53 protein-coding genes and 1 riboswitch are annotated in these 57,262 nt (G+C 64.5%); of the genes, 20 read left to right on the top strand and 33 right to left on the bottom strand.

The window, feature by feature from the left end; genetic code table 11:
• Positions 1–304: 304 nt before the first annotated feature.
• Entirely contained in the window at positions 305–2,887 is a 2,583-nt protein-coding gene (locus HLH48_RS12700) for an EAL domain-containing protein (protein ID WP_246387292.1), read from the bottom strand.
• Between the two features lie 612 nt (positions 2,888–3,499).
• Between HLH48_RS12700 and HLH48_RS12695 the strand changes: the two genes are divergently transcribed.
• Positions 3,500–4,597, top strand: coding sequence for a hypothetical protein (locus HLH48_RS12695; RefSeq protein ID WP_246387291.1), 1,098 nt, complete (start codon positions 3,500–3,502; stop codon positions 4,595–4,597).
• Positions 4,590–4,775, top strand: coding sequence for a hypothetical protein (locus HLH48_RS12690; protein WP_182997879.1), 186 nt, complete (start codon positions 4,590–4,592; stop codon positions 4,773–4,775). Before HLH48_RS12695 ends, HLH48_RS12690 begins: the two co-directional genes overlap by 8 nt.
• 13 nt (positions 4,776–4,788) lie before the next feature.
• Here the strand turns inward: HLH48_RS12690 and HLH48_RS12685 are convergent, their stop codons facing one another.
• On the bottom strand, positions 4,789–4,983 hold the full coding sequence (locus HLH48_RS12685) for a hypothetical protein (RefSeq protein WP_182997878.1): 195 nt from the start codon (positions 4,981–4,983) through the stop codon (positions 4,789–4,791).
• A gap of 187 nt (positions 4,984–5,170) precedes the next feature.
• On the opposite strand from HLH48_RS12685, the gene HLH48_RS23560 reads away from it, so the two are divergent.
• Both HLH48_RS23560 and HLH48_RS12680 read left to right on the top strand, forming a co-directional pair.
• On the top strand, positions 5,171–5,305 hold the full coding sequence (locus HLH48_RS23560) for a hypothetical protein (protein WP_264812515.1): 135 nt from the start codon (positions 5,171–5,173) through the stop codon (positions 5,303–5,305).
• A gap of 122 nt (positions 5,306–5,427) precedes the next feature.
• Complete coding sequence (locus tag HLH48_RS12680; protein ID WP_182997877.1) at positions 5,428–5,649, top strand: hypothetical protein; 222 nt, start codon at positions 5,428–5,430, stop codon at positions 5,647–5,649.
• Between the two features lie 39 nt (positions 5,650–5,688).
• On the opposite strand, the gene HLH48_RS12675 is transcribed toward HLH48_RS12680, so the two are convergent.
• The 19 genes from HLH48_RS12675 to HLH48_RS12585 form a co-directional block, all read right to left on the bottom strand.
• Positions 5,689–5,967: a hypothetical protein gene (locus HLH48_RS12675; protein WP_182997876.1), complete on the bottom strand. Its 279-nt coding sequence runs from the start codon at positions 5,965–5,967 to the stop codon at positions 5,689–5,691.
• 124 nt (positions 5,968–6,091) lie between these two features.
• Entirely contained in the window at positions 6,092–7,186 is a 1,095-nt protein-coding gene (locus HLH48_RS12670) for a glycosyltransferase family 4 protein (protein ID WP_220795105.1), read from the bottom strand.
• An 11-nt stretch (positions 7,187–7,197) separates the two neighbouring features.
• Positions 7,198–8,022: a UDP-2,3-diacylglucosamine diphosphatase gene (locus tag HLH48_RS12665; protein WP_182997875.1), complete on the bottom strand. Its 825-nt coding sequence runs from the start codon at positions 8,020–8,022 to the stop codon at positions 7,198–7,200.
• A gap of 78 nt (positions 8,023–8,100) precedes the next feature.
• Positions 8,101–8,421, bottom strand: coding sequence for a hypothetical protein (locus tag HLH48_RS12660; RefSeq protein WP_246387290.1), 321 nt, complete (start codon positions 8,419–8,421; stop codon positions 8,101–8,103).
• Positions 8,421–9,068: a cytochrome c oxidase subunit 3 gene (locus HLH48_RS12655; protein ID WP_182997874.1), complete on the bottom strand. Its 648-nt coding sequence runs from the start codon at positions 9,066–9,068 to the stop codon at positions 8,421–8,423. The genes HLH48_RS12660 and HLH48_RS12655 overlap by 1 nt, the downstream gene beginning before the upstream one ends.
• Complete coding sequence (gene ctaD, locus HLH48_RS12650; RefSeq protein WP_182997873.1) at positions 9,061–10,686, bottom strand: cytochrome c oxidase subunit I; 1,626 nt, start codon at positions 10,684–10,686, stop codon at positions 9,061–9,063. The genes HLH48_RS12655 and ctaD overlap by 8 nt, the downstream gene beginning before the upstream one ends.
• 4 nt (positions 10,687–10,690) lie before the next feature.
• Positions 10,691–11,656, bottom strand: coding sequence for a cytochrome c oxidase subunit II (coxB, locus tag HLH48_RS12645; RefSeq protein WP_182997872.1), 966 nt, complete (start codon positions 11,654–11,656; stop codon positions 10,691–10,693).
• Entirely contained in the window at positions 11,653–12,435 is a 783-nt protein-coding gene (locus HLH48_RS12640) for an SCO family protein (RefSeq protein ID WP_182997871.1), read from the bottom strand. The genes coxB and HLH48_RS12640 overlap by 4 nt, the downstream gene beginning before the upstream one ends.
• Positions 12,432–12,824 carry a hypothetical protein gene (locus HLH48_RS12635; protein WP_182997870.1) on the bottom strand — a complete coding sequence of 131 codons (393 nt, stop codon included), beginning with the start codon at positions 12,822–12,824 and terminating at the stop codon, positions 12,432–12,434. Before HLH48_RS12635 ends, HLH48_RS12640 begins: the two co-directional genes overlap by 4 nt.
• Positions 12,817–13,857, bottom strand: a complete 1,041-nt coding sequence (locus tag HLH48_RS12630; protein ID WP_182997869.1) for a hypothetical protein — start codon at positions 13,855–13,857, stop codon at positions 12,817–12,819. Before HLH48_RS12630 ends, HLH48_RS12635 begins: the two co-directional genes overlap by 8 nt.
• Complete coding sequence (locus tag HLH48_RS12625) at positions 13,854–14,336, bottom strand: c-type cytochrome (protein ID WP_182997868.1); 483 nt, start codon at positions 14,334–14,336, stop codon at positions 13,854–13,856. Before HLH48_RS12625 ends, HLH48_RS12630 begins: the two co-directional genes overlap by 4 nt.
• Positions 14,333–14,845, bottom strand: coding sequence for a DUF3341 domain-containing protein (locus HLH48_RS12620; RefSeq protein ID WP_182997867.1), 513 nt, complete (start codon positions 14,843–14,845; stop codon positions 14,333–14,335). Before HLH48_RS12620 ends, HLH48_RS12625 begins: the two co-directional genes overlap by 4 nt.
• Complete coding sequence (gene nrfD / locus HLH48_RS12615) at positions 14,842–16,146, bottom strand: NrfD/PsrC family molybdoenzyme membrane anchor subunit (RefSeq protein ID WP_264812512.1); 1,305 nt, start codon at positions 16,144–16,146, stop codon at positions 14,842–14,844. Before nrfD ends, HLH48_RS12620 begins: the two co-directional genes overlap by 4 nt.
• A 56-nt stretch (positions 16,147–16,202) precedes the next feature.
• Complete coding sequence (locus tag HLH48_RS12610; RefSeq protein ID WP_182997865.1) at positions 16,203–19,034, bottom strand: 4Fe-4S dicluster domain-containing protein; 2,832 nt, start codon at positions 19,032–19,034, stop codon at positions 16,203–16,205.
• A complete protein-coding gene (locus tag HLH48_RS12605; RefSeq protein WP_182997864.1) occupies positions 19,022–19,675 on the bottom strand; it encodes a cytochrome c3 family protein in 654 nt (217 codons plus the stop codon). The genes HLH48_RS12610 and HLH48_RS12605 overlap by 13 nt, the downstream gene beginning before the upstream one ends.
• A gap of 149 nt (positions 19,676–19,824) precedes the next feature.
• Positions 19,825–20,613, bottom strand: a complete 789-nt coding sequence (locus HLH48_RS12600; protein WP_182997863.1) for an ABC transporter ATP-binding protein — start codon at positions 20,611–20,613, stop codon at positions 19,825–19,827.
• Positions 20,610–21,614 carry a FecCD family ABC transporter permease gene (locus HLH48_RS12595; RefSeq protein ID WP_182997862.1) on the bottom strand — a complete coding sequence of 335 codons (1,005 nt, stop codon included), beginning with the start codon at positions 21,612–21,614 and terminating at the stop codon, positions 20,610–20,612. The genes HLH48_RS12600 and HLH48_RS12595 overlap by 4 nt, the downstream gene beginning before the upstream one ends.
• A complete protein-coding gene (locus HLH48_RS12590) occupies positions 21,611–22,456 on the bottom strand; it encodes an ABC transporter substrate-binding protein (protein WP_246387289.1) in 846 nt (281 codons plus the stop codon). The genes HLH48_RS12595 and HLH48_RS12590 overlap by 4 nt, the downstream gene beginning before the upstream one ends.
• A 4-nt stretch (positions 22,457–22,460) precedes the next feature.
• Positions 22,461–24,569: a TonB-dependent receptor plug domain-containing protein gene (locus tag HLH48_RS12585; RefSeq protein WP_182997861.1), complete on the bottom strand. Its 2,109-nt coding sequence runs from the start codon at positions 24,567–24,569 to the stop codon at positions 22,461–22,463.
• Between the two features lie 118 nt (positions 24,570–24,687).
• Positions 24,688–24,905: riboswitch (cobalamin riboswitch) on the bottom strand.
• Positions 24,906–25,075: 170 nt separating this feature from the next.
• Here HLH48_RS12585 and HLH48_RS12580 point away from each other — a divergent pair.
• From HLH48_RS12580 to HLH48_RS12555, 6 genes are all read left to right on the top strand, one after another.
• Positions 25,076–25,528: a hypothetical protein gene (locus HLH48_RS12580; RefSeq protein WP_182997860.1), complete on the top strand. Its 453-nt coding sequence runs from the start codon at positions 25,076–25,078 to the stop codon at positions 25,526–25,528.
• 168 nt (positions 25,529–25,696) lie between these two features.
• Positions 25,697–25,936 (top strand): FeoA family protein, encoded by a 240-nt coding sequence (locus HLH48_RS12575; RefSeq protein WP_182997859.1) that lies wholly within the window; start codon positions 25,697–25,699, stop codon positions 25,934–25,936.
• Between the two features lie 16 nt (positions 25,937–25,952).
• The gene (gene feoB, locus HLH48_RS12570; protein WP_182997858.1) at positions 25,953–27,797 is read left to right on the top strand and encodes a ferrous iron transport protein B; all 1,845 of its coding nucleotides are present in this window, start codon (positions 25,953–25,955) and stop codon (positions 27,795–27,797) included.
• Positions 27,794–28,030 carry a DUF6587 family protein gene (locus tag HLH48_RS12565; RefSeq protein ID WP_182997857.1) on the top strand — a complete coding sequence of 79 codons (237 nt, stop codon included), beginning with the start codon at positions 27,794–27,796 and terminating at the stop codon, positions 28,028–28,030. The genes feoB and HLH48_RS12565 overlap by 4 nt, the downstream gene beginning before the upstream one ends.
• 274 nt (positions 28,031–28,304) lie before the next feature.
• Complete coding sequence (add, locus tag HLH48_RS12560; RefSeq protein WP_182997856.1) at positions 28,305–29,336, top strand: adenosine deaminase; 1,032 nt, start codon at positions 28,305–28,307, stop codon at positions 29,334–29,336.
• 42 nt (positions 29,337–29,378) lie between these two features.
• Positions 29,379–30,287 (top strand): delta(1)-pyrroline-2-carboxylate reductase family protein, encoded by a 909-nt coding sequence (locus HLH48_RS12555; RefSeq protein WP_182997855.1) that lies wholly within the window; start codon positions 29,379–29,381, stop codon positions 30,285–30,287.
• Positions 30,288–30,298: 11 nt separating this feature from the next.
• Here the strand turns inward: HLH48_RS12555 and HLH48_RS12550 are convergent, their stop codons facing one another.
• The 3 genes from HLH48_RS12550 to HLH48_RS12540 form a co-directional block, all read right to left on the bottom strand.
• Positions 30,299–31,690 carry a cryptochrome/photolyase family protein gene (locus tag HLH48_RS12550; protein ID WP_264812510.1) on the bottom strand — a complete coding sequence of 464 codons (1,392 nt, stop codon included), beginning with the start codon at positions 31,688–31,690 and terminating at the stop codon, positions 30,299–30,301.
• Positions 31,691–31,751: 61 nt separating this feature from the next.
• The gene (locus tag HLH48_RS12545) at positions 31,752–31,961 is read right to left on the bottom strand and encodes a hypothetical protein (RefSeq protein WP_182997854.1); all 210 of its coding nucleotides are present in this window, start codon (positions 31,959–31,961) and stop codon (positions 31,752–31,754) included.
• A gap of 101 nt (positions 31,962–32,062) precedes the next feature.
• A complete protein-coding gene (locus tag HLH48_RS12540; protein WP_182997853.1) occupies positions 32,063–33,031 on the bottom strand; it encodes an NAD(P)H-dependent flavin oxidoreductase in 969 nt (322 codons plus the stop codon).
• Positions 33,032–33,253: 222 nt separating this feature from the next.
• Here HLH48_RS12540 and HLH48_RS12535 point away from each other — a divergent pair, with 222 nt between their 5' ends.
• Positions 33,254–34,024 (top strand): TetR/AcrR family transcriptional regulator, encoded by a 771-nt coding sequence (locus HLH48_RS12535; RefSeq protein WP_246387288.1) that lies wholly within the window; start codon positions 33,254–33,256, stop codon positions 34,022–34,024.
• A 17-nt stretch (positions 34,025–34,041) separates the two neighbouring features.
• On the opposite strand, the gene HLH48_RS12530 is transcribed toward HLH48_RS12535, so the two are convergent.
• The 5 genes from HLH48_RS12530 to HLH48_RS12510 all read right to left on the bottom strand — a co-directional run bounded on the left by HLH48_RS12530 (position 34,042) and on the right by HLH48_RS12510 (position 40,684).
• Positions 34,042–34,635 (bottom strand): chalcone isomerase family protein, encoded by a 594-nt coding sequence (locus tag HLH48_RS12530; RefSeq protein ID WP_182997852.1) that lies wholly within the window; start codon positions 34,633–34,635, stop codon positions 34,042–34,044.
• A 163-nt stretch (positions 34,636–34,798) separates the two neighbouring features.
• A complete protein-coding gene (locus HLH48_RS12525; RefSeq protein WP_182997851.1) occupies positions 34,799–35,296 on the bottom strand; it encodes a PaaI family thioesterase in 498 nt (165 codons plus the stop codon).
• An 87-nt stretch (positions 35,297–35,383) separates the two neighbouring features.
• Positions 35,384–37,174: an acyl-CoA dehydrogenase C-terminal domain-containing protein gene (locus HLH48_RS12520; RefSeq protein WP_182997850.1), complete on the bottom strand. Its 1,791-nt coding sequence runs from the start codon at positions 37,172–37,174 to the stop codon at positions 35,384–35,386.
• 19 nt (positions 37,175–37,193) lie between these two features.
• Entirely contained in the window at positions 37,194–39,545 is a 2,352-nt protein-coding gene (locus HLH48_RS12515; RefSeq protein WP_182997849.1) for a 3-hydroxyacyl-CoA dehydrogenase/enoyl-CoA hydratase family protein, read from the bottom strand.
• The gene (locus HLH48_RS12510) at positions 39,545–40,684 is read right to left on the bottom strand and encodes a thiolase family protein (protein WP_182997848.1); all 1,140 of its coding nucleotides are present in this window, start codon (positions 40,682–40,684) and stop codon (positions 39,545–39,547) included. The genes HLH48_RS12515 and HLH48_RS12510 overlap by 1 nt, the downstream gene beginning before the upstream one ends.
• A 585-nt stretch (positions 40,685–41,269) precedes the next feature.
• On the opposite strand from HLH48_RS12510, the gene HLH48_RS12505 reads away from it, so the two are divergent.
• From HLH48_RS12505 to HLH48_RS12470, 8 genes are all read left to right on the top strand, one after another.
• Positions 41,270–42,901, top strand: coding sequence for an electron transfer flavoprotein-ubiquinone oxidoreductase (locus HLH48_RS12505; RefSeq protein ID WP_182997847.1), 1,632 nt, complete (start codon positions 41,270–41,272; stop codon positions 42,899–42,901).
• A 34-nt stretch (positions 42,902–42,935) separates the two neighbouring features.
• A complete protein-coding gene (locus HLH48_RS12500; protein WP_182997846.1) occupies positions 42,936–43,685 on the top strand; it encodes an electron transfer flavoprotein subunit beta/FixA family protein in 750 nt (249 codons plus the stop codon).
• Between the two features lie 2 nt (positions 43,686–43,687).
• Entirely contained in the window at positions 43,688–44,623 is a 936-nt protein-coding gene (locus HLH48_RS12495) for an electron transfer flavoprotein subunit alpha/FixB family protein (protein ID WP_182997845.1), read from the top strand.
• Positions 44,624–44,945: 322 nt separating this feature from the next.
• Positions 44,946–46,247: an OmpP1/FadL family transporter gene (locus tag HLH48_RS12490; RefSeq protein ID WP_182997844.1), complete on the top strand. Its 1,302-nt coding sequence runs from the start codon at positions 44,946–44,948 to the stop codon at positions 46,245–46,247.
• An 11-nt stretch (positions 46,248–46,258) separates the two neighbouring features.
• A complete protein-coding gene (locus HLH48_RS12485) occupies positions 46,259–47,917 on the top strand; it encodes a long-chain-fatty-acid--CoA ligase (protein ID WP_182997843.1) in 1,659 nt (552 codons plus the stop codon).
• Between the two features lie 354 nt (positions 47,918–48,271).
• Positions 48,272–48,508: a hypothetical protein gene (locus tag HLH48_RS12480; protein ID WP_182997842.1), complete on the top strand. Its 237-nt coding sequence runs from the start codon at positions 48,272–48,274 to the stop codon at positions 48,506–48,508.
• Between the two features lie 249 nt (positions 48,509–48,757).
• Positions 48,758–49,480, top strand: coding sequence for a class I SAM-dependent methyltransferase (locus tag HLH48_RS12475; RefSeq protein ID WP_182997841.1), 723 nt, complete (start codon positions 48,758–48,760; stop codon positions 49,478–49,480).
• Between the two features lie 186 nt (positions 49,481–49,666).
• Positions 49,667–51,190 carry a glycosyltransferase family 4 protein gene (locus HLH48_RS12470; RefSeq protein ID WP_182997840.1) on the top strand — a complete coding sequence of 508 codons (1,524 nt, stop codon included), beginning with the start codon at positions 49,667–49,669 and terminating at the stop codon, positions 51,188–51,190.
• A gap of 82 nt (positions 51,191–51,272) precedes the next feature.
• Here HLH48_RS12470 and HLH48_RS12465 read toward each other — a convergent pair whose 3' ends face one another.
• The 3 genes from HLH48_RS12465 to HLH48_RS12455 all read right to left on the bottom strand — a co-directional run bounded on the left by HLH48_RS12465 (position 51,273) and on the right by HLH48_RS12455 (position 54,236).
• Positions 51,273–51,995, bottom strand: coding sequence for a glycosyltransferase family 25 protein (locus HLH48_RS12465; protein WP_182997839.1), 723 nt, complete (start codon positions 51,993–51,995; stop codon positions 51,273–51,275).
• A 50-nt stretch (positions 51,996–52,045) separates the two neighbouring features.
• Positions 52,046–53,197: a UDP-galactopyranose mutase gene (gene glf, locus HLH48_RS12460; RefSeq protein ID WP_182997838.1), complete on the bottom strand. Its 1,152-nt coding sequence runs from the start codon at positions 53,195–53,197 to the stop codon at positions 52,046–52,048.
• A gap of 145 nt (positions 53,198–53,342) precedes the next feature.
• Positions 53,343–54,236 carry a DMT family transporter gene (locus HLH48_RS12455; protein ID WP_182997837.1) on the bottom strand — a complete coding sequence of 298 codons (894 nt, stop codon included), beginning with the start codon at positions 54,234–54,236 and terminating at the stop codon, positions 53,343–53,345.
• Between the two features lie 149 nt (positions 54,237–54,385).
• Between HLH48_RS12455 and HLH48_RS12450 the strand changes: the two genes are divergently transcribed.
• Positions 54,386–56,632, top strand: a complete 2,247-nt coding sequence (locus tag HLH48_RS12450) for a S9 family peptidase (protein WP_182997836.1) — start codon at positions 54,386–54,388, stop codon at positions 56,630–56,632.
• Here the strand turns inward: HLH48_RS12450 and HLH48_RS12445 are convergent.
• Positions 56,624–57,184, bottom strand: coding sequence for a GNAT family N-acetyltransferase (locus HLH48_RS12445; protein WP_246387287.1), 561 nt, complete (start codon positions 57,182–57,184; stop codon positions 56,624–56,626). The genes HLH48_RS12450 and HLH48_RS12445 overlap by 9 nt on opposite strands.
• Positions 57,185–57,262: the final 78 nt, after the last annotated feature.

The raw sequence follows: 57,262 nt of genomic DNA, 5'->3' as shown, positions 1-57,262 counted from the left end.
CGACGACCACGCGGAAACCCCACCCCACGCCAAAACCGCAATCAACCCACCCAGAAGAGCAAGCATCAGCCATCCGCACAGGCGCACAAGCCCCGCAAATATCCGGTCGCCGATCTCTGCGTGTTCGTTTCGTCCCACCGGAGCCAGGTCCGGGGATCGCGGCATCCGCTGCATTCATCTCTTCCCGATGCCGACCTTCAATCCGTTCATCCAATACATTTCGCCCCCTCGGGCTTCAATCGGACAGGATCGGCAGGGCAATTAAGTTTTTATGACATCCGGTGGCACAGGCACAAAACGCGCGTCAGGCCACCGGCAGCCGCACCAGCGAGGCCGCATGCGACTGGTGCCACGTCCGCACCCAATCCGGCAGTTGCTCGGCTTCCAGCGGATGGGAGATCAGGAAGCCCTGCACGGCAGGGCACCCCACTTCGTCCAGAATCTCAAGCTGCCGCGCGGTCTCGACCCCCTCGGCCACGATCGACATGCCCAGATGGCGCCCGATCCCGACAACCGCGTTGACGATCAGGCGGCTTTCCTCGACCCGGTCCATCCCGTCCACGAAGCTGCGGTCGATCTTCACTTCGCTCAGCGGCAGATTGACCAGATTCGCCAGCGTGGAAAAGCCGGTGCCGAAATCGTCCATCGACAGGCCGACCCCCAGCGCGCGAATCGCCCGCGCCGCCGCGATCGCGCTGTCCAGGTCGGCGATCATCGTACTCTCGGTCATTTCCACCATCAGGCGGCTGGCTGGAATGCCGGTTTCCCGCAGGATGCCGGCAATCATCGACGGCAGGCCCGGCTCGCGGAAATGCCGCGCGGACAGATTGACCGAAACCGACGGAATCCCGACATCGTCGGCCATCCATCGTGCCATCTGCCGGCAAGCCAGCCGCAACGCCCACTCGCCCAGCACCTGGATCAGGCCGGATTCCTCGGCCAGCGGAATAAAGCGCACCGGCGGGATCTCGCCACGCGCCGAATCATGCCAGCGCGCCAGCGCCTCGACCCCGTGGATGGCGCCGGTACGGGGCGAAACCTGGGGTTGATACACCAGGCGCAACCGCTCGGACGCCAGCGCCGTCCCCAACACGCTACTGAGAATGAGGCGGTCGTGCGCCCGCAGGTTCATCGCGGGACTGAAGAAGCGATAGCAATTCCCGCCCGCATCCCGGGCGCGGGACACGGCGATCCGCGTGTTGCGCAGCAGCGTATCGACGGTGCCCCCCTTCTCGCCGCCGGCGCAGATGCCGATGCTGACCCCCGAGGTCACCGGCACGCCGTTGATGACGAACGGAACCGCCATGGCCCGCACAACGGCTCCGGCCAGCACGGCCGCATGATCGACGGCCTGGAATCCGTCGCCGTCCGGGCAGCAGCCTGAGCCTCCGGGCGTCCGACCGCACCCCGTCACGATCGAAAACTCATCATCGCCGGTCCGGGTCAGGGTACCATCGTTCCCCACCGCCCGCTTCAGCCGCCGGGCGACCGTCTCCAGCAATTCGTCCGCGCCGGCCCCTCCCAGCCCATCGCGGATCGTCCGGAACTGGTCGAGATCGACCGCGATCAGGGTCAGGCCACACCATCCCGGCCTGTCCTGCAAGCCGGCCAGATGGTCGCGCAGCCAGGTCCGGTTGGGCAGGCCGGTGGCCGCATCGTAATGCGCCAGTTGCGCGATTCGCGCCCGCGCGCGCTCCTGCTCGACCGCCAGGGTGCAGAAATGGATACAGGCATCCACGACCCGACGATGCCACAGCGTCGGTTCCCGCCGATCCCGGAAATACAGGGCCATCGTGCCGACAACCGTGCCGTCGCGCATACGCACCGGCACCGACCAGCACGCGATCAGTCCCAGCGGACGCACCGCGTCGCGCAGGGCCGGCGTCCAGCGCGGATCGGTCTCGATATCGGAGGTCAGGACCTCATGGCCCGAACAGATCGCGGCGCCGCAGGTCCCCACCATCGGTCCGACGATCATGCCGTCGCAGGCCAAGGCAAACGATTCCGGCATCGCGCCCCTGCCCGCCATCCAGGCCGTTCCCTCCTCGGTGACCAGGATGATCGACACCAGCACATCCGGCGAGATCGCCTCGATCCGCCGGCAGATCAGCAGCATGACGTCATTGAAATCCGTGGCGCCGCTCAGGGCCGTCGTCACGTCCTGGCGCAGGCCGCGCAATGCCATCGCCTGGGTGTTGTCGGCCAGGATGACGATGACATCGCCACTCGCCGCGCCATCGTCACGCACCGGGCTGACGGCGGTACTCAGCCAGATCTCGCACCCCGCGCGCGACCGTGCCCGCAGGTCGATCTCGAACGCCCTGCGGGCACGCAGATTGTAGCGGAATTCGCGCAGGACCGACATGTCGCTCTCTTCCGCCGACAGGACGACCGAGACATCGCGCAACAGGACATCGTCCGAACGATAGCCCAGCAGATGTGTGAAGGCCGGATTGACATAGGTTATCCGGTCCAGGCCATCGAGGACCATCACACCGCGATCGGTACGATTGACGACGGCGGAGCAAAGATGCCCCGCCTCGCGCCGACTGACGTCCGCCGTCACGTCCCGCAGGCTCACGACCCAGCCCGCGGCGCCTGGCGCACCCTCGCGCGCCACGGCCGCTTCCACCCACAGGCCCGGCGAACCAGGCCGAAAGAGCCGCAGTTCGCGACGGCCCGCGCCCAACGTCAGGTCCAGCGCCGGCACCATGGCGCGCGCCGGTTGCCCGATCCACGATTCGGCCCGTCCGCCGCACATCGCCACGGCGGCGTCATTGACGAACGTCACCTTTCCACCGTCGTCGACCATCACCACGCCGTCGGCCAGCGCGTTCAGGACCGAAGAAAGAGATGACGGCCCACCCTGCAACGCCGGCTCCCTCATGAAACATTTCTCCACCCTGGCGATCCTCTCGCACAGAACATTCAGGACCGCCTGGAGACGCTCGCGGCGGCTGTCGCACCCGACCTGCCACCCGAGCGTTTCTTATGCCACGCTACCGGTATCCCGCAATGTTCGACGGGTCGCCCGCGCACACTTTCTCCACATACCAGCCATACACCAAGTAAAAATGCCCCACGACATAGCTCAATACACCCCACGCCACTTTCGCGTACGGGCCAGCGAACCGACATGGAACGTCGCAATCGCCAATTGAATTCGTCATATTGTTGAGATTTCTCGCTCGCCATCAAATTCCGTCCGATTTTATTTAATTATCGAAACATTTATGCCAAAGAAACTTGTCATCTATACGTAGAAAAATCACTACCTACCGCATCATTAAAATCACAAAAGTAAAAAAATTATCATATTGTTTTCCATTCATGTCAGTTTCAATAAAACTTTTTCAATCTCGACAAATGTCAACAAAGCGTATTTACGTCCTTCCGAATATCTTCCCGCCCAATTATATTGTGTCATAGTATGTCGTTCTCTCGTTGAAGCGAGGCGCGAAGGGATATGGCATACGGGATCATCGGCAGGAACCGCTTCATGCCGTCCGGACTCGCGCAGGATGGAACGCGCTGGATCCTGCCGCTGCATGTCACGCTGCTGCTGCTTCTGGCAGCCGGAGCCCAGCCGCTCGGCGGAATCGACCGCGCGATGTGCCAATGGGATTGCGGCTGGTACGAACAGATCGCGCGCAACGGATACGATATGCCGCCGCGCTGGACCTCCGACGATTACGGCCAGGCCTCCTGGGCGTTCTTTCCGCTCTATCCGTTGCTGCTGCGGGCCATGATCGACCTGACCGGCCTGGGCGCGCACGCGGCCGGCCTGGCGATCGGCGCCATCCTGTTTCCCGTGCTCGTCCTGCTCGCCGCAACCTATATGCGCGACCGGGTGGGTGACGACGGGGCGAACGGTCCGTTTCGCACGGTGATGTTCCTGATTCTACCCACCGGCTTCTGGTTTCGGCTTCCCTATACGGAATGCCTGTACGGCGTGCTGCTGCTGGGGATGCTGATGGTCCTGGCGCGGGGGCGGACATTGGCGGCCATGCTGCTGGCGGCCCTGCTATGTCTGACACGCCCCACGGGCCTGGTCTGCGTGATCGTCGCCGCCCTGTTCCACGCCTTCGCTCCCGGCATGCGCGCCCCAGGCGCCGGCCGGCCGACCCGCCTGGTCGAAGGCGGGGTGGTGATCCTGGCAGGCGGAACCGGCCTGGCGTCGTTCATCTTCTTTCTCGACCACCTGCTCGGCGACGGGCTGGCCTTCGCCCATGTGCAGGCCGCGTGGGGGCATCAGCCGCATCTGCCATCCTTCTGGATCGGCTACGGTTTCACCCACCGCCGAACGCTGCATCTGGCCATTGCCGCGCTGCTCGAAATCGGACTGATCGGCTGGGGACTGCGCATCGGCTGGCGCATGGAAAGCTGCACGCTCCTGGCGACCTTCCTGCTGGCCGGCAGTGCTGGGATCATGTCGATCCATCGGATCGTGCTGGGCAACCCGCTTGCCGGCATGCTGCTCACCATCATGGCCGATCGAGCCCCCCCAAGCTGGCGGCGGTGGCTGATCCTGCTCTGCCTGGTACTGGATTGCGTGTTCGCGGACAGTTGGCTGCATGGGAGGCGCTTTCTTGCCTGAACGCTCCCGGCGCGATGGACGCACACGCCTGCTGGGGCTGGCGATGCTTGGCCTGCTCTGCGGCCTGGTCGACCTGGCGGGGCTATGGCGCGCCACGCACCCCCATGTCGGAGCGGCCTATCGCCAGCTATACCTGACGCCGGGCGGGATCGTGAACGGCACGACCCTGCGACAATAGAAGCGTCGCCCCGTCAGCCGGGACTGGCAGGCGGAGCCGCGCATTTGACATAACGCCCCTTTTCATCGCGGCATTTGGCGGGTTTCGGCTTGGGGCAGGTCGTAAACTTGCCCTTGGCATCCCGGCACGGCGCGGCGGCGGAAACCGGCGCCGAAACGCCGATCAGCGCAATGACGGTAAGGCTGGAAAGAAGCAGGCGCACACGCATATGAAACCATCCTTGTCGCAGCGGTCGGGCCGGCAGCATGCCAGCGTTTCCCGGCACCCGGCAAGAAAATCTCCCCGCCGGATCGTGCGGATGTGATCGCGGAACACGCCTTGTTCCCCAGGCAGGACACCCCACGTCCTCCGGCACGAAGACGTCGTGCAGACGACCTTCGGCAAGGGAGGCAGCCATGACCCATACGATCACCCGCGGCGTCTCCGCCGCGCCACCCCGTTCAATCGGCTACTGGACCGTCATGGTCGGCGGGATCGTCGCCCTGATCGTGCTCTATGCCGGCGTCCTGCTGTTCGGACAGGCCTGGTAGCAGGGCCGTCCCACGATATCCGGCAAAACGCAGCACATCGGGTCGTTCCCGGGTTTGTGTCTGAACTTTGCTGGCGGTTCCGAGTTCCCCCTCCGGAACCCCTGAGGTGGAGGGCCTCGTCGATGGTATACGCAGCCGGAATCATCGGGCATATCCTCATCCGCGACTGGATCGCGACCAGGCGGCCCGCCTGCGCCGCCGATCGCCATGGCCGTTCGCCGACATCACCAAGGCGCGTCACCTGGACGGGCGACCAGGCCAGGTCTCGGCCCGGCTACGTCGCCTCCATGCGCCAGATGTCGGCGGACCTGTCGCGCCGCGTCGCATTCCGCCGGCAACGATAGACGCCCGGTCGGACATCGCCGGACGAATGGACGTGGCGGTCAATGCACGGGCACGCCCGCCGTAGTCAGGAGCGCATGAAGCAGGATCAGCATCAGCACCAGGCCGATCAGGACGGCAAACACACCCCCGAACAGCCGGAAGGCACCGATCGCGAGACTGACCAGAAGAATGATCAACAGCGCGGTCTGCAACTCGCCCACGATGCCCACACTGGCCAGGATCTGCCGGGCCAGATGCTCGATCGCGGCAACCGCCGTCAGGATCAGGCCGAACAGACCCACCAACAGGCCCGTAACAACGGCAATGATGCCTTCCATGACGATCGGTCCTTCCACACGGCGCCGGGACGACCCTCGGCATCCGGCTCCGTTACGGTGTTTTCAGCCTGCGGTCCATCCGCGCGGACCCCATGCGGCCAAAACGCCGCGCCGCGTCGACCGTTCACCGCGCGACGCGATTCCCCGCGCCGGGGGGCCGCTGGGCCCGGATTACCGCGCCCAGGAACATGCGCGCGCAGGCCTCCCAACTGAACCGCGCGGCATAGGCGCGGCAGGCGGCGCGATCCGCCCGCAAGGCGGCCAGGATATTGCGGCGCAGGTCCGGCCCGATGGCACCGACCGCCGAGATTCCCGGCGGCAGGATGTCGCGCGGCCCCGTCACGTCGAACGCCGCGACCGGCACGCCGCAGGCCAGCGCCTCCAGGATCACCAGCCCGAACGTGTCCGTAAGGCTGGGAAACACGAACACATCGCTGGCGGCATACGCTGCCGCCAGGTCAGCGCCGGTCAGGTAGCCGGTGAACAGTACACCCGGATAGCGCGCGGCCAGCGCCGCCCGGTCCGGCCCATCCCCCACCACGATTCGGGTACCGGGCAGATCCAGCGACAGGAACGCCTCCAGATTCTTCTCTACCGCCACCCGCCCGACATACAGAAGATACGGGCCGCGCACCCCATACCGGCCATGCCAGTCGATCGCGACCGCATCGGGGTGAAACCGGTCGGCATCGACGCCCCGGGTCCAGCATTCCAGATGCGCGAATCCCCGTTCGCGCAGATCCTCGAGCAGGCTGGCGGTCGGAACCAGCGTCAGCGCCGCCGCGCCATGGAACCAGCGCAGGAACCGATAAGGAAGCCTCGTCGAGAACCCGGTACGGACATGAATATATTCCGGAAACCGCGTATGGAACGACGAGGTGAAGCACCGCCCGTTCCGCCGCCCCCAGCGCCGCGCGGCCAGGCCCAGCGGCCCCTCGGTCACGATATGGATCGCATCCGGCTGAAAGGCTTCGATCAGCCGCGCCAACCGGCGGCCGGGCAGCAGGCACAGCCGGATTTCGGGGTAAGTCGGGCACGGGACGGTACGAAACAGGTGCGGACCGATGATGTCGACCGTATGCCCCATGTCGGTCAACGTATCCCGCAGGCGCGAGAGGGTGCGCACCACACCGTTGACCTGCGGATACCAGGCATCGCTGATCATCAGAATGCGCAGGGGCGTTTCCAGCGGGACGTGCTGCGACAAGGCGGCAACCATGCCCCCGTCACTCACGCACCGGCGAACAGGCGCGATGCCAGCGGCGCAGGCGCCGGGAACCGGTTGCGGACGTCGGTCACATCCAGCAGCTCCATGCTGCCGTCATGATGCTCGACCAGCGCGCTGCAACTTTCGACCCAGTCGCCGTCGTTCATGTACACCACACCCCCCAGATCCTTGATCACGGCATGATGGATATGGCCGCAGATCACCCCATCCATGCCCCGCCGCCGCGCCTCGTCGGCAACCGCGGTCTCGAACCGGTCGATGGCCATGACCGCGCTCTTGACCTGCTGCTTCAGCCATTGCGACAGCGAACGGTAAGGCAGGCCCAGCTTGCGCCGCGCCAGGTTGAACCAGCGGTTGACGATCAGAGCCAGCGTATAGGCCCGGTCCCCCAGCATCGCCAGAAAGGGCGCATAGCGCACCACGCTGTCGAATTCGTCCCCATGCAGAACCAGGAATTTCCGTCCGGTCGCGGTCACGTGCTCGGCCTCGCCGCACAGCCTGATGCCGGCGACTTCAAGTTCATGCGGCAGCCAGCGACGGAACATCTCGTCATGGTTGCCGGGGATATAGATGATCTCGGTCCCGCTGCGCCCCATGCGCAGGATCAGATTCAGCACATCGTCATGATGGCTGTTCCAGAACCACGACCGCTTCAACTTCCAGCCGTCGATGATATCGCCGACCAGATACAGGCGCTGGCAGGTCAGATTGCTCAGGAATTCCGCCAGCAGGTCGGCCCGGCAATCGCGCGTTCCAAGATGCACGTCCGAAACAAAGACGGCCCTGTAGCTGGCGGATGCGAGTCGATCATTGAGAATCACGTTCATCGCAAGCAACCTACCCTGATGAAGGACGCGCCTTGTCTAGCCGTATCCGACTATTTCTTCCGTGTATCTTTCATGAAACTATCCGCCCTTCGTCTGGCCTGCCGCGCCCCCGCGCACGACGGGACCATATGCAGCGGCTCCGGCCACCGGCACGACGGTGCGGGTAAAACTGTCCAGGCTGCCCAGCGCAAGCAGGATCGTCAGCCAGAACAGCCCGCCGAGCGCGAAGATGATCGCAAGCGGCGGTCCGCGCAGGATCCGCATGAAGCCCAGCACAATGACCAGAACCATCAGGATCGCTGCCACGCACACGGCGGCACCGAAACCCGCCCGCGCGGCCGCCAGCTCCGCCGCCAGCAGCAGGACCAGCATGCCCCAGCAGATGCCGATGCGCGCCATTACGCCCGCCCGATCAGATACAGCAGCGGGAACAGCAGCATCCAGACCAGGTCGACGAAGCTCCAATACAGTCCCACGACATCGACGGGCGTGCTCCATGCCGCACTGAACGCCCCCTGATGCGCCTTGCGGCCGATCCACAGGATCAACCCGATTCCGACCACCATGTGCATCCCATGCAGGAAGGTCGCCAGGAAATAGAAGCTGTAGAACAGTTCGGCGGCTCGGGCATTCGGGCCATGAAGCGCGAAATGCGGTCCCGGAAACAGGTTCTCGCTGAATTCCTGCCCCCATTCCACGCCCTTCAGCACCAGAAACGCCAGACCCAGCACCGCGGCCCCGAGTCCGAACCGCATCACCCGGCGATTGTCGCCGCGCCTCCCCGCTTCCACCGCCATCGTATAGATTGCGCTGCTGGTGATCAGGACCAGCGTGTTGACCGCCCCGATCGCCAGGTTCGTATGGCGCACCCCCTCCGCCCACCCGTCGGCACGCGTCTGCGAATAAACCAGGCAGACCAGGAACAGACCGCCGAACAGCAGCGTCTCGCTGGCCAGGAACAGCCACATGCCGGCAATCGCCGTCTCGTCGCGATGCAGGGTCGTCTCATACGGCGCGTGGCGGTCCAGGACGGCACCGTCAGACATGATGCCGCCCTCCCGCGTCCGCGACGCCGGTACGGGCATCCATGTCCCCGTAATCATAGGCATCGGTGGTCACGACCGGCGTCTCGGCGAAATTCTCCACCGGTGGCGGCGACGAGGTCCGCCATTCCAAGCCCGTCGCCCCCCACGGATTGTCGGGCGCGCGCGCGCCGCGAAACAGCGACCAGGTAAAATAGACCAGCGGCATCACGTAAGCGACGGCCAGGATGCCCGCTCCCGCTGAAGACAGCACGTTCAGAACCTGGAACTGCGCGGGATAGGTGGCATAGCGGCGTGGCATGCCCTCGAATCCCAGGATGAATTGCGGGAAAAAGGTCAGGTTGAAGCCGAAGAAGATCAGGGCGGCGGCCAGCCGTCCCCAGATTTCGGGATACATCCGCCCGGTGATCTTGGGCCACCAGTAATGCAGTCCGCCGAAATAGGCCGACACCATGCCGCCGACCATGATGTAGTGAAAATGCGCCACCACGAAATAGGTCTGCGTCAGATGCACGTCGGCGGCCAGCGAGGCCAGGAACAGTCCGGTCAGCCCCCCCACCGTGAACAGTCCGATAAAGCCCAGCGCATAGAGCATCGGCGCATCCAGCCGGATGGAGCCGCCATGCATCGTGCCCAGCCAGTTGAAGACCTTGATGGCCGATGGCACCGAGACGAAGAAACTGAACATCGAAAAGACGATCGCGGAGTAGAGCGACTCCCCCGCCACGAACATGTGGTGCCCCCACACGATGAAGCCGATCGCCGCGATCGAGACCGATGACCACGCCACGAAGCGATAGCCGAAGACCGGCTTGCGGCAGAAGGTGCTGACGATCTCGCTGACGACGCCCATGCCGGGCAGGATCATGATGTAGACGGCCGGGTGGGAGTAGAACCAGAACATCTGCTGGAACAGCAGCGGATCGCCGCCCAGCGTCGGGTCGAACACCCCGACCCGGAACAGCCGTTCGAACGCCAGCAGCAGCAGCGTGATGCCCAGGACCGGCGTCGCCAGCACGAAGATGATGCTGGTGGCATACAACGCCCACAGCATCAGCGGCAGCCGGTACCACGTCATCCCCGGCGCGCGCAGTTGATGGATGCTGACGATGAAATTCACTCCCGTGGCGATCGAGGAAAAGCCGTTGAGGAAGATGCCCAGCACCACCGGCAGCACCCTGCCTTCGGAATAATCCGACGAAAGCGGGGTATAGAAGGTCCAGCCAGTCTCCAGCCCGCCCCGGAACAGGCCGTAAAGCACCAGCAGCCCCGAAGCCACGAACAGATACCAACTGACGAGGTTGAGGCGCGGAAACGCAAGGTCCCGGGCGCCGAGCATCAGCGGAACCAGGAAATTGCCCAGCGTGACCGGGATCGACGGCACCAGGAACAGCCACACCATCACCACGCCATGCATGGTGAACACCCGGTTATAGGTCGCATCGGACAGGATGGTACCCGCCGGCTCCAGCAATTGCAGCCGGATCAGCGCCGCGCCGATGCCGCCCAGCGCAAAGAAGGCGGTGATCGACCCCAGATAGAGCAGGGCGATCCGCTTGTGGTCGCGCGTCAGCAGCCACGATCGCAGGGTGCCGTCCTGCCAGAGATAGCTTGCCGACATCGCGTCAATTCCCAGTGTCTGGAGGAAGGGCGGGCGAGAGAGTCTGCAAATAAGCGACCAGCGCGGCCAGATCCTCCTCGCCCAGCACACCGCGGAAGGACGGCATTTCAGTCGCGAACGAGGCCCCCTGCCGTCGCGGCGAATCAAGGATCGCATCGTGAAGGAAGGCGGCATCGGCCACGATCGCATGCCCGTCCGCCAGCACCACCCGGCTGCCGTACAGCCCGACCATCGACGGCGCCCGGCTGGCATCCGCCGCATCCGGGGCATAGCGGCTGGAGGCATGGCAGCCGCTGCACCCGCTGCGGATGAACAGGGCCTCGCCCTCCATCGCCAGGCTGCCACTGGCCGGAACATTGTTCAGCCAGTCCGCATAATCCGCGGCATCCAGCACCGTCAGCGTGCCTGTCATGCGGGAATGGCCCACCCCGCAGAATTGCGTGCAGTACAGACGGAACGATCCGGTCCGCGTCGCGGTGAACCACAGGCTCTGATATCGGCCGGGCAATACGTCATGCTTGATCCGCAGGGCGGGGACCGAGAAATCATGGATCACGTCTTCCGACGTCATCAGTAGGCGTACCGGCCGGCCCGCCGGCACATGCAGCGCATTGATCTCGCGCTGGCCACCCGGATACTGGATCTTCCACATCCATTGCTTGCCGGTGACATAGATCTGGATCGCATCGGCCGGCGGCCGGAACCCGACGACATAGAGTTGCGTGGCCCAGAGAAACAGGCCGAAGAAGATCACCAGCGTCGCCGCGGTCCAGGCGATTTCGAACCACCAGTTCTTATGTCCGGCGGCGGCCCGCGCGACGGCCGTCGTCCGGCCGGCGCGGAAGCGCATCACGTTCAGCACCATCAACCCGAATACCAGCCCCAGCACCGCCAGACTGATGATCGTCAGACCGGCCAGCAGCAGGTCGATCCGCGCGGCATGGGCCGAGGCTTCGGGCAGCCAGCTCATCGCGCCCTCCGCCCATGCGCCACGCCCAGCAGGGTGCCCAGCCCCAGCACCGTCATCAGCCCGCCCAGTTGCAGCAACTTGCGAATGGCCAGGGTGTAGCGTCCGGTGGCGGCATCATAATGGAAGCACAACAGCAGGATCGGCGACGCCTCGACACGCTGGCCCGCAGCGGCCCGCGCCAGAGCCTGGCGGACATCGCCGGCGCGATACCCCACGCCCAGCACATAGCCCGAGACCACGCCGGCCGGTGTCGTGAAGACCAGTCCCATCGGGTGGAGATACTGCTTCAGCACGGGATCATACCGCGCATGGAACCCCACCGCATCGGCCAGACGCCGGATCGACGCCGCCTCCCCGACCAGAAAGTGCCATCCGCGCTCCGCGCCCGGCGTGGCATGGCGGTCCAGATCGTCCTGCCGCGCCTGGCGGGCCAATGGCGCGGTTTCGGCGGGGTCGATGCTGACCACGATCAGCGTATAATCGTCGGGCGTCTTCAGGCCGCTGCCATCCAGCGCATGCAGCAGGTCTTCGCGTTCCAGCGCGCAGAGATTGGGACACTCATAATAGCCGATCGACAGGATCGCCGGACGGCCATCGACGAACGCGCCCAGTGGCAGGGTGCGTCCCGCCGTGTCGGTGAAGCGCGCATCCAGCGGCAGCGCCGCCCCCTGGCGCTGGGTGAACGCCAGGTCCCGCATCGTGCCCGCCCACGCCGGCATGGCGATCGCCAGGATCAGCACCGCCATGATGGCGCGCCCGATCATCTTCCCCGACGTCATGGCCGCCCCGCCCCCGCGCCGGGCCAATCGGGAACCCCCTCACGTACCACCTGCCGCATCGCCTGGCCGATCGGCACGTGAGCCACACCCTGTGCGCGGTCCACCCATCCGAAACTCTCCAGCCGCGCCATATCCGCCGCGCCAAAGGCCGCCATGTCGGCGGCCGGATCGCTCTGTAGGGCGGGCGCGGCCATCGGCGGTAGCGGCGTGACCAGCAATCTGTCCAGACTGCGCTGTGGAAACAGGAGATTGGCCGCCACCGCCAGCATCACCAGGACCACGCCCACTCCAAGACCCGCGACCAGGACGGGACGAACCGCAACATCCCGTACCTCATGCCGAGGACGGGGAAAATGCGGCGACACGACCGGGGCGGGATCGTCACCCATGGCTCACCTCGCGCCGCATCGCGCGGATGCAAAGCGCCGCCCCGGCGGCCGCGAACACCGATAGCGACGCCAGCGTCAGCAGGATCGAAACCGACGCCGTCCCCGGCAGCACCAGCCACAGGTTGCGCGTCACCTCCATGACCACCAGCAGGCCCGCCGCGCCCAGGACGGCCGGGCGCCGCACCTGCAACGGCGCAAGCATCAGCAGCGCGAAGGGCAGCAGGAAATGCAGCAGCACAATCCCGACCGCGACCGCGCCCCACCGGCCATGAAGGCGCGGGCCATACCAGGCAGCCTCCACCGGCAGGTCGGACTGCCAGATGATCAGGAACTGCATGAAATCCAGATAGGCCCACAACACCGTCAATCCCAGCAGCAGCCGGGCCAACACGCGCAGCGCGCGCCGCTCGGTTCGCGGCGGACCTGCCAGCAGAACCAGCAACGTGGCCAGCGCCAGCGCCAGCAGGCCGGCGCCGGCGGCGGCAATCAGTCCATAGGCACTGGAACTGAAACCCGGATCGAGCGATTCCGTCAGATCGATGGAGGCGAAACTGAATGTCAGGGCCAGCAGGATCAGCCCCGCCGGCGCGATGCGCGCCAGCCCCTGTCCTCGCAGGCACAGCACCCCCAGCACGCCCCAGATCGCGGCATAGAGCGCGATCCGAAGCAGGGCGAAAGGCGGGTTCAGATAGAACCGGTTGGCAAGATGCGCGGCGACGCCCTCGTTCAGCCAAGGATAAAGGTCCCCCGCCCCAGCCAGCAACACAGCCAGCGCCGGCACTCCCAGCGGCAGGGTCGCCACGCCGGCGCGCAGGGCGGGAAGCAGGATCTCGCCCCAGCGTCCGCCCGTGAGCGCATGGGTCAGGATCAGCGCCATGCTGCCCAGCGGCCAGCCCAGCCATCCGGCACACGCCCCCAGCCACGGGCGGTAGACCGCATGCGGCATCCAGACCAGCCCGGCCAGCACCGCCACCCCTGCCAGCGCGGCGATCGCCCATGCGGCGCCTTCGATGCGGAGCCGGGTCCGGATCATCGCGTGGCCTGCTGTTCCGGCGTCAGGTCAGACAGCATCATGTGCTGGCTGATCCGCAACGCATGCACATAGGCAACGACGGCCCAACGATCGTCCGGCGCGATCCGTTGGGCGAAACCATACATCACACCCCGACCATCGGTTATGACGTCGTAGATACGCTGCGGCCCGTCACTGGCCAGCCGCGGCGGCGCGGGGAAGCCACGCTGCACGATCATCCCGTGCCCATCGCCGGTTTCCGCATGACAGGGCGCGCAGAAGACGTGATATTCGGTCCGTCCACGCTCCAGCAGCGCCATCGTCACCGGCGGCACCGGGGCGGATGTCTCGCCGTACTGCACCACGCCGGCCGGAACGTCGCCAGGCGCGGTCGCGCGGCTGGCATACGGGTTCTGCTTCTTCTGCCTGGTCATGTCGTCGCAGCCCGCAACCAGCAGTACGGCCGCGAGTCCGAAGACGATCGCAGGACGCGGCGTCATTCCGCCACCTCATCGATCCCGATCGGCGCGTGACGGGCCAGCACGCGACGCGCGCGGGCGCTGTCGGCGGGGCGCACGACCAGCACATATGAACCCAGCATGGCGCCGCGCAGGCACGCGGCCTCATCGACCGGGTCATACAGGCGCGGCATCCCGGCCAGCAGCAGAAAGCCGGCCATGCCGGCCACGACCGCGCCCAGAACCGCCAGTTCGAAGGTCGCGGGCACATAGGACGGCCAGGACAGATCCGGTCGGCCGCCGACATTCTGCGGATAACTGACGGTCGTGGCATAGGCCTGCATCAGAAAGCCCCCCACGCCACCCACGATCCCGCCGACCAGCATCACGGCCGGGAGGATCGAGCCGCCCGTCGCGCCGTCCTCGCCTTCCCCCTCGGCCGCGCACGGTTCCATCGCCATGTAGGTTTCGATGAAGCCGGGATCGCCGCGCCGCATTTCGGCCGCTGCCTCCCGCATCCCCGCTTCGGTGGCGAAGGCCGCGACGATCATGCCGTCCCTCCCCGCAGCATCGCCCGCATTTCCGCCATCGCCACCACCGGCATCAGTCGCACGATCAGCAGAAATGTCGTCAGGAACAACCCGATCGTGCCGAAAAACAGGCTCCATTCCCATATCGTCGGCGTGTATTGCCCCCAGGAAGACGGCATCTGCGTACGCGCCAGACTGGTCACGATGATCTGGAACCGTTCCAGCCACATCCCCATCAGCACGCCCAGCCCGATCCCCCAGACCAGGGGCGGCGTCAGCCGCGCCGTACGCCACCACAGCAATTGCGGCAGCAGGATATTCAGGACGATGGTACCCCAGTAGACCGGCGCATACAGGCCGAAGACACGCAGGACGAACATCGTCCGCTCCGCCGGGTCCGGCCCATAAAAGGTGGAAAAGCCATCCATGAGGTAGGCATAGGCGACACACAGCGAACTGGTCAGGAACAGGCGACCCAGCACATCGATATGCCGATCCGTCACATAGGCCTGCAACCCCAGCAGCACGCGCAGCGGCAGAATGGCCACCAGCACGACCGCAAACCCCGACAGGGCCGCACCGAACACGAAGAAAGGCGGAAACTGCGTGGAATGCCAGCCGATGGCGGCACTGCCCGCGAAATCCATCCCCACGATGCTGTGGACCGACACCACCAGCGGCGCCATCAGCGCGGCCATGACGGCATAGACCGCACGATAATGCCGCCACTGCCGACCCGATCCCCGAAAACCCAAGGCGAGCACGCCGTAGAATACGCGCAGCCCCTGGCTTTGCGCCCGGTCGCGCAAGGTCGCCAGATCCGGCAGCAACCCGAAATACCAGAACAGGGTCGACGCCAGAACATATGTCAGGATCGCGAAGAAATCCCATACCAGCGGACTGCGGAACTGGGCCCACAACCCCATCGTGTTCGGATAGGGAAACAGCCAGTAGAAGAACCACGGCCGGCCCAGATGCAGGATGGGAAAGATCGCGGCGCACAAGGCCGCGCACAGGGTCAGGCTTTCCGCCAGCCGATTCAGCGCCGTGCGCCATTCCACCCCCAGCAGGAAGAACAGCGCGGAGATGAACGTTCCGCCCGAGGCGATGGCGATCCACCAGACGTAATTGAGAATATCCAGGCCCCAGACGACCGGCCAGTCGATGCCCCAGATGCCCAGCCCGGCATAGAACAGCCATCCCACCGAGATCACGCCCATTCCCAGCAGTCCCAGCGAGAACGCGAATGCCCCCCACCACCAGAGCGGGCTCCAGGGCCGCGCGCCTTCGCGCAGCGTCACCGCGCTGATGCGTTCAGTCACCGACTGCGCGGTCTCCCCAGCGGCAATGACAGCGGGGACGATGACAGCCGGGGCGCTCATGTTTCGAGCGCCGGGTTCGGGTTACGGATGCGCGCCTCATACGTCACGCGCGGACGCGTACCCTGCTCGGACAGCACGGCATAGGTCAGCGGACTGGCCTTGCGATGCCTGACGGCAGCGTCTGGATCGTTGATGTCACCGAAGGTGATGGCCTGCGTCGGACAGGCCGCCTGGCAGGCCGTCGCCACCTGTTCGGCCACGCCGTCCCGGTCCGCCGCAATCCGTGCCTGCGCGATCCGCTGTACGCAGAAAGTGCATTTTTCCATCACCCCGCGCCCGCGCACCGAAACGTCCGGATTGCGGCTGACCGGTGGCCGGCGCTCCTGCTCGGCAAAGGCGAAGTAGTTGAAACGCCTGACCTTGTAAGGACAATTATTGGAACAGAATTTCGTGCCGACGCATCGATTGTAGACCATCAGATTCAGGCCCTCCGAATCATGCATCGTGGCGCCCACGGGGCAGACCGTTTCGCACGGCGCCTGTTCGCAATGCATGCAGAGCATCGGCTGGAAGAACGTATCCGGAGCCTCCTCCGTTCCTTCATAGGCACGATCGATCCGCAGCCAATGCATCTCACGCTGGCGCAGCACCTCGTCGCGCCCCACCACCGGCACGTTGTTCTCCGCCTGGCACGCGGTCATGCAGGCATTGCAGCCGATGCAGGCATTGAGATCGATGCTCATCCCCCACGCCACCGGCGCACCCGGGTCCCGCCGATAAAGCGAAGCGATCGATGCCGCATCATTCCGCGCGACACCGAGAAATCCGGGTTCCTGCCGAAACCGCGCCAGCGTACCGTGTCGCACGATGTCGGAAGGCCTGTCGGCAACCAGGGTGGCATGATGTTCGGTGCAGGCCACATCCACGCTGCGGCCGGTAGCGACAATCCGCACCGCCCCCACACCATCGCGCAATGGATAAAGATCGGCGCCGACCCCATCTCCCGTTTCTCCCGCATGCCACCGCCCCGACCCCAGCAGCCCGACCACGCAGCCCGCTGCCTGCCCCGGCTGCACCCAGACCGGCAGCACGGCACGGCGCGCGCCCACGAAGAGTGCCACTTCATCCCCGTTGCGCAGCCCCATTGATCGCGCCAGATCCGGCGGAACCAGCAGCGGATTGCCCCATACCGTCTTGCTGAGCGGCCGGGGCAATTCCTGCAACCATGGATTATTCGCCTCGCGCCCATCCCACAGATGCGGGTCGGGCCGGAGCAGCAGCGTCAGGTCCGCAGGCCCCGCGCCGGGCAGGACGCGCGGCATGGCGGGCGCGATCGCCGCGTCGAGCCGCGCGCTGGCGGTGCCCGGAACAACCCCGGCGGCCAGCGCCGCGCGCCAGTCGCGCTCCGACGCCAGACGGTCCCGCCACACCTGCAGCACCAGTTCCCGTGCCGGGCGTACGACGTCGCCGGCGCAGAACCGCAGGAGGGCCGCGGCGGTGGCTCCGCCATAAAGCGGCATCGCCTGCGGCTGTAGGATCGTCGCCGTACCATCGTCGGCGCGCGCATCCCCCCATGCCTCGAACCCATGCACCAGCGGAACATGCCACCGCGCCGCCCGTGCCGTCTCATGCGGCCGGTCGGCCAATGCAACGCTCAGGGCCACGCGCGGCAGTGCCTCCGCAAAACGCGGCACCTGATAGACCGGATTGACGTCCAGCATCAGCAGCGCGCGGACGCGACCCTGTTCCATATCGTCCATCAGGTCGGGCAAGCCGGAAAGCGGTTGCGCCGGGCGATACTCGGCCGGCTCGAAGACATCGAACACGCCGCCCCGGCCACCCAGCGCCTCGTTCATCGCATGGACCGCTTCATGGGTCCGCGCCCCGTAATCGGGACCGAGATGGATCAGCGCCCGCCCACGATGCGCGCGCAGATCGTCCACCACGGCCCTCAGCCAGTCCGGGCCGCCGGACGGCTCCTCGTTGTGCAGCAGCGAAGCCGCCAGCCGTCCGATAACCTCCTCGCATCCGGCGGGCGTCGCGATAAAGCGATGGTCGGCCGCCACCCCCGTCAGGCCCGGCGTCGGCTCCAAGGCATACAGGCGGCTCATCGGCCCCCGCACCGGATTACGCCGCCCGGCAAAGGCCCTGGCATGGCGCAGATGCCCAGGCGCGCTGTCCAACAGGTCGCTGTCCACGGCCAGCGCGACATCAACCTGCCGCAGATCCGGTATCACCATCGCCGGCCGCCCATAGGCCGCGGCCGCGCCCTCCCGCACCGCATCGCGCCCGATGGCGTCCCATCGATGCCAGACGGCACCGGGATGCGCCGCCAGCAGCGCCTCGACCGCCGCTCCCAGCGTGGGCGAGGTGACCGTTCCGGTCAGGACGCGCAGACCTGCCCCCGCGCCACCCGGCACCGCGCGCAGAGCCTGGAGGGCCGTCGTCACCTCCTGCCACGCGGCGGGCATGCCGTCATGCAGCGGCCCGCTGGCCCGGTCGGGATCATAGAAATCCTGAATCTCGGCCTGCGCGAACAGGTCGGTCGCCCCGAGGCTGGACGGATGTCCGGGATTGCCTTCCACCTTGATCGGTCGCCCCATCTGGTGCGTGACGAGAATGCCGTTGGCATACCCATCACGGACATGGGCACTGGCATAAATATTGGCTCTCCCGGGAACCACCCCCGGCGCCGCCCGCACCGCCGAGACAAACCCGCGATCCGGCGTCCCGGGATCGCATCCCGCCAGTCCGCCGCCGGCCAAGGCAAGCGCCAGCAGTTTCAGCGTCCGCCGCCGATCCAGCGGATGCGCCAACGCCTGTTCCAGGTGCGGGAAGCGCCTGATCCAGTCCCGTTCGTCGCCCGGAATCCCCTTCAGCGATGGCATATCGAGCACTCCGTCAGGTTTCGCCCGCCGATATGATAGGCACGCATCAATTCCGCCGGAGACGGCGTCGCATGGTCGGGACGCCAGTCCGTGTCATAGACATGCGCGAGCGGGCGCAGGTTCGGCCCCGGATTGCGATGGCAGTCCAGACAGAACTGCATCGTCAGCGTCTTCGCCTTGAAGGTCAGCGGCATGCGCGCCACGTCCCCGTGGCAACTCGCGCACCCCACGCCTTTCGAAACATGGATGCTATGGTTGAAGTAAACGTAATCCGGTATGTCCGTCACCCTCACCCAGACGATCGGTCTGTTTGCCATCAGACTGTCGCGTACCGGCGCCAGCACGGCGGCATTGGTCCAGATCTGCGAATGACACGTCATGCAGGTGTAGGTCGGCGGCAGGCTGGCCTGCGCGCTGCGCTCCACGCTGCTGTGGCAGAAGCGGCAATCGATCCCCAATCCCGCAACATGATGCTGGTGACTGAAAGGAACCGGCTGCTGGATCACCCACCCGACATGCCGGGCGTAATCCGATCGCGGCCACGCAAACCACCACAGACACAGCCCCGCGACGGCGCCCATGGCCCCCAGCATCGCCACCGCGGCGATGACGTTGGCCCGTGGACTGAATATAGCCGCCATGGGCCATTTTCCACCTTGCAGGCCGGGGCGGACCGATCCGCCCCGGGCATCGTTCCCCCCACGAACGCCTCCGGAACGACAAACGATCCCATCACGTCGCGGTGACCTGCGGCAATCGATCGAACACAGCTATATTTTTCGCGTATTTTTCACGAAACCCGCTGCTCATCCGCCTGGCAGCCACCGGTCAGGCTCCAGGGCACGATCGCGTCGCCCACCCGCCGCACGGTCACGCCATAAACCGCCCGCATGGTCGCATCGGTCAAAATCTCCGCCGCCGTCCCCTGCGCCACGACCCGCCCGTCCCGCATCAGCACCAGCCGGTGACAGAACCGCCCGGCCAGCGTCAGGTCGTGCAACACCACCGCCACTCCCACCCCTGCCCGCCCCAGCCGGTCGAACGATGCCATCACCGCAAGCGCATGCGCGGGGTCCAGCGCCGCCACCGGCTCATCGGCAAGCAGAAAGGACGCTTCGACCGCCAGGGCCCGCGCCAGCCGCAGGCGGGCACGCTCACCGCCCGACAACTGGCTGGCCGGCCGGTCGCGCAGATCCAGCAGTCCGGTTTCGGCCAGCGCACGGTCGACCGCCGCGCGATCGCGCGCCCCGTCCCGCGCCGCGCGATGCGGCAGACGCCCAAGAGCCACCAGGTCCTCCACCCGCATCGGCGGCGTCGGCTCCCCCTCCTGCGGCAGAAAAGACAGGCGCCGGGCCCGGTCGCCCGGCGTCATCCCCGCCAGTTCGCGGCCTTCCAGCATCACCTCGCCCTTATCAGGGCGCTGGATGCCGGCCAACGCACGCAGCAGCGTGCTCTTGCCCGCGCCATTGGGACCGATCACACCGACGACTTCCCCGGGGGCCACCGCGACCCCCGCCTCATGCAGGACCGTCCGCCCGCCCAGCACCAGCGTTACCCCACGCGCAACGAGGCCAGTCATGCCTGGCTCCGCCGCATGGCGATCACCCGGTGGAAGAAGACCGGCGCCCCGATCAGTGCCGTCAACACACCGATCTGGATCTCGGTGGCACCGGACAGAAGCCGCACGGCCGCATCGGCCAGCAGCAGCAGCAGCGCGCCCCCCAGCGCGGAAGGCAGCAGCAGGCGCGCGGGCTGATACCCTGTCAGCGGCCGCAGCAAATGCGGCACCACCAGCCCCACGAAGCCGATCGCGCCGCTGACCGCGACGCAGGACCCGACGGCGACGGCGGTGCCCATGACCACCCGGGTCTGGACGCCCCGCAGGCCGCGCAGGCGAAACCCCATGCTTTCCGCCACCTCGTCCCCCAACGCCAGCGCATCCAGCGCCCGCGCCGTCGTCAGCATCAACAGGCAGCCCGCGATGGTGCCCGGCAGGCTGATCCACACATCGGTCATGGTCCGGTCGGTCAGCGACCCCATGACCCACCGCATGACCTCGTAGGCCGCATAAGGGCTCGGCATCAGGTTCATCGCCATGGCCGTCAGCGCGGCGGCGAAACTGCTCAGCGCGGCCCCCGCCAGCAGCAGCACCAGCGTCCCGCCCTGCCCGACCAGCCCCAGCAGCAGCAGCACCGCCAGCAGCGCCCCCGCCAGCCCCCCCGCCGGCAGCAACAGCGCGGACACGCCGGCCAACCCGGTATAGAAGACCAGCACTGCCCCCAGCGCCGCGCCGCCGGACACGCCCAGCAGACCGGGATCGGCCAGCGGATTACGCAGATAACCCTGCATCACCGCCCCGCTCAGCCCCAGCGCCGCTCCGATCGCAATCCCGAGGATCGCCCGAGGCAGCCGCAACTGCCCGACGATGATCGCCCCCACGCTATGCCGTCCCGCCAGCAGATCGCGCAGCGCCGCAGGCAGCGAAACGGGGCTGTCCCCCCACACCAGCGACAGGACCAGCATCGCCAGCACACCCGCCGCCAGGGCGGCGATCAGCGGATAGTCGCGGCGGTCGATCATCGGGAATCCTCCAGCAGCTTGCGGGCCGCGATCAGCCGATCCAGCGTATCGAGCGTCTGCGGCAGGCCACACAGCCACATCCGGTCGGGCAGCGTCAGACGGTGCGGCGGCGGAAACGCGTCGCGCAACGCCGGATGGTCCAGCACCGCCTGCGCCATCGACGTGCCGACATCGGAGCGCGCGACGATCAGCAGGTCGGGCGGCCGGGCCAGCAGATTCTCCAGCGGCAAGGCGAGCGCATGCCCCCTCTCCGGTTCGTTCGCCGCATTGCGAAACCCGGCCCGTTTCAACATGTCGTCGGCCAGCGATCCCTCACGGGTCACGAAGCCATTGGCGGCATAGATCACCGCCGAGGGGACAGCCCCGCTATCCGCGGAAACAGGATAGGCCGCCAGACGAAACATGAACGCATCGGCCAGTGCCCGCCCCCGAGCCGGCACGCCCGCCGCCTTCGCCACGGCCATGATCTGGTCCGCGACATCCGCCAGCCGCTCGACGGGGTCGAACAGTGCGACCGGCACGCCCGCCTGACGCACCGCCTGCAAGGCGATGACCCGCGTATAACGCCCGCCAACCACAAGATCGGGCTGCGCCGCCACCACGGCCTCGGCCGTGGCGCGAATGACGGGAACCGATCGCGCCTCGCGACACATCACGGAATAGGCGCAATCCCGCGCCAGTGGCGACAGACCCGCAATATCGGGGGCCGGCACCAGTTGCAGCAGCAACTGGTCCGTACACAGGTTCAGCGAAACGATCCGATGCCGGGGCTCGGCCCGGGCCCCACCCGCCAGCATCACCACCAGCAGCATGACCGCCAGGCCGCGTCCCCGGACCGGCATCGCGTCAGTAAGACAGCGTGACGCCGCCATACCCGCCACGCCCCGGCTGCAAATAGCCGATCGGCTCCTCATATTGCCGGTTCAGCAGATTATCCGCGCGGGCATGGACCGAAATGAACCGGTTGATCTTGTAATTGGCCGCGATATCGATCGTGACATACCCATGTCCCTTGGCGCAGACGCTGCATGTCTCGCTGCCGATCACTGGCAGGTCGCGCCAGCCGCTCACATAGAGAATGTTGCCCGAGAAGGTCAGGTCGCGGATCGGCGTCCATAGCGTATTGAAATTGAATTTATGCTGCGGACGCTGCTGCAATTCCGTGTCCAGCGTCTCGTTGCGCGCGTGGGTCCAGGTGTAGCTCAGGTTGAACTCCAGATCGCTGCGCGCCTTCCAGTCCAGAAAGGCCTCCACGCCGTACAGGCGCGCCTTCGCCACATTCTCATATGAATAATTGTAGTTATACGAAGAATCGATCGACAGCGCCGACTGGATCAGGTTCCTCACCCGGTTGTCATACCAGGTGGCGCCGAATGTCAGGCGATCATGCAGCAGCTTCTGCTCCACGCCGGCATCATAGCCGATCAACCGCTCGGCCCGCAGGTTCGGATTGCCCTTTTCGGAATATCCCGCGCCAACCTGGTTGGCGAAGAGCTGATACAGCGAAGGCCCGTGGAATCCCGAGCCGGCGCTGGCCTTGATGATGGTCCCCGTCCCCGGCACATGGATGGCGGGCGCCACCCGCCAGGTCACATGGTTGCCGTAGCGCGAATTCGCATCATAGCGGATATTGGCCGCACCATAGAGAATCCGGTTCCAGTTTCCCTGATACTGCCCATATCCCGCCGTCGTATCCATGCCGGCCGAATTGTCGTATCCGCTGTCCCAGATGCTGGCGGCGGTATGGCTGGTGTTGAACGTGTCATGGAAATGTTCGGCACCGACCAGAAACTGGCCGTACTGCTTCAGGTCGAAGGTCCCGTGCCAGTCGATCTTCAACCGATCCGACCGATAGTAACTGGGGTCCGGATTGATCGGGCTGCCATAGCTGGTGCCGGTTTCCGTCCAGCGATTGCGGTTGGTCATGTATCCCAGCCCGATCACCTGGTCGAACAGCCCGCCGAACGACACGAGATGCGCGGTGCCCCGCACGATCGCCTCGTTCTTGTTGTTCTGCTCGCGCACACCGGAATCCCCATACAGATTCTCGCTCTGTAGGTCATAGACCGAATAGGAATGGTAATTCGACTGGATCAGGCGCGCCGTCAGGCCAAGATCGAACGTCCGGGTCACGTCATATCCCAACCGGATATTGGCGCTCCGGTTGTCGTTGCGATTCCCCTCGTTCCGCTGCCGGCGGTCGGCCTGATACGCCCGCTCGATATAAGGCGGGATATTGTTGAATCCATCCATACGGTAATGGGACAATTCGATATTATAATGAAACCGCCTTGTGCTGCCCCGCGCACCCAACACCTGGTTGAACGTTCCATACGCCCCACCTTCAAGCCGGACGAACGGCGTAAGACGCCCCTGCCCCTGCGCGGTCGTGATGTCGATGACGCCCGCCATGGCATCGGCACCGTACAGGCCGCTCTGCGGCCCGCGCAGGATCTCGATCCTCCCCATGCCATCCGTCACGAACTGGCCGGCATCGAACGCCCCGCTGGGCGAACTGCCGTCATTGATGTCCATGCCGTCCAGCCGGACCTTGACCTCGTTCGCATTGTTCCCGCGCATGAAAATCGAGGTCGCGCCGCCGGGCCCTCCTGTCTGCACGACATTCAGTCCCGGCTGCCGCGTCAGGATATCCGCCAGGCCCCGGCGCTGCTGGGTCTGGATTTGCCCTTCGGTCACGATCGTCACGCTGGAACCGATGTCATCCACGCTGACCGGGCGACGGGCGGCGCTGACGGTAATGGTTTCTCCCCCCTCCTGCCGCTTCAGCGCGACATGGTTGCCGGCCGATGCGACCGGCCGCATCGTCGCGGTCGCCGGGCGGACGGGGGCTTTCGCCGACACGGTCACGGGGCGCATCTCCTGCGCCGCCGCCACGGACAACCCGACGGCGGTGAACAGCGTGGAGATGAAAAGAAGCGAGCGAAAATCATGCATCGGGAGCGTTCTCGTGACCAGGCGCGGCTGCCGCGAGACCACGAATCACGATCCGCCACCGATGCCGCGATGACGATCCTGCTCCGCCCGTCGGATGGCCCCGCCCAACGGTTCCCGGTCGCAACCAGTGCTGACGGCAGGTCTCCTGGCTCGCGGTTCGCATCCAGCATGGCCTTCCCGGAGGAACGAAACCCCAGTGGCCCCGGGCCATGACGCCCGGCGATGCGTGGACATGCCGCTTACAGTTGCGGGGACAGCCACAGGCTTGGGTCTCGCGACCCGCACTGCGTTCCCTTTTAATCCTCGGAGAGAGGAACCATCGCGCCCTTCATAGAAGCAGCACCCGGCCTGTCAAGAAAAACGCGCCCGTCCTCCAGACCGCCCATGGCGCGCGAATCCACCCGGACATCAGGCACCTCGACCATGAGGCACATTGTAAAATTCGTCATATCGGTCTTGAGTGGGATGCCGCCGACCGGCACGCATCCTGTCGAGGAGGACGTAGCGTGAAGAAAATCCTGTCCGCCGGACTGACGCTCTACGCCATGGGCCTGCCGATGCCCGTCCGCGCGGCGTCCGATCCGGCGGCCCTGACGACCGGCCAGATCACCTTCGTCATGAAGGAAGTCGGAGTCGGTGCCGGCTACACCTGGGGCAAGGGACATCTGGTCTATGCCGGCCGCTCCTACGCGTTCACGATTTCCGGCGGCGGACTGGGCAGCATCGGCTATTCGCATATCGCGGGACACGGCACGGTACGTAACCTCACCCGCCTGCAGGATTTCGACGGCACCTATTGGGCGGTGCAGGCCGAGGCGACCGTGGGCCGCGGCGTGGGCGGCAAGCTGATGGAAAACAACCGCCAGGTGGATATCGACCTGACGGCCACCGCCGCCGGCGGCGCCCGCCTGTCGGCGGAAGCGATGCGCATCACGCTGCACCTGCTCCCCGCGAGCTGAAAGCCCCCTCCCCGGGGCAGTGTCCCCCGACCATATCGGATCCTGATTGCACGGTCACCGCCCCTCCGGGGACGGACCGGGTGGAATGCGCCCGGCACAATGGACATCGGCGCGATTAAATATTAAGTATTATTCTCAACTGAACCTCCAGTGCCGAACGGATCCGGGATGCGACTGAACGAACTGAAGCTGGGGCGCAGCGCCGTCATCGACCATGTGGAAGACCATGCGGCCGGCGACCCGGTGGCCGAGCGACTGCGCGCGCTGGGTTTCGTGCCGGGCGAGCCGATCCGGATCGTGGCCGTGGGGCCGATCGGCGCGGACCCGATCGCGGTCGGCATCGGCTTTACCCGCTTCGCCCTCCGCCGTGCCGAAGCGGCGCGCGTGCTGCTGCGCGACGCGGCCTGACCCTCGGACCCGTGGCATGAGCGTCCTCAACGCCGCCCTGGTCGGCAATCCCAATTGCGGCAAGACGGCGCTGTTCAACCTCCTGACCGGCAGCCGGCAGAAGGTGGCGAACTATGCCGGCGTCACGGTCGAGCGCAAGGTCGGGCGACTGACGACTCCGGGCGGCCTGTCGGTGCGCCTGCTCGATCTGCCGGGCGCCTACAGCTTGGTCGCCACCAGCCCCGACGAGGCGGTGACGCGCGATGTATGCGCCGGCACCTATCGCGGCGAACCCGCGCCGGAACTGCTGGTCTGCGTGGTGGACGCCACCAATTTACGCCTGCATCTGCGCTTCGCGCTCGAAGTCCGACAGATGGGCCGGCCGATGATCCTCGTACTGAACATGATCGACGCGGCGAAGCGGCAAGGCATCGCGATCGATATGCCGCGCCTGGCGGCCGAATTCGGCGCCCCCGTGGTCACCGCCGTCGGCATCCGCCGCGACGGGGGCCGGGACCTCCTGCGCGCGCTCGACCTTCCGCCCCCGCCCCCGCCGCCCGCCATGCCGTCAGGCAGCGATTTCCATGCCGAGGCCCGCCGGATCCTGGCCGACTGCGTGACGCGCCCGTCGCGGCTGGGCATGGCGCTGGAAGAACGGCTGGATCGCTGGTTCCTGCACCCGGTCTGGGGCGTGGTGATCCTGTTCGCCCTGATGTTCGTCATGTTCCAGGCGGTGTTCTCCTGGGCCCAGCCGGTGATGGACCTGCTGGATGCCGGCACGGCGGCATTGGGCCAGGCGGTCGGCACAATCCTGCCCGACGGTCCGTTGCGCAGCCTGATCGTCGACGGCGTCATCGCCGGCGCGGGCAGCGTGGTGGTGTTCCTGCCGCAAATCCTGATCCTGTTCCTGTGGATCCTGGCGCTGGAGGAATCGGGCTACCTGCCTCGCGCCGCCTTCCTGCTGGACCGGGTCATGGCCACGGCGGGACTGAGCGGCCGCTCGTTCATTCCTCTGCTGTCCAGCTTCGCCTGCGCGGTGCCCGGGATCATGGCCACGCGCACGATCCAGAACCCCCGCGACCGGATGATCACGATCCTGATCGCCCCGCTGATGACGTGCTCGGCCCGCCTGCCGGTCTATACGCTGCTGATCGCGGCCTTCGTACCCGAGCGACGGATCGCCGGCCTGTTCAACCTGCACGGGCTGGTGCTGTTCACGCTCTACATGGCCGGCATCCTCAGCGCGCTGGTGGTGGCACGGGTGCTGAAGAACCGCGACCGGCAGGAAGAACATCCCCTGCTGCTGGAACTGCCGGCCTACCGCCTGCCCAACCCGCGCGACCTCGCTCTCGGCCTGAAGCAGCGGGCGGTGATCTTCCTGTCTCGCGTCGGCACCATCATCGTCACCGTCAGCGTGCTGCTCTGGGCGCTCGCCAGCTTCCCGGCCGCACCGGCCGGCGCGGCGGGCCCGGCGATCGAATGGAGCCTGGCCGGCCGCATCGGCCACTGGATGCTCCATGTCATGGCGCCGATCGGCTTCAACTGGCAGATCTGCGTCAGCCTGATCCCCGGCCTGGCGGCGCGCGAGGTCGCGGTCAGCGCCCTGGCCACCGTCTATTCCCTGGGCGCCACCGATGGCGACGCCGCCAACCAGCTCCTGCCGCTGCTGTCGGCGCATTGGAGCCTGGGCACCGCGCTGTCGCTGCTGGCCTGGTACATCTTCGCGCCACAATGTTTTTCGACGCTCGCGGTGATCCGGCGTGAAACCGGGTCCTGGCGTATGGTAGGAATAACGGCCGGCTATCTGTTCGCCATGGCCTACGGCGCCGCCTTCATCGTCTGGCGCGCGGCGCTTCTTCTCGGATGGGGGAGCAACCCATGATCGAAACCATTGTAATCGTCACCATCATCACGGCCTCCGCCCTCTACTGGGTGCGCCGGCTGGTGCCCGCCAGCCAGGGAATCTTCTGGCGCGGCAGCGCGGACATGCTGCGCGCGGTCCACGCTCCGCGCGCGTTGCGCGAGCGGGCCACGCAACGCGCGCAGCGAGCGGACAAGCTTCCCAGCGGCTGCGGCGCCTGCACCAAATGCGGCGATGGCGGCGGCTGCCACTGAGCGGGCCGCCGTCGCGGCCGCTTGGGAATGACCGAAGGCGAGAAACTGCGCCCGGATAAACCCGGCAACCCATGATCCCCTACGCGGCGCCGCAATCTTCTCCCGCCCGACAACCGTTTCCGTCTAAGAACTCGCCGATCGAACGGCGCCGGCCATCTCCAAAAAAGAACTGAAGACATTTCCTCGTTCCGTCTTCCCAAGGAAAAACGTGCCCCGGCACGCAAGACAGGGCATCATCGGCAATGATAGCCCTGTCCCGATGGAGTGAGACGCAATGACCGGCTCGATCGCCGCCTTTATCGACGCCCTGCCCAAGGCGGAACTGCATGTGCATCTGGAAGGCACGCTGGAAGCGTCGCTGAAGATGGAACTGGCGCGGCGCAACGATCATCCGCTGAAGGGCAGCAGCGCGGACGCCATCCGCGCCGGCTACGTCTATCACGACCTGCTGTCATTTCTCGACCTGTATTACGAGGGCGTCGAACTGCTGCAAACGGAGCAGGATTTCTACGATCTGTGCTACCAGTACCTGCAAAAGGTCGCTTCGCAGAACGTGCTCTATACCGAGATGTTCTTCGACCCCCAATTGCACACGCGGCGCGGCATCCCGTTCGCAACCGTCATCACCGGCATCACCCGCGCCCGCAAGGACGCCGAGCGCGATTTCGGCATCCGCTCGCAACTGATCATGTGCTTCGTGCGCGAAATGAGCGCGGAGTCGGCGGACGAGACCTTCACCCAGGCGCTGCCCTATCTCGACGACATCATCGGCGTCGGGCTCGATTCCTACGAGACCGGCAACCCGCCGGCCAAGTTCGCGCATGTCTTCGCCCGCGCCCGCGCGGCCGGGCTGCATCTGACCATGCATTGCGACCTGGACCAGGAGAACACGCACGAGCATATCCGCCAGGCGCTCGACGATCTGGCCAGCGAGCGGATCGACCATGGGCTGAACGTGCTGGACCGCCCCGAACTGATCGCCCGCGCCCGCGAACGCGACATCGTCTTCACCATCTGCCCGTCCCCCAACGACGTCATACGGCCCGGATGCGGCCGACGCGATCTGCGCGCCATGCTGGATGCCGGGCTGCGGATCACCATCAATTCCGACGACCCGGGATACATGAACAGCGCCTATATGACCGAGTGCCTGCGCAGCGCGCAGCAAACGGCGGACCTGACGCGCGCGGAACTTCTGGCCATCAGCCGCAACGCCTTCGTCTCCGCCTGGATTTCCGACGCCGAGCGTCGCCGCTATCTCGACAGGCTGGATCGTTTCGCGGCAATGCAGTCCGGCGAAGCCTGAAAGGACTCGTCCTTGCCCGTCCTACGCCGCTCAGAGGCCCCGATGCAGATCTTCACGGCCGGGCAGACCGCCCACCTTCTTCCCATCCCTGAACTCGTCGATACCCTGCGGGAGGTCGTGCAGGACTATGCCGCCGGCGGCATCCTGTCACCCGAACGGATGGTGATCGACACGGCGGATGCCGGCGGCCATCTGCTCTGCATGCCATCGATTGCCGGCGACATCATGGCCACCAAGCTGATCACGATCTTCCACGGCAACCAGGCACTGCCCGTGATCCAGGGGCAGGTGACATGCTGCGATGCGCGCGACGGCGCGTTCCTGTTCACGCTCGACGGGCCCGAGACCACAGGGCGCCGCACCGCCGCGATGTCGATGCTGGCCATCCGCCTGCTGCACCGCGCCCCGCCGCGCCATGTGCTGATCGTCGGCACCGGCACCCAGGCCCGGGGCCATATCGACGCCCTGCGCACCCTGTACCCGGAGGCCGCCATCCGCGTTCGCGGCCGCAAGTCGCCGGCGGTCGCCGCCTTGTGCGCGACCCTCGACCCGACAGGCCAGCATATCCGCCCCGAAACCCCGGGCGATGCCGAGGCCGCCGACATCGTCATCACCACCACCAGCAGCCACGAAATCGTCTATGATGCGCCCCCACGCACCGGCCGCCTGGTCATCGGCGTCGGCGCCTACCGGCCAGAAATGATCGAAATCGGCCCGAACCTGGTCCTGAACAGCCAGATCTTCGTCGACGATCCGATCGGCGCGCCATGCGAAGCCGGCGACCTGATCCAGGCCGGCGTGGACTGGCGAAGCGTCCGCCCGCTGGCCACGGCAATCGACACGCCCCCGTCCCCCGACCGGCCGATCCTGTTCAAATCGGTCGGCTGCGCGGCGTGGGATCTCGCCGCCTGCCGCCTCGCCCGCCGCCGCCTGACAGAAAGCACGGAATAACGGTCCAGGCCCTACCCTTCCGTCCGGGCGCGCAACGCCCGCCAGGCGGACAGGGCCCGCTCCCGCGCCGCCTCGTGCGGGATAAACGGCGCCGGATAGCCCACGGCGCCGCCACTCAGCCACGGCGTATGAATCCGCGCGTCCGGCAAGCCAGCCAGTTCCGGCACCCAGGCGCGGATATAGGCCCCGGACGGATCGAATCGACGCGACTGGATCAACGGATTCATCATCCGAAAGAATGGCGCGGCCTCGATACCGGTGCCCGCGACCCATTGCCAGTTCACCCCGTTGCAGGCCGGGTCGTAATCGACCAGCGTGCGCGCGAACCAGCGCTCGCCTTCCCGCCAATCGATCAGCAGGTGCTTCACCAGGAACGACGCCACCACCATGCGCACGCGGTTATGCATCCAGCCTGTCCGCCATAGCTGGCGCATGCCCGCATCGACCAGCGGATAGCCGGTTTGCCCGCGCTGCCACGCACGCAGCCCCTCGGCATCGCGACGCCACGCCATGCCGTCAAATTCCGGGCGCAGATTGCGCGACAGCAGATCGGGGCGGGCAAACAACACCGACCACGCGAACTCCCGCCACCCCAGTTCCGCCATGAATTTCGCCCAATCGCTCGCCTGCGGCCGGGCTCCCACCGCGTCGCGGATCTGCGCCGGCGTGATATGCCCCCAACACAGGAAGGGCGACAGGCAGGAGGTCGCCGACCGCGCCGGCTCATCCCGATCCCGCGCGTAATTCGCCAGCGGGCCGTCCACGAACCGTTCCAGCGCAGCGTGCGCCGATGCCTCGTCCGGCTGCCAGGCCGCCTCCAACCCGCCAGTCCAGCCGGCCGCCCGCATCTCCCGTCCGACAGCGCCGACATCGATCATGGACGGGAGGCCCGCCGGCGCTGGCGCGGCGAACTTTATCGCCACCGGCGTCGGCACGGGCACCCGCTCAAGCCCTGCCCGGCAGGCCGCCCGCCAATAGGCACCGAAGACGTGATAGGGCTGCCCTGCTTGCGTCCGGATCTCCCATGGCTCATGCAACAGGGCGCCGGCAAAACTATGGGCCGGCGTTCCCGCTCCCGTCAGCATTGCCTTCAACCGCGTATCCGTCTCCCGGCCTTCGGGATCGTACCGCCGGTTCCAGTACACCGCCCGCGCCCCGGTCGCGGCCACGACCGCCGGCAGGATCTCGATCGCCGCCCCCCGGAAGACATGTAGCGCTCCGCCAAGCGACCGCAGGGCGGCATCGAACAGATCCAGCGCCCGGCCCATCCACCAGCGCGCGGCGACCGGCTCACACGCGTCGTCGAGGATATAAACGCACAAGATCGGCGCGCCGGTTTTCACCGCCGCGACCAACGCAGCATTGTCCGCCAGCCGCAAGTCACGGCGAAACCACACGATCACCGGAGACGTCAGACCGGACCTGTCCCTTCGGGCCGCATTCACCGCCGGCCGGATACCTGTCCTACAAGGCTTTCAGTCCTGTATCGATCTTTTCCAGAACCTCGTCCGTCATCACCCCACCCGAGAATTTCGCCAGCGTCTTCAGTGACAGCCCCTTCGCCATCCCCAGTTGCGGATGTTTGGAGAACCCGGGCAGAACCGTCTCGACAACCGCCTTCGCCCGGTCGTCAGCCAGGATTTCACGAACGGTCGAATTGATGGAAAACGACATGTCAACTCCCTTTCAGAAATAATTATGCCCGTTTTTATTTTTATAAGAAGAAGGCGAAAAACCTTGGATGCGCCCATGCTACGATAGCGCGGAAAACATCATCATGCACCGTCCTGGTTCACCAGACGGCTCTCTTCCGCCAGACGCGACAGCGCGTCCCGATACTCCCGCCGCAACCGCGCGATCAATGTCGCGGCAGGCACCACCGCATCAACGGCGCCGATCCCCTGGCCCGCTCCCCAGATATCCCGCCACGCCTTCGTCCCGCCGCCGGCGAACGCCGTCACGTCCATCCGCGACGGATCGGATAGCGCCAGATCCTGGGGATCGAGCCCGGCCGCGCGCACGCTGGGCGCCAGATAATTGCCATGCACACCGGTGAACAGATTGGAATAGACGATATCCTCGGCGGAGGAGTCCACGATCATCTGCTTGTAGCGCGGATCCGCCGCCGCCTCCTCCGTCGCGACGAATGCCGAGCCGATATAGGCCAGATCCGCGCCCAGCGCCCGCGCCGCGGCGATCGAGCGCCCATTCGCAATGGCACCGGAAAGGACCAGCATCCCATCGAACCATGACCGGATCTCCTGCACCAGCGCGAAAGGCGATTGCGTACCCGCATGCCCGCCCGCTCCGGCCGCGACCGCGATCAGCCCGTCCGCCCCGCGCGCCACCGCCTTGCGGGCAAACACATTGGTGGTCACGTCATGCAGGACGATGCCGCCATAAGCATGCACCGCGTCATTGACCTCGGGCCGCGCGCCCAGCGACGTAATGACGATGGGCACCTCGTATTTGACCACCAGCGCCAGATCCTCCTCCAACCTGGCATTGCTGCGATGGACGATCAGGTTGACCGCAAACGGCGCATCCGCGATGGTCAGCGACCCGGTCAGCCGTTGCAGCCACGCCTCCAGAACCGACGCCGGCCGCGCATTGAGCGAGGGAATCGATCCCACGACCCCGGCGCGACAACACGCCAGGACAAGTTCGACCGTCGAGACCAGAAACATGGGCGCCGCGATAGCCGGCAATGCCAGCCGGTCCTGAAACGATATCGGCCTGGACATACACCCCTCCCGCCGGTCACGAAACGCTTGCTCCGGCAATTTCCTTCTTTTATTCTAACGATCGTTAGTCCGTCGAGACGCAAATGCAGGGCATCACGGATGGTTGAGAACACAAAACCTTATAAAGGCAGGGGACATCAACAATTATCCGGGAAAATGCCGTAAGCTTCCCGATGCCGGACCGGCAGAGTTGAAATCACCAGATTCTGGAACCGACCGAGAATGACGTCCTCCCGCAAATCGCCAGGAAGAAAAGCCCGGGCAGCCGTCGAACGCACCGTTCTCTCCACCATGCATGCGGCATCCGCGGTCCCCAACAGCGACGAAACCGCGGCACAAGCCGAACGCCGGCAGGAAATCCTCGAAGTCGCGGCACAGCTTTTCGCCGAACGCGGCTACAAGGCCACCTCGATCCGTCAGATCGCGGACGCGGCCGGCATGATGGCCGGATCGCTCTACTACCATATCCAGTCGAAGGAATCCCTGTTCGTCGAAATCCATAACCGCGCGCTCGACGCGGCGGCCAGCAGGATCTTCTCGGCGATCGCCCCCCACCCCTCGCCCTGGGCCCGGTTGCAGGCAGCATGCGTCGAATTGCTCGATATCCAGCTCAGCCTGACATCGATCACTCTGCCGCTGATGAACAGCATCATCTCGGCACCGCCGGACGTCCGCAGCGCCCTGATCAAGAAGCGGGACGAATTCGAGGCGATCTTTCGCAACATCATCGACGATCTGCCGCTTCCCCCCACGATCGATCGCGACATCTACCGGATCCTGCTGCTACGCGTCCTCAATACCGCAAGCGACTGGTACCGCAGCGGCCGCATGTCCCACGACCAGATTGCCGAGCAGATCTTCACAATTTTCAAGCACCAGGACCTGTCCGATACGGACGCGCGCACATCGACCAGGGCCGGCAGCCGCGCCGCCACCGCGCCGGGCCGCTCAAAGGTCGCCCGGCGCGGGGGGCGGCCGCAGCACGCCCCCTGACGAATGACGGGCTTTCCTCAATTCGCAATCCCAAGCAGACCGTCACGAAAACCCTTGGTCGGCGCCGCCGCGCTCAGCAGCGACTGGACCATTCCCTTGCCGAACGCCGGATCGTCGATCGACGCCACCACGACACCGTTCCGCTGCATGCTGACCCCCTGGTCCGTAACGAGGACAAGCTGGGCCTCGCCTTTCCTGGCGGCGGCCAGATGTCCGGTGAAAGCGGCATAGGATGCCTCGTTCTTTTCACTGCACCCATAAATCTTGCAGTAACGGGCATGGATCGAATCATACTCGTCCTTGACCCGCTCCAGGGACGCGTCGCGAAGGAACTCGGTATAGATGACCTTCGGATTGGGGCCATCGGCAATGGCCGTCCCGTCATGCCCCGGTGAGACGACGTAAAGACCGGTCGCATACCCGTCCACCAGATGATAGAAGACGCGCACGCCCACGCCATTCAGCTTCAGGGACGTATTGCCGATCTTCAGGTCGTCGGGAAAGACGGCACCGCCGATTCTGGTGTCCGCGTGACCGGCGGACGATGCGACCACCAGCCCGGCCGCCAGGGCCAGGGGGATACGGAACGACAACCAGCGCAATCCAGGCATGGATCAACCCTCCAGAAAATATCGGGCACCGCTTCACGCGGCATCCCGCCTCCCATCGCCGTCATCCCGATACGGACACACGCTCTGCGCGGTCCCGGCCCGACAAGAATGGGAAATGATTGTGAAACATGAAAACGCGGGCGAAACGCCACCCGCGACCGCATCAGCTTCGCATGAACGCGCGCAGCAGCTTTCCGGTATCCGGGCCCGACTCCGGGTCGGGCGCCGACCGTTTATAGACACCACTCGCCCGCGCGATCGGCATGCCCTTCACCCGCGCAAGCCCCTGGACGAAGACGGTGCCGCGCGTGACACGCAGCACATCGGCGCTGAACGCGATCCAGTCCTCAGGCTTGCCAGGTGCCAGGAAATCGACGACCAGCGATATGGTAGGCAGGATCGGAACCTGAAGATCGTGCTCGAACATCGCCGCCATGGCCAGATACCCGTCGAAAACGGTGGCGATCATGCCGCCATGGCAGACCCCTGCGTGATTGCAGTGACGGGGCTGCACGACGAAGCCGGCCAGCAATCGTCCATCCGCCTCGGCCACGTCAAACCCGCCGATGACCGCGTCGAAGCCGCTGTCGTTGAGCAGGGGCAGAGGACGAAAGCCGGCGGGCCGCGCCCCAGCCGGTGGAATGTCAGACAGATGAACCATAGAGAAAGTTCTCCAGAATGCGGACCGCTCCGGCACGAACTGCCGCCCCGCTCCCTGGCCGGATGCCGGAGCGGGGCGACAATCGCATCAGAACGCGTCGTCGGCCAAGGCCATCATCGACGCTTTTCCCGCCTTGATCTTCAGATAGAGCGACGCCGATTCCGGAAGAACACGGTCGTAGAAGAAGCGGGCGGATGCGATCTTCGCGCCATAGAACGCCTGGTCCGGCCCGGCGGCGAAGGATTTCGGCACCGCCACAGCCACCGTCCGCGCCCAGAGATAAGCCAGCGAGACCAGCCCGATCAGGCGCAGATAATCCGTCGCGGCAGCCCCGGCTTCTTCGGGGTCCCTCATCCCGCGCTCGGCGATCTGCCCGGTCGCGAGTTGCAGCGCGCCGAACGCGCGTTCCAGCCCGGTGACCATCTCGCCCAGCAGCGGATTCTCCTTGTTCTCCGCGATGAAGGCCGCGATGGGATGAAACAGCCCCCGCAGATTGCGCCCCATATGCGGCGGCAGCTTGCGCCCCACCAGATCGAGCGCCTGAATGCCGTTCGTGCCCTCGTAGATCATCGCAATCCGCGAATCCCGCACGAACTGCTCGACACCATGATCGGCGATATAACCATGCCCGCCATAGGTCTGGACCGCCAGATTGGCCGATTCAAAACCCAGGTCCGTGAACATCGCCTTCACCACCGGTGTCATCAGCGCCACGAAATCCTCGGCATCGCGACGCTGGCGCTCGTCCGTGGCATGCTCGGCCACGTCCAGGGTCATCGCCACCCACGCACCCAGCGCCCGACAGCCCTCGGCATTGACGCGCATGGTCATCAGCATCCGCCGCACATCGGGATGCACCACGATCGGGTCGGCCGGCAACGCCGGATACTTGGTCCCCGCCAGCGACCGCCCCTGTAGGCGCTCCTTCGCGTAGGCCACGGCGCTCTGGTACGAAACCTCGGCGATCCCCAACCCCTGAATGCCAACGCCCAGGCGCTCGGCATTCATCATCGCGAACATCGCCTGCATCCCCTTGTGCGGGGCGCCGACCAGCCAGCCCTTCGCATCGTCGAAGGCCAGTTGACAGGTGGCCGAAGCCTTGATGCCCATCTTGTGCTCGATACCGGTGCAGAGCACGCCATTGCGCTCGCCCGGCGTCCCGTCCTCGCGGGGCAGGAATTTCGGCACCAGGAACAGGCTGATCCCCTTGATCCCGGCAGGCGCGTCCGACAACCGCGCCAGCACCAGATGGATGATATTCTCCGACAGGTCATGTTCCCCGGCCGAGATGAAGATCTTCGCTCCGCTGATACGGTACGTCCCGTCCTGCTGCGGTACCGCCTTGGTGCGCAGCAGGCCCAGGTCGGTGCCGCAATGCGCCTCGGTCAGGCACATGCTGCCCGACCATTCGCCGCTGATCATCTTCGGCAGATACAGCGCCTTCAGCTCTTCCGACCCATATTTGCGCAGCGCCACCATCGCACCGCCCGTCAGGCCCGGATACAGCCCGAAAGACAGGTTGGTCGCGCAGATCATCTCGGAGAGCATCATGCCGATGGTCTCGGGCAGGCCCTGTCCGCCGAATTCCGGCGGTGCCGACAAGGCCGACCAGCCGCCCTCGCAGAACTGCCGGTAGGCGTCACGAAACCCTTTGGGCGTCGTGACGACACCGTTTTCCAGCCGGCAGCCCTCCCGGTCGCCCGACCCGTTCAGCGGCAACAGCACCTCGGAGGTGAATTTCCCCCCCTCCTCCAGCACCGTCTCCGCCAGGTCGGCATCGACTTCGGAAAACGCATCGAGCGTGGTCAGCCGCGAAAAATCATGCAGTTCGGTCAGCACGAACTTCATGTCGCGCAGGGGTGGTGTATAGGTTTGCATCTCTCTGGTTCCCCTTGCGTCAGTTTCTGAGGGGCTTGCCGGTTTCGAGCATGTGCTCGATCCGGTCCAATGTCGGAATGCTCTCGATCAGATCAATGAACGCCGCGCGTTCCAGCCCGAGCATCTCCTCCTCCGTCACGATCTCCGTCGCGTCGTGGTCGCCACCCGTCAGGATGAAGGCCAGCTTCCCCGCGACCGTCACGTCATGGGGCGTCGCGATCCCCTGCCGCGCCATCCCGTCCACCGCCATGTCGAGCGCAAGCTTCCCACCCGCGCCCGCCAGACGGAATTCCGGCTTCGGCGGCGGCTGGTATCCCTCGACCAACGACAGCGCCAGCGCCTTCGCGTCGGCCAGGAGCCGGTCGCGATTCATGGTGATGCCGTCGCGATCACGCAGGATATGCATCCGCCGCGCCTCGGCCGCCGATTTCGAAACCCGCGCGGTGGCGATCATCTCGAACACCTCGCGCGTCGGCGGCATCGGTCCCTTGGCCGTGCGCGGGTCGGCCCGCAGCCGATCGAGCATCTCGCCACAGCCGCCCCAGCCGGGGATCAGCCCCACACCGCATTCCACCAGCCCGATATAGCTCTCGGCATGGGCCTGGATGGCGTCGGAGTGCAGCACGATCTCGCACCCACCGCCCAGCGCCATGCCGGCCGGCGCCGCCACCACGGGGAACGGCGCGTATTTCAGCGTCTTGTAAACGCTCTGCCCGCGCACGACGAGTTTCCTGATCTCCCCCCAGGCCGCCATGTTCGCCGCGAACGCCGCGAGGCCGAGATTCGCCCCGGCCGAAAAATGGACGGCATCCGAATAGAGCACGAGCGCCTTGAAATGCTCTCCGACATGGGCGATCGATTTTTCAAGGATCGCCATGACGCTCTCATCGAACGTGTTCATCTTGGTGGTGATCTCGAAACACGCCACCCCGTCGCCGATATCCCACAGCGCGCCCGCCTTGCTCGACAGCACCGGCTTGCCGCGCTTGCGGAAATCGCCCAGCAGGATCACGCCGTCGGGCCGCGCCACCGGATGATAGGCGCCATCGACGCCGAAGGCATGCGTCACGCCATCCCGGTCCTGGTAGAACCGCCCGTCCCCGACCGCGTCGATCAGCGCCGGCACCGCGATCCCTTCCTGGCGCAGCAGCGACGCCAGCTTCGCGGCCCCGATCTGGTCGATCAGCGCGAACGGCCCCTTCTTCCAGTTGAAGCCAAGCTCCATCGCCCTGTCGATACCGACGATATCGTCCGAGATCTCGGGCACCAGTGACGCCGCATAGGCCAGCGTCTCGCCCATGACCTTGCGCGCGTAGGCGCCGAACCGGTCGCCCGAGGCCAGCAGCCCGGCCGCGTCGCCTGCTCCCGCCGGCAGCGAGAACCGTTCGGACACCGCATAGGCGCCGGTGGCCAGATCGATCGATTCCTTGACCTTGCCGCCGCCCGCCTTGTTGATGCGATAGAAGCCGCCCTTGCCCTTGCGGCCGGTATAGCCCCCCTCGATCATCTTCCCGATCAGCGGCAGATCGTCGGCGAACGCATGATACCGGTCGCCGGCGGCCAGCAGCGATTTCATGCTGGCCGAGATATGCGGCATCAGGTCGATGCCCACCAGATCCAGCAGGCCGAACACGCCGGTCTTGGGAATGCCGAACGGCCGGCCGATGATCGCGTCGACCTGTTCCACCGTCAGTCCGTGGTCCAGCGCCACGCGGGCCGCCACCTGCATCCAGAACGTGCCGATGCGGTTGGCGATGAAGCCCGCCGTGTCCTTGGCCCGCACGACGGTCTTGCCCAGCCGGCGGTCGCAGAAATCAGCAACCGCCGCGACGTGCGCGGGGTCGGTCGCAGGCCCAGCCACCACCTCCAGCAGCCGCATGTAGCGCGGCGGGTTGAAGAAGTGGGTAATCAGGAAATCGCGCGCGAACCCCTCCGGCAATCCCTCCACCAGCCGCGCCAGCGGAATGGTCGAGGTGTTCGACGACACCGGCGTTCCCGGGCGCCGCACCTCGTCAAGCCGGCGATACAGCGCCTGCTTGAGGTCCAGCCGCTCGATGATGACCTCGACCACCCAGTCACACTCGGCAACCCGGGCCAGATCGTCGTCAATATTGCCGGTGGCGATCAGTTTCGCCGCCGCCGGGTCCATGAAGGGCGCCGGATCGGTCTTCAGCGCCTTGGCGATGGCGCCATTGGCCAGCGCGTTCGGGTCCGCCCCGTCCGCCTTGCGGTCCAGCAGCAGCACCGGCACCCCGGCATTGGCGATCTGGGCGGCGATCCCCGCCCCCATCACGCCCGAACCGATCACGCAGACGCGGGAGAAGGCCGGCCGTGCGCCGTCCACCCCGCCAGATGTGACATCCTGGGTCATCAGATGCGCTCCAAGACCGTGGCGATGCCCTGTCCACCGCCGATGCATTGCGTGGCCAGCGCGTAGCGCGCACCCTCGCGTTCCAGAAGCTGCGCCGCCTTGCCGACGATCCGCGCGCCCGTGGCACCCAGCGGATGCCCCAGCGCGATCGCGCCACCATCGATATTCAGCGTCTGGTCCCGCACGCCAAGCTCACGCATGCAGGCGATCGACTGCGAGGCAAAGGCCTCGTTCAGCTCGACGACGCCGATATCCTCGATCGTGATCCCGGCGCGTTCCAGCGCCTTGCGCGACGACAGGATCGGCCCCAGCCCCATCACCTCCGGCTCGCAGCCGGAAATGGCGATCGAGCGGATGCGCGCCATCTTCGGCAGCCCCTTGCGATCGGCATACGCCTCCGAGCAGACCAGCACCGAAGCCGCCCCGTCGGTCAGGGGCGATGACGTCCCCGCCGTCACCGTGCCGGCGGCGGCGTCGAAGGCCGGCTTCAGCCCGGCCAGTCCCTCGGCGGTGGTATCCGGACGCGGGCAGCCATCGGTCGAAACCACGCCGTCACGCGTCTGGATCGGCACGATCTCGGCTTCCAGCCGTCCGGCGGCGATGGCATCGCGCGCCCGGGCCTGGCTGCGCAGCGCGAACTGTTCCTGCTGCTCACGGCCGATCTCGTATTTCCGGGCCACGTTCTCCGCGGTGATGCCCATGTCCATATAGGCACCCGGCCGCTTCTTGTAGAGCGCCGGATTGGGCAGCGGATTGAACCCACCCATGGGGATGCGCGTCATGCTCTCGACGCCGGCGCAGATAAAGGCCTCGCCCGCCCCCATCCGGATCGCCCCGGCCGCCATATGGACCGACTGCATCGAGGATCCGCAGAAACGGTTGACCGTCACCCCGCCGACCGACAGCGGCAGGTCGCTCAGCAGCGCCACGATCCGGCCCAGATTGAACCCTTGCTCTCCTTCGGGAAACGCACAGCCAAGGATCAGGTCCTCGATATCCTCCGGCGCGATCCCCGTGCGCTCCACCAGGCCACGCACGACCTGGGCGGCTATATCGTCGGGGCGCGTCCTGACGAACTGCCCCTTGCGCGCGAGCTGAAACGGCGATCGCGCATAACCTGCGATGACAACGGAATTCATGAGTAGCGCTCCTGGCAATGCCCCCGTTCACCATGCCTAACGTTTGTTCGAACAGGAGGCGCGCGTTGTGCCCCGCCTTGATAATTGAATGATGGCCTCTCGGCAAAGACGCTTTGTCGTGATGACACGATTCCTTGATTGATCCCGCCTCCGTCCATGGCGGAAAAATTCCAGGGCAGATAAAAAACCACTTTCTATATCAACATATTATTTCAAAACCCTCACCCGACCGCACCACGAAGACCCTATACGAACGACCGTTAGAATTTTTCCGCGGCCGCGCGGATTCCCATGGCCGCCGGCAATCGCGGGCCAGATTCGCACTCACGATCCGCGGAAAGCCATCAGGCGATCTCAAATATGTGACGAAGCGCCACTCCAGGAACAATTCCTTTTCTTATCATCATTCTACCACGTTTCTTTCCACGCCCGCCCGTCCCTCGGCCCCGCATCTTCCGCCACCCCCTACCTATCGACTGTTCGAAAAAAAAACGACGCGATATAGACTTCACCTTGTTGAACGGTATCCCGCGCATCAGATGCCGCTCCGGGGCGCGCCGGTACCCGAATGCTGGAGACATTTGTATGACCCAACGGGACATCATGGAGTTCGACATCGTGATCGTCGGCGGCGGCCCGGCCGGGCTGGCGGCGGCGATCAGGCTGAAACAGCTCCTGCCCGACGAATCCGTCTGCCTGGTCGAAAAGGGCAGCGAGATCGGCGCGCACATCGTCTCCGGCGCGGTCATCGAGCCCCGGGCCCTCGACGAACTGCTGCCCGACTGGGCCGACCGCGACGCCCCGCTCACCACCAGGGTCACGCGAGAGGAGATGTATTTCCTGACCCAACGCAAGGCGTTCCGTATTCCTGCCCTGGCCCGTGTCATGCCGCACCTCGCCAATCACGGGAATTTCGTCGTCAGCCTGGGCGATGTCTGCCGCTGGCTGGCCGCACAGGCCGAAGCGATGGGCGTCGAGATCTATCCCGGCTTCGCCGCGGCCGACGTGCTGATCGAAAACGGGCGGGTCGCCGGCATCGTCACCGGCGACATGGGGGTCACCCGCGACGGCGCCCAGGGCCCGAACTTCGCACCCGGCATGGAACTGCGCGGCAGATATACCCTGTTCGCCGAAGGCTGCCGCGGCTCCCTGACCAAGCGCGTCATGGCCCATTTCAACCTGCGCGCGGGCGTCGATCCGCAGACCTATGGCCTGGGGATCAAGGAGGTATGGGAAATCCCCGCCGAACGTCACGAGCCCGGCCTGGTACTGCACAGTTTCGGCTGGCCGATGGACGATCGCACCTATGGGGGCGCCTGGCTCTACCATTTCGGCAGGAACCTGGTCTCCTACGGCTTCGTCACCGGGCTCGACTACGCCAATCCCTGGCTCTCGCCCTATGACGAGATGCAGCGGACCAAGCTCCACCCGGTTTTCCGCCCCTATTTCGAAGGCGGCCGCCGGCTGATCTACGGTGCCCGCGCGCTGTCCGAGGGCGGCCTGCAATCCCTCCCCCGCCTCACATTCCCCGGCGGCGCGCTGGTCGGCGACGCGGCGGGCTTTCTCAACACGCCCAAGATCAAGGGCACCCACACGGCGATGAAATCCGGCATGCTCGCGGCCGAGGCCGTGGCCGCCGCCTATACGGCGGACGCGCCGGAACCCGACACGTTCACCGACCGGCTCCAGGCTTCATGGCTGCATCAGGAACTCTCGGCGGCGCGCAATATCCGCCCCGCCTTCGCCCGCTGGGGCACGATGCGCGGCGCGCTCTATGCCGGGATCGATGCCGCCATCCTGCGCGGCCGGGCGCCATGGACATTGCATTTCCGCCACGCGGACCACGAGACCCTGCGCCCCGCCGCCGCCTGCCCGCCCCCCGTGTACCCGAAGCCCGACGGCACGGTCACCTTCGACAAGCTGTCCTCGGTCTTCCTGTCCAACACCAACCACGCCGAGGACCAGCCGATCCATCTCCGCCTGCGCGATCCGGCCCTGTGGAAACCGGTCAACTGGGACATCTACCGCGCGCCCGAGATCCGCTATTGCCCCGCCGGGGTCTACGAAGTCGCCGATCCCGACAGCACCCCCCGGCTTACGATCAACGCCCAGAACTGCGTGCATTGCAAAACCTGCGACATCAAGGACCCGCCGCAGAATATCGACTGGTACACGCCCGAGGGCGGCGGCGGCCCCAACTATCCCGGCGGCATGTAACCCGCGCCCGTTTCCTCCATCCCACTGAGGCACCATGAAAATCCTTGTTCCCATCAAGAGAGTCGTCGATTACAACGTCAAGGTCCGCGTCAGGCGCGACGGCACGGGCGTCGAGACCGCCGGCGTCAAGATGTCGATGAACCCATTCGACGAAATCGCGGTCGAGGAAGCCCTGCGCCTGCGCGAAAAAGGTGCCGCCGATGACATCGTGGTCGTCTCGGTCGGCGTCCCCCAGGCGGCGGACACGCTGCGCACCGCTCTGGCCATGGGCGCCGACCGCGCCATCCTGGTCCAATCAGAGGAAAGCCCCGAGCCGCTTGCCGTCGCCAAGATCCTGAAAACCCTCGTCGAACGGGAAAAGCCCGATCTGGTCATCCTCGGCAAGCAGGCCATCGACGACGACATGAACGCGACCGGACAGATGCTCGCCGGTCTGCTGGACTGGCCGCAGGCCACCTTCGCCAGCCGCGTCGAGAAGACCGACGACGGCCTGACGGTCACGCGGGAGGTCGATGGCGGATCGGAAACCCTCTCCCTCACGCTGCCCGCCATCGTCACCGCCGACCTGCGCCTGAACGAGCCGCGCTACGCTTCCCTGCCCAACATCATGAAGGCGAAGAAGAAGCCACTCGACACCATCGCGGCCGCCGATCTCGGCATCGACCTGACACGCCGCCTCACCATGCTTTCGATGGCCGAACCCCCGACCCGCAAGGCGGGCGTCAAACTCGGCAGCGTCGCCGAACTGGTCGAAAAACTCCGCAACGAAGCCAAGGTGATCTGATCATGACCGCGCTCGTCCTCCTCGATGCCGAAGACGGCACCATCCCGCAGACCTCCCGCTCGGCCATCGCGGCCGCCGCGACGCTCGGCGAGATCGACGTGCTGGTCACCGGCGGCCCGGACACCATCCAGGCCGCCGCCGCCAGCGCCGCGAAACTCCCGGGCATCCGCAAGGTCCGCACCGCCGCGGGCGAGGCCTTCGCCCACGGCCTGGCAGAGCCGCTGGCGGCGCTGATCGTCGCCCTGGCGCCGGAATACGATCACATCCTCGCCGCCGCGACCGCCATCGGCAAAAGCGCCCTGCCCCGCGCCGCCGCGCGGCTCGATGTCCAGATCATTCCCGATGTCATGGACATCAAGGACGCCGAGACCTTCGTGCGCCCGATCTTCGCCGGCAACGCACTGGTCACGCTGCGTTCCTCCGACGCAAAAAAACTCCTCACCATCCGCACCGCCAGCTTCGACCCGGTGCCCGCCGAAGGCGGCAACGCCCCGATCGAAGCCGTGACGCCCCCTTCCAGCGCGGAAAAATCGCGCTTCCTCTCCGCGGAACATTCCAGCACCGAACGTCCGCAGCTCGAGGCCGCGCGGGTCATCGTCTCCGGCGGCCGCGGCATGCAGAGCGCCGAGGGCTTCAAGATCCTCGAACCCCTGGCCGACAAGCTCGGCGCCGCCATCGGCGCCTCGCGCGTCGCCGTCGATGCCGGCTTCGTCCCCAACGACTACCAGGTCGGCCAGACCGGCAAGATCGTCGCTCCGGACCTCTACATCGCCTGCGGCATTTCCGGCGCCATCCAGCATCTGGCGGGCATGAAGGACAGCAAGGTGATCGTCGCCATCAACAAGGACGAGGATGCGCCGATCTTCCAGGTGGCCGATTACGGCCTGGTGGGCGACCTGTTCCAGATCGTGCCCGCCCTGACGGCGGCACTGGAATAAGCCCCCGGCGCCGCATACCGCAACCAAACGATCGTTATGCAAAAAAAACGGCCCCGTCGGGGCCGATGATCCTCGTTGCCAAAAACACTCCCGGCACGGCATGCATCGGAACTTTCGACGACTCATGACGTTCTGCGCCGCCATTTCCGGCATTTTGATCGAGAGAGTGTGAAGCACCGCCTTTCCGATTTCCACCCTGATTTCCTTGCATGGCAGACATTCGAAGCTCATAGTTTTCCACGGATAAGACACATGGAGACCCCACTCGCCCACCCAACCTATCAAATGTTTGGTTTGAAAAGCTGAGATGGTCAGTCCAATAATGAAAAATAAAATCACGCTGATGACATGCAGCGCCCTCATCACCCAGACACTGCTCTGCTCCGGTCATCAGGCGCTCGCTTCGGGTTTCGCCCTGCGTGAGACCGATGCCATCTCGCTGGGCAATGCCTATGTCGGCTCCGTCAGCCGCGCCAGCGACGCCTCGACGGTCTTGCAGAACCCCGCAGGCATGTCCTTCCTGGACTCCAGCGAAATGGAAGGCAACGTCTTCTATGCCGGCCCGATCGCCCGCTTCTCGGGTCAGAACTATCTGGGCCCGGGCATCACCACGCCGGGCGTGCAGGGTAATCGCGGCATCACCGACGCAGCCACGGCCGCCGGATACGGCGTCCTGAAAATCGATCCGCACTGGGCGATCGGCTACGGCTTCTATACCCCATATGGCCAGCGCGCCAACTATCCCTCCAACTGGGTCGGGCGGTACCAGAGCCTGGTCAGCTCGGTCACCGATTACGAACTCGGGATCATGGCGTCCTACCGGTTCAACAAGCGCTTGTCGATCGGCATCGGTCCCCGCATGGGCTTTCTCTCCGGCCGCTTCACGCGCGATCTCAATCTGGGTGCCCTGAACGCCTTCGGGCCGACGGGGGTCGACATGGCGGGCAACGCGTTCGGCTTCGGCTATGACGCCGGCATCCTCTACAAGCCCGACGACGCGACCCAGATCGGCATCAACTACCAGTCGCGCATTTCCTACGACCTCTCGACGCGGACGAAATTCTCCCCCCCGCCGATGCTGGCCGCCAATCCGCTGGTCAACGGCTCGCTGATCGCGCAGAGCGGACATGGCGCGATGCAGGTCACCCTGCCCGACAGCGTCTCGTTCGGCATCACCCGCGTTCTCTCCCCGCGCTGGACGATCATGCTCCAGGGAGAATGGACGCATTGGTCCCTGCTGCACTCGCTGAACAACGTGTCGGACCACCCTGGCGGCGCCAGCACGTCGATCCCCGTCAACTGGCGCAATAGCTGGTTCGGCGGCATCGGGGCGACGTATCGCGTCTCGAAGGCCGTGCTCCTCCGTGGTGGCTTCAGCTACGACCAGAGCCCGACGACCGTCCACAACCGCAATACGATCACCCCCGATACCAACCGTTTCGATCTGGGTACCGGCATCGACTACACGCCGTTCAAGCGCCTGACGCTCACCCTGTCCTACGCCCACATCTTCGGCACCAATCCCAAGATCAACGATGCCGCCTCCCCGACCTCCGGACGGATCATCGGTACCTACAATGATTACGGCAATATCGTCGCCTTCGGCGTGCGGACACGTTTCTGAAGGGTATCCCCATGAACGTCATGAATGAGAATACAATCCTGCGCCCCGCCGCCTCCGGCGATTCGATCCAGGATCTTTTCGAACTGCTGCGTGTTTCGACATTTCGCAGCCCCAACGCCCTCGCCATCGATTTCCTCGGGCGGAAGCTGACCTATCGCGACCTCTTCCAGGCAGTGGAGCATGTCGCGGGCGGCCTCAAGGATATCGGCGTCTCCCGGGGCGACCGCGTCGCGCTCTCGCTGCCCAACACACCCTACGCGGTTATCTTCTTCTTCGCGGTGCAGCGTGTCGGCGGCATCGTCGTCAACCTCAATCCGCTCTATGTCCAGCACGAAGTCCACCAGATCCTCAAGACCGCAGACGTCTCGGTTCTCGTGATCTCCGACCTCACCGCCATTGCCGAACCCGCCTATCGGGCATCGGAAAATACGTCGGTCCGCCGCGTCGTCGTCTGCCCGTTCGCGCACGCGCTGCCGCCGGTCAAGTCGGCCCTGTTCAAGGTCCTGAAAGCGAAGGACATCCACCATTTCCCGGCCGACAAGCGCATCGTCACCTATGACACGCTGTCCCACAGCAAGACGGTGGCCAGGCATGTCGCGCTCGACCCGCTGCATGACGTCGCCGTCCTGCAGTTCACCGGCGGCACCACGGGCCTTCCCAAGGCGGCCAAGCTCACCCATGGCAATCTCCTGGCGAACATCGAACAGGTCAAGGACATGGCGCGCGATGCTCTGCTCGAGCCGCCGGTGACGCTGGGCATCCTGCCGCTGTTTCATGTCTTCGCGCTGATGGCGGTCATGCTGCTCACGATCGATCGGGGCGGCGAGATCGTGCTGCTGCCGCGTTTCGATGCACGGTCCACGCTCGACACCATGCGCCGGGTCCGGATCACCCTGATGCCCACCGTCCCCACGATCCAGACGGCACTCCTGCGCGAACCCGACCTGTCGCCCGGCCTGTTCGCGCATATGCGCGCGATCATTTCCGGCGGCGCGCCATTGCCCGTGGCCTTGCGCAAGCGCTTCGAGGAAACGGCCAAATGCCCGGTGATCGAGGGATACGGGCTGAGCGAGACCTCGCCGGTCCTGACCCTCAACCCGCTCCACGCGGCCCGCGACGGCTCCTGCGGCAAGGTGGTCATTCACACCGACTTGCAGATCCGCAGCCTCGACGACATCAGCCAGCGCATGCCGGTGATGGAAAAGGGCGAAGTCTGCGTGCGCGGCCCCCAGGTCATGAGCGGCTACTGGCAGAGCGCGGAAAATGCCTCAGCTTTCACCCCGGACGGCTATTTCCGTACCGGTGACGTCGGCTATCTCGATGCGGACGGCTACCTTTTCCTGGTCGACCGCCTCAAGGACATCATCATCTGCGGCGGCTACAACGTCTACCCGCATGTCATCGAGGAAGCCCTCCACCGCCACCCGGCGGTGCTCGAAGCCCTGGTGATCGGCGTACCCGATCCCTATCGCGGCCAGTCTCCAAAGGCCTTCGTCACCCTGCGCCCCGATTCCACCGTCACTGCGGCCGACCTCGCGCTCCATCTGGAACACTATCTCTCCAAGATCGAACGCCCGCGCGAAATCGTCTTCCGCGATTCCCTGCCCAAGACCCTCATCGGCAAGCTGTCGCGGAAGGATCTCAAGATTCAGGAAGGAATCACCACCTGAGCGGCAGCCGTCAGCCAGCAGGCGCAACAGGGGCCATGATCCACCGCGAACACCGCACTACGCGCCTCATCATGCCGACGAAAGGGCTACGCCCCGCGTCCGCGCACGGTCCATCCATCGAATGCGCACGGCGCCGGCCGCGGGGATGGGGCATGCCCACCCCGTCAAAGTCCTCCGAATGAACGAACCCGACACCGCACCCCGGATATAGACGTCTGCCATCGACGTCTGCGCGAAATGTGGCCAAGGCCCTTTCCGCACGCTTCTCACCGCCCCCTCCATGTCATTTTTTCCCTTCCCTTTTTGCCGGTATCGTCCATACGTCGGCCGTCCAGCAGGAAGAAGGGGGACATCATGGAAGACGAAAACGACGTGGTCGTCGGCTATCTCGTGATACGGGAAATCGGCGACGACGAAGTCCAGTTCTGGGACCCGGAAGCGGGCTGGAACGACGACCCGGACGACGGCAAGCTCTACGAGACCGAAGAGGAAGCCGAACGCGACGCCGAAACCCTTCGCGCCAACAACAACGACACCATCACCGTCGAGCCGGTCTACGGCGATGACGGCGAGGATGACGAAGACGTCTGATTTCCGTCCCGCCATCATGCACCACTTCGGAGACGTATCCGAGGTGGTGCCCGCGTGCCATTTCTTCACGAATCCCAAGCGGGACATCCGATGGCACGCAACGCTCCAAGGCAAGCCCGGATATCCAGGCCATGGACAGACCATCATTACTCGATCCGATACCGAACGAATACTGCACAATATCACCTCTATATCCCGGAATATTTCTATCTCATTCTGTCACCAAGACCAACGCAGAAGATAAATTCAATGCAAAATACACCGCATGAAGACTCATCTCCTGAAGCAGCGATCGAGAAAATAATCCGCAAACGCCTCTTCGGACACAATCCAGAAGAATGCGAAGATTTTGATTTAAATAAACTTCTCCCCTTTGCTTCGGCATTGTCATCTGCGGATTATATGATGAAGCATATGTCACACGCCCGGCAGTTTGAAACAGCATCCGACTTGCACCACGCCATGCTTGAACGGGCATCGGACAATGGCTTGTATCTCGAATTCGGCGTCTATTCGGGTTGGTCGATAAATCTCATCGCCGAGCGAAAACAACACCAGACAATTTTCGGTTTCGATTCCTTCCAGGGACTGCCCGAAAAATGGCGAGACGGCTACGATGCCGGGCATTTCGCACGAGACGATCTTCCGGAAGTCAGAAGCAATGTCCAACTTATAAAGGGCTGGTTTGATCACACTTTACCATTATTTCTCGACCACGTTTCATCCATACCTGTCTCGTACCTCCACGTCGACTGTGACATGTACTCTTCGACTGTGACAATTTTCAATAATCTGCGAAAAAATATAGTTCCAGGCTCAATAATCGTCTTCGATGAATATTTTAACTACCCCTACTGGGAGCAACATGAATTCAAGGCATTTCAGGAATATATCTCATCGTCCGGACAGAAATACAAATATATTGGCGTCGTACCCCGTCACCAGCAAGTCGCGGTTCAAATACTTGGCTAAGGGAAAATAGCACGATCCGCTCGAAGCCTATGCGCAAAGACATGCTGCGGGCAAGAGCGACCCGAAATAGGGCCGCGCTCGCCGAATCGACCCCAGACAGGTTCTTATGCTCTGGAGGCTTGATCACAAGAAGAAATGAAATTAATATTCCATTAACATGGATCCATTTCTGAATGAGACACTTTAATGAAAATCGCTTTATTCAATTGGGCCCCCATTCATGGGAATTTCGACGAGGGTGGCGGCGCAGGCATTTATCTGAAAAACATCGCCCATGCCCTTTCGGAGCGGGGTCACGACGTCACTGTTTTATCCAGCGGCTTTTTCTATGATTTGACCAATAAGAATATTTTTCTGAGGCGCCACATAGAAAAAAAAAGCAATATCCGCTATATTGATATTATCAACAGCCGTGTAATCGCTCCTGCATACGCAATGTTCCACAATATCGAACTTTGCATGCATGAAGAAAGCACCAAAAATGCGGTCAGGACATTTCTTCTCGATTGCGGACCTTTTGATATTTTACATATTCAGAATATCGAAGGCATTCCATTCAGCACTCTGGAGTTACGCTCCGAATTTCCAAATACTAAATTTATATTATCCAATCACAATTACCATGCCATTTGCCAACAGGTGAATTTATGGTACAATGAAGAGTCGTCCTGTGGCGATTATTATGATGGCATCGCGTGCTATTCATGCATGACCAATCAGATACAATTCCCGCATTTTTTTGCGATCCGAGCTCTCACAACCCGTTTCAATAGAAAACTCGTTCCGGACGACCAGCAATCGATCATTAACTTCATAATGAGTTATAAGGAACTCGATTTAACATGGTTCAATGACTTCAAAATATACGACAAGTCCTTTGATAAAAGATCAATCGATTTATATGGAAAAAACAAGTTCTTCTATAGAAGACACAAGGCCGTTCAGCTTATAAACGACCATATCGACCATATCCTGTCCGTCTCCGAGTGCGTCGAGGATATCGTTGTGAAATATGGCATGGACCCGCGAAAATCCATCGTAAGCTATATCGGTACAAGGCATTTTTCCGGCACATTCGAACGGAAGAAACGTTTCGATCCGGAGAAATTGAATATCTGCTTCATGGGATATGCCAGAAAGGATAAAGGATTTTATTTTTTACTCGATGCTTTTTCAAATATGCCCACCGACTTGCATGGTAAACTATCTCTCACGTTCGCTGGAAAAATCGAAAACGAAATCGACCTCAACAGGCTGAGATCCCTGGAGAGATATCTTTCGGGCATCACGATTGTAAAGCAATATACGCACGCCGATATTCCACTCATACTATCGACGATCGATATCGGCGTGGTCCCGCCCCTGTGGTACGATGCCTTGCCCCAGGTCGCCATCGAATTCGTGTGCAACGGGGTGCCCATCCTCGTTTCGGACAAAGGTGGTCAGAAAGAAATCATAAACCACGATGATTTCGTATTTACCGGCGGCGATATCCAAAGCTTCTGGAACAGGATAAGAAAGATACTCTTCAATCCGAATTCAATAGATGAATTCTGGGATGCCGGTGTGCGGGTCTACAGCATGGAAGGCCATATAGACAATCTATTGTCTATATATCATGTCGCCCCTCCAGCACGCCTCCCGACAGTCCTGCCATCCACGTCACAGTCCCCCCCGAGCCTCCCACGTTTCGAGAAGAAGCCGATATAGGCATGCACAAAACACACCTGCCCTCCCAGCCTGCTGGCAAATGCGCGCAGGCCAGGAGCGCGAATGGGGGATGTATCGGTCTTTAAATATTCAAACTGTTCGCAGTCCGATTATCAGTCAGACAGAGCGGAGGAAAACACGTATAGGCCTTCATCTCCCGATAATGCTGATTCATCAGGTGATCGATCGACGTCGCCGTAATCACTCGGTTACCAAGAGAAGAATACATGATGTCGGTCGTCTGCATCGGAAGGCAGCGCTTGATCATCTTCTCCGCCCCCTGCGGCGAAATCGCGTAGCCGCATATGCCGAACGTATGATCCAGTCGAAACGGAAGGGTCGACACCGTCATCTCGCGGAACAGATGAACGCCTTCCCGGACCGACTCCTGGGAAAAAGTGGCGACACATTTCGTAATCCCGGGCAGAAGTTCGAATTGCAGAACAGTATCCGAATTATTCCCCCAGAGAATAATGTCCCAGTCTTCCGGCAGGCTACTCAGAATACGACGGCTTTCCTCCTCGAAATTGCCGCAAAGAAAAGCGTCGTCTTCGAAAATATGGGCAGGAATGCCAGATTTCGCCACACTGCCCCATAACGCGACATGCGTCAGGCCGGACCCGATGGCGCCGGGGGTAAACCGGCAACTTTCCAGTAAAAATCCCTGCCCCCTCATCCCGTCGATATCCAGTATGGAACCATCGATGCCGGGCGCCTTGATCAGACCCTGTATATGGTCATTCGCGTTCAAGAACCGCGTCGTACGCTCGGGGGTTCTATCCAGACTGATGAAAAACGTGTTCATTTTTTACTCTCATTACGGAACATCATACACGGGCTCGCCGCCGGCGCCCGTCATCGCGGGTCGACAAAAAAAGTCGGCAGGGAAAATTCAGAAGACTGGAAAGCACGATCGATCATGTCACATGCATCCAGCGCTTCCTTGATCGTCACATCCATGTCCAGATAACGATAGGTACCGAGACGCCCCAGGAAAGAAACCTTTTTCTGCTCGCGCGCCATCTCGATATAATCGTCCAGCAAAGCCCCACCATTGACCAGTCTTACCGGGTAATATGGTATGTCATTTTTCTCAGCGGAACGACTATATTCACGAAAACATACAGTTTTTAGAAACTTATCTTTTTCCCACGGCGAAAAGTATTTATGTTCCGTGATGCGCGTATAAGGCACATCTTCATCGCAATAATTCATGACCGCGGCGCCCTGATAGGCACCGTCTTCGACGAACCGCTCAAAATCGAGTGTTCTATAGGCTAGGCGACCCATCCGGAAATTGAAATATCGATCGATCGGGCCTGTATAGAAGACATGATCGAAATCGTCTAAAACCGCTTCGAACGAACAATTCATTCTTGTTTCGAGACCATTCACGTCCAGTATGTTCCGAATGATCGCCGTATACCCGTCTTCCGGCATCCCCTGATATGGATGGCTGAAGTAATTATCATCATAATCGAAGCGCAACGGCAGGCGCTTCAAGATGGATGCCGGAAGATCCGTGGGGTCGAGTCCCCATTGCTTGCGCGTATAGCCTCGGAAAAAAGCCCTGTACAATTCCGGCCCGACCATTTTAAGGGCTTGCTCCTCGAAAGAGACCGGATCAGCGATCGAGCGATCGGCCTTTGTCTCGATAAGCGCGCGCGCCTCCTGCGGCAGCAAGGCAACGCCAAAGAACTGGTTGATCGTCAGAAGATTGACAGGCAGGGAATAAACGCGCCCGCCCGAGACCGCCTTCACGCGATTCGTATAGGGGCGAAAGGTGCCGAACCGCCGCACATAGCGCCATACACGCTCATCCGCGGTGTGAAAGATATGGGGTCCATAACGATGGACCATCACGCCCGTCTCGGCGTCCCGTTCGGTGTGGCAATTACCTCCCACATGGGGTCGCTCGTCCACCACGACCACCCTGTGGCCACCCCCGGCGAGGTGCCGGGCGATGACTGCGCCGCTAAACCCGGCGCCGACCACACAGAATTTCATGCCTTCTCCGTCTTCCGCCTTGGCGCCTCAAGGTGGGCGAGCCCCAGCGCCGCCACAGTTTGCCTCACTGATAGACGGTCCGGCATGGCATGGCCACAGGCCCGTTTTGTTCCGGATTGGGCGGGCGTCCACGCCTCCCGTCGTTTCATGCCCCCGTCCGCCTCGCGCGATCCGGATGGCCGTACGTATTGGTCAGCACGACCCCCGCCATGACGATCACGCCCCCCAGCAAGGTACGCGCGCTGGGCACTTCCCCGGTCAGCACAAACGCCAGAACCAGCGTCGCCGGCGGCAGCAGATACAGCAACCCCGCCCCTCGCGCCGCCCCCATATGGCCGATCACGAACGCCCACGCCGCATAGCCGATGGCAGCGGGAAAGATCCCAAGTTCCAGCACCGCCGCCCAGCAATGCGCCGGCGCACCCGGCAGCACCCGCAACGCCTGCGGTAACCACGGACTCAAGCAGATCGCGCCCGCGATCAGGATGTAACAGATCGTCGGCAATGCCCCGTAACGCAGCACCAACTTCTTCTGCAAAGTCGTATAGAGCGCCCCGCAGACCGCTGCCCCGACAACCATCGTCGCCCCCGACCCCAGGGCGATGCCACCCACCTGCCCCCCAGCAATCAGCACCACGCCCACGAAGCTGCACAGCGACCCAGCCCATCCCCAGAACGACAACCGTTCGCCCATCACCGCCACCGCGATCAGGGCGGCAATCAGCGGCATCGCGCTGATCAGCAGGCTCGCCGCACCGGCCGAGACAGTCACTTCCCCGGTATTGAACAGGATATTGTAAAGCGCGATCCCGATCGCCCCACACCCCCCGATACGCGGCCAGTCCCCCCGCATCGGCACCGGCGGACGCGCCCACGCCAACCACCCCCCGGCCAACAACGCCGCGATGGCATAGCGCGCGGCCGCCAGCGGCACCGGCGGCAGGTCGCGCAACGCAATCCGCACGACGGGATAGGCGCTCGCCCAGGACAGGATGGCAACGACAACAATCAGCGGCAGGAACCGCGCGGCAGTGGACATGCGTCAGGCTTCCATGCCCGCCCCAGCGGCGGGCGCCCGTGTCATACCGGAACCCCACCGACCGCGCGAGAGAAGAAGATCGGCGGCTTGCGCCTGGCGCTGCGGCGATTCATCGTCGGACGCCTTACGAATGACAGACGGACGTCCCGATGCTCCCACCTTCCCCCGGCCACCGGTTCCGCCGCCTTATGCGGCGCCTGGTCCTGTCCCTCCCCGGCGTGCTGCCGACAGCGGCGGCATATGCCGCCCCGACCGCCGGCGGCCAATGTTACGCCGACCTCGCCGCCACGCGGAATTTCACTCTGGGTCTGCCCCGCCACGCGCAACCCACGCCGGATGGCCGCGCGGTGCTGTTCCTGCGCAGCAACCCGCGCGACACCACCCTCCATCTCTGGCGCCTCGATCCCGCAACCGGCACCCAGACAGAACTCGCCCGCCCGACCGGCACCGACTCCCTGTCGGTCGAGGAAAAGGCCCGACGCGAACGCGCACGCATGTCGATGACCGGCATCACGGATTTCGCCCTGTCGGATAACGGCCAGACCGCGCTGGTCAGCCAGGGCGACCGGCTGATGCAGGTCGGCGTCACCACCGGCAAGCTCTCCGACGTGCCCGGCCACGGCTGGATCGCCCCCCGCCTCTCTCCGGACGGCACCCACGTCGCGGCGGTGCGGGACAATGACATCCAAGTCGTGACATTGGCCACCGGCCAGACCAGGCGCCTGACCCATGGCGGCACCGAAACCCTGACCCACGGCCTGGCCGAATTCGCCGCCGCCGAGGAACTGGCCCGGCCGGATGGCCTGTGGTGGTCGCCCGACGGACAGACGATTCTCTACGAAGAAGCCGACATGTCGGGCGTCGAGAAACACTACATCGCCGATCCCCAGCACCCAGCCGCGCAACCGGTCGAATTCCGCTATCCCCGCGCGGGCACCGCAAACGCACGTATCCGGCTGGGGCTGGTCGCGCGCGACGGCGGCCCCACCCGCTGGGTCGGGTGGGACAGCACGGCGTTTCCCTATCTGGCCCGCGCCGTCTGGCCGAAGGGACAAGGCCCCCTGACGCTGGTCGTGCTCAACCGCGCCCAGACCGAGGAACGGCTTCTGAGCGTCGACCCCGCCACCGGGCGGACCACGACCCTGCTGAGCGAACACGATCCCGCCTGGATCAATATCAGCCCCTCCGGCGACGGGCGCGGTCGCTCCCTCCCCCGCTGGCTGCCGGACGGCAGCGGCTTCCTCTGGGCGGCCGAACGCAACGGCCACTGGCAACTGGAACTCCACCATGCCGACGGCACGCTGAACCGCGCGATCACCCCGCCCGGCCTGCCCTTCGTCTCGCTGGACGATGTCGATCCCGGGGCCGGCACGGTGACGATCACCGCCAATCCCGAACGCACCCGCACCGCGATCTACCGCCTGTCCCTGCATGGCGGCGCTCCGGTCCTGCTGACGCCCGAACCCGGCCTGCATGCCGCAACTTTCGCCGATGGCGGCCACACCCGCTTCATCGACAGCCTGTCGGGCGCGGACGGCAGCGCCACCACCACCCTGCGCGACGCGAGCGGCCAGGTGCTGGCCACGGTACCCGCCGTCGCGGAAACCCCGACGCTGACACCTCATATCGAATACACACGCGCCGGCACACGCGACATGGACGCCATGATCATCCGACCGGCCGGTTTCAAGCCCGGACAGCGCTACCCCGTGGTGCTGTCGGTCTATGCCGGCCCCGGCTACAAGCAGGTCCTGGATGCACCGCGCCAGTATCTGGAAAGCCAATGCATGGCCGACCACGGATTCATCGTCGTCAGCCTGGACGGGCGCGGCACCCCCGGCCGTGACCATGACTGGGAACGCGCCATCAAGAACAATCTGATCGACTTGCCGCTCCAGGACCAGATCGACGGCCTGGTCGCCCTCGGCAAACGCTACCGGGAACTGGATCTCGATCATGTCGGCGTCCATGGCTGGTCCTTCGGCGGCTATTTCACCGCCATGGCCACCATCCGCCGTCCGGATATCTTCAAGGCCGGCGTCGCGGGCGCCCCGCCGGCCGATTTCGCCGATTACGACACCGCCTATACCGAACGCTACCTGGGCACGCCGCAGGCCGACCCCGACGGCTACCGCGCCAGCAACGTCCTCACCTACGCGCAATCCCTGTCCCGTCCGCTGCTGATCATGCATGGGCTGACCGACGACAATGTCTATTTCGAAAACACGATGAAGATGACCCAGGCCTTCATCGCCGCCGGCCGCCCCTACAATCTGCTGCTGCTGCCCGGCACCCACATGCTGACCGACCCGACCCTGCGCGCCCATGTCGACGACGCGCGCGAGGCCTTCCTGGCCGCGACCCTGAAGGCCCCCGCCCCTGCCACACTAAACTGACGACAATCCCGTCCGCGGCTCTCGCCGCTGTCCTGGCCGCTCCTCGGCCAGGACAGCCCACCGTTCATGGTCGCGCCATTCCCCGTCGATCTTCAGATAGCGCGGCGAATACCCTTCCCGCCGGAATCCGGCTCGCCTGACCAGCGCGATCGAAGCCGCATTGCCGGGCTGGATATTGACCTCGACCCGATGCAGCCCCAGTTGATCGAAACCATAATCCAGCACCAGCGCCATCGCACATGTCATCCGGCCCGTTCGCGCGTGCGCTCTCATCCCGTAATAGCCAAGATACGCACTGCAAAACGGCCCCATGACGATCTGGCTGAACGTAAACACCCCCACCGGATCATCGGGCCCATACCAAGCCGCCAGCCCGACATCCGGCCCGGTTGCAAGCCGCGCGAGCCAGCGTTCGAAACCGTCCTGATCGGTAAACGGCCGGGCCCACGGCGCATGATAGGCACGACTGTCCAGGTTGGCACGAACCAGCGCCTCCGCATCACCTTGCGCGACCGGACGCACGGACAAAGTCGCCATCGACATCGGAGCCATGCCGCCGCACATTTCGTCCGTGTCCTCCATCCTGGCTAGAGTGAATCATACACATCCAAGCCGCCAGGCCAACCGGAT

This window comes from Gluconacetobacter sacchari (assembly GCF_014174255.1).
Taxonomy (GTDB): domain Bacteria; phylum Pseudomonadota; class Alphaproteobacteria; order Acetobacterales; family Acetobacteraceae; genus Gluconacetobacter; species Gluconacetobacter sacchari.
Note: the sequence above shows the minus strand (reverse complement) of the source record. Positions and strands in the feature narration are given on the sequence as shown.

Excerpts from the sequence above, each read along its gene's own strand:
- HLH48_RS12700 (WP_246387292.1), bottom strand. The coding sequence starts at position 2,887 with ATGAGGGAGCCGGCGTTGCAGGGTGGGCCGTCATCTCTTTCTTCGGTC.
- HLH48_RS12695 (WP_246387291.1), top strand. The coding sequence starts at position 3,500 with ATGCCGTCCGGACTCGCGCAGGATGGAACGCGCTGGATCCTGCCGCTG.
- HLH48_RS12685 (WP_182997878.1), bottom strand. The coding sequence starts at position 4,983 with ATGCGTGTGCGCCTGCTTCTTTCCAGCCTTACCGTCATTGCGCTGATC.
- HLH48_RS23560 (WP_264812515.1), top strand. The coding sequence starts at position 5,171 with ATGACCCATACGATCACCCGCGGCGTCTCCGCCGCGCCACCCCGTTCA.
- HLH48_RS12680 (WP_182997877.1), top strand. The coding sequence starts at position 5,428 with ATGGTATACGCAGCCGGAATCATCGGGCATATCCTCATCCGCGACTGG.
- HLH48_RS12675 (WP_182997876.1), bottom strand. The coding sequence starts at position 5,967 with ATGGAAGGCATCATTGCCGTTGTTACGGGCCTGTTGGTGGGTCTGTTC.
- HLH48_RS12670 (WP_220795105.1), bottom strand. The coding sequence starts at position 7,186 with ATGGTTGCCGCCTTGTCGCAGCACGTCCCGCTGGAAACGCCCCTGCGC.
- HLH48_RS12665 (WP_182997875.1), bottom strand. The coding sequence starts at position 8,022 with ATGAACGTGATTCTCAATGATCGACTCGCATCCGCCAGCTACAGGGCC.
- HLH48_RS12660 (WP_246387290.1), bottom strand. The coding sequence starts at position 8,421 with ATGGCGCGCATCGGCATCTGCTGGGGCATGCTGGTCCTGCTGCTGGCG.
- HLH48_RS12655 (WP_182997874.1), bottom strand. The coding sequence starts at position 9,068 with ATGTCTGACGGTGCCGTCCTGGACCGCCACGCGCCGTATGAGACGACC.
- ctaD (WP_182997873.1), bottom strand. The coding sequence starts at position 10,686 with ATGTCGGCAAGCTATCTCTGGCAGGACGGCACCCTGCGATCGTGGCTG.
- coxB (WP_182997872.1), bottom strand. The coding sequence starts at position 11,656 with ATGAGCTGGCTGCCCGAAGCCTCGGCCCATGCCGCGCGGATCGACCTG.
- HLH48_RS12640 (WP_182997871.1), bottom strand. The coding sequence starts at position 12,435 with ATGACGTCGGGGAAGATGATCGGGCGCGCCATCATGGCGGTGCTGATC.
- HLH48_RS12635 (WP_182997870.1), bottom strand. The coding sequence starts at position 12,824 with ATGGGTGACGATCCCGCCCCGGTCGTGTCGCCGCATTTTCCCCGTCCT.
- HLH48_RS12630 (WP_182997869.1), bottom strand. The coding sequence starts at position 13,857 with ATGATCCGGACCCGGCTCCGCATCGAAGGCGCCGCATGGGCGATCGCC.
- HLH48_RS12625 (WP_182997868.1), bottom strand. The coding sequence starts at position 14,336 with ATGACGCCGCGTCCTGCGATCGTCTTCGGACTCGCGGCCGTACTGCTG.
- HLH48_RS12620 (WP_182997867.1), bottom strand. The coding sequence starts at position 14,845 with ATGATCGTCGCGGCCTTCGCCACCGAAGCGGGGATGCGGGAGGCAGCG.
- HLH48_RS12610 (WP_182997865.1), bottom strand. The coding sequence starts at position 19,034 with ATGCCATCGCTGAAGGGGATTCCGGGCGACGAACGGGACTGGATCAGG.
- HLH48_RS12605 (WP_182997864.1), bottom strand. The coding sequence starts at position 19,675 with ATGGCGGCTATATTCAGTCCACGGGCCAACGTCATCGCCGCGGTGGCG.
- HLH48_RS12600 (WP_182997863.1), bottom strand. The coding sequence starts at position 20,613 with ATGACTGGCCTCGTTGCGCGTGGGGTAACGCTGGTGCTGGGCGGGCGG.
- HLH48_RS12595 (WP_182997862.1), bottom strand. The coding sequence starts at position 21,614 with ATGATCGACCGCCGCGACTATCCGCTGATCGCCGCCCTGGCGGCGGGT.
- HLH48_RS12590 (WP_246387289.1), bottom strand. The coding sequence starts at position 22,456 with ATGCCGGTCCGGGGACGCGGCCTGGCGGTCATGCTGCTGGTGGTGATG.
- HLH48_RS12585 (WP_182997861.1), bottom strand. The coding sequence starts at position 24,569 with ATGCATGATTTTCGCTCGCTTCTTTTCATCTCCACGCTGTTCACCGCC.
- HLH48_RS12575 (WP_182997859.1), top strand. The coding sequence starts at position 25,697 with ATGCGACTGAACGAACTGAAGCTGGGGCGCAGCGCCGTCATCGACCAT.
- feoB (WP_182997858.1), top strand. The coding sequence starts at position 25,953 with ATGAGCGTCCTCAACGCCGCCCTGGTCGGCAATCCCAATTGCGGCAAG.
- HLH48_RS12565 (WP_182997857.1), top strand. The coding sequence starts at position 27,794 with ATGATCGAAACCATTGTAATCGTCACCATCATCACGGCCTCCGCCCTC.
- add (WP_182997856.1), top strand. The coding sequence starts at position 28,305 with ATGACCGGCTCGATCGCCGCCTTTATCGACGCCCTGCCCAAGGCGGAA.
- HLH48_RS12555 (WP_182997855.1), top strand. The coding sequence starts at position 29,379 with ATGCAGATCTTCACGGCCGGGCAGACCGCCCACCTTCTTCCCATCCCT.
- HLH48_RS12545 (WP_182997854.1), bottom strand. The coding sequence starts at position 31,961 with ATGTCGTTTTCCATCAATTCGACCGTTCGTGAAATCCTGGCTGACGAC.
- HLH48_RS12540 (WP_182997853.1), bottom strand. The coding sequence starts at position 33,031 with ATGTCCAGGCCGATATCGTTTCAGGACCGGCTGGCATTGCCGGCTATC.
- HLH48_RS12535 (WP_246387288.1), top strand. The coding sequence starts at position 33,254 with ATGACGTCCTCCCGCAAATCGCCAGGAAGAAAAGCCCGGGCAGCCGTC.
- HLH48_RS12530 (WP_182997852.1), bottom strand. The coding sequence starts at position 34,635 with ATGCCTGGATTGCGCTGGTTGTCGTTCCGTATCCCCCTGGCCCTGGCG.
- HLH48_RS12525 (WP_182997851.1), bottom strand. The coding sequence starts at position 35,296 with ATGGTTCATCTGTCTGACATTCCACCGGCTGGGGCGCGGCCCGCCGGC.
- HLH48_RS12520 (WP_182997850.1), bottom strand. The coding sequence starts at position 37,174 with ATGCAAACCTATACACCACCCCTGCGCGACATGAAGTTCGTGCTGACC.
- HLH48_RS12515 (WP_182997849.1), bottom strand. The coding sequence starts at position 39,545 with ATGACCCAGGATGTCACATCTGGCGGGGTGGACGGCGCACGGCCGGCC.
- HLH48_RS12510 (WP_182997848.1), bottom strand. The coding sequence starts at position 40,684 with ATGAATTCCGTTGTCATCGCAGGTTATGCGCGATCGCCGTTTCAGCTC.
- HLH48_RS12505 (WP_182997847.1), top strand. The coding sequence starts at position 41,270 with ATGACCCAACGGGACATCATGGAGTTCGACATCGTGATCGTCGGCGGC.
- HLH48_RS12500 (WP_182997846.1), top strand. The coding sequence starts at position 42,936 with ATGAAAATCCTTGTTCCCATCAAGAGAGTCGTCGATTACAACGTCAAG.
- HLH48_RS12495 (WP_182997845.1), top strand. The coding sequence starts at position 43,688 with ATGACCGCGCTCGTCCTCCTCGATGCCGAAGACGGCACCATCCCGCAG.
- HLH48_RS12490 (WP_182997844.1), top strand. The coding sequence starts at position 44,946 with ATGAAAAATAAAATCACGCTGATGACATGCAGCGCCCTCATCACCCAG.
- HLH48_RS12485 (WP_182997843.1), top strand. The coding sequence starts at position 46,259 with ATGAACGTCATGAATGAGAATACAATCCTGCGCCCCGCCGCCTCCGGC.
- HLH48_RS12480 (WP_182997842.1), top strand. The coding sequence starts at position 48,272 with ATGGAAGACGAAAACGACGTGGTCGTCGGCTATCTCGTGATACGGGAA.
- HLH48_RS12475 (WP_182997841.1), top strand. The coding sequence starts at position 48,758 with ATGCAAAATACACCGCATGAAGACTCATCTCCTGAAGCAGCGATCGAG.
- HLH48_RS12470 (WP_182997840.1), top strand. The coding sequence starts at position 49,667 with ATGAAAATCGCTTTATTCAATTGGGCCCCCATTCATGGGAATTTCGAC.
- HLH48_RS12465 (WP_182997839.1), bottom strand. The coding sequence starts at position 51,995 with ATGAACACGTTTTTCATCAGTCTGGATAGAACCCCCGAGCGTACGACG.
- glf (WP_182997838.1), bottom strand. The coding sequence starts at position 53,197 with ATGAAATTCTGTGTGGTCGGCGCCGGGTTTAGCGGCGCAGTCATCGCC.
- HLH48_RS12455 (WP_182997837.1), bottom strand. The coding sequence starts at position 54,236 with ATGTCCACTGCCGCGCGGTTCCTGCCGCTGATTGTTGTCGTTGCCATC.
- HLH48_RS12450 (WP_182997836.1), top strand. The coding sequence starts at position 54,386 with ATGCTCCCACCTTCCCCCGGCCACCGGTTCCGCCGCCTTATGCGGCGC.
- HLH48_RS12445 (WP_246387287.1), bottom strand. The coding sequence starts at position 57,184 with ATGGCTCCGATGTCGATGGCGACTTTGTCCGTGCGTCCGGTCGCGCAA.